This is a genomic window from Rhodoferax sp. (genome assembly GCF_010365055.1).
In the GTDB taxonomy this organism is placed as follows: domain Bacteria; phylum Pseudomonadota; class Gammaproteobacteria; order Burkholderiales; family Burkholderiaceae_C; genus Rhodoferax.
On the sequence record NZ_JAAFHA010000040.1, the window covers coordinates 1 to 41,053 of the forward strand.

Sequence of the window (41,053 nt, forward strand, 5' to 3'; positions counted from 1 at the left end):
TGATCGCGCAGATCAAAACGTAGACAGAACGCGGAACCGCATTTGTCGGGTCCGTCACAGGGGAAAATCGGTTTTTTGAGGGAGGAACTTCAGGCTAGCGTGCCGACGCAGCAGTTCTTGCTGCAAGGTCGCCAGCTTGCCTTCCATGGATTCGCTCAAGCCGGTCAGGCCCAGATCACGCGCGATGGCCGCAATGATCTCGTCGCGGCTGAAGCAGGGGTTGGCCAGATAGACTGCACAAACCTCAGCCCCCAGCCGACTGATCATCAGGCGTGCCAGCAAGGTCTTGCCGCTGCCCACTTCCGCCACCAGCGTGATGATGCCTTCATCATGCGCCGCCACATGCAGCAAGGCCGAGAGAATGTCGCCCCTGCGCCCGCCCGAAAAGAAGAAATCCAGGTCCGGCGTGATCTGGAATGGTGGTTTGCACAGACCGAAGTGGTCGAGGTAGAGCGATGACATGGGGCTAGTGTAGGGTCTGCAAACCTACCCATCAAACAACACTGGCGTTGTCAACCGAAACGATCAATAAATATGCACTTTGACGTCGCCGGCGCTTGGGTAAGTGGGCCATGTGATCTCACTCGGCTTTGGACAGAATTCTGTCCGCCGGCTCGACTGGACTCGTGTTTAGAGCCTCTCTGACGCCACAGGTCAAACCCAAAATAGCCGACCTGAGCATCTCCGCTAATTTATATAAAATAGAGACCTAGCCCACGTTGGGTAAGCTTATACAGCTATTTATTTAGGAGTAAATGGCAATCTGTGCGCGCAGCGGCTGCGCCTGAACCGCTGCGCGCCAGGGGCGATCAAGCTGATTTTGGCGTGGTCATGTACTTGCGCAATTCCTGCTTGGCGATGGCGTTGCGGTGCACTTCGTCTGGCCCATCGGCAAAGCGCAGCGTGCGGGCGTTGGTGTAGGCATAAGCCAGCGGGAAGTCATCGCACATGCCGGCGCCGCCGTGCGCCTGCATCGCCCAGTCGATCACCTGGCAGGCCATGCTCGGCGCCACGACCTTGATCATGGCGATCTCGTTCTTGGCAAATTTGTTGCCCGCCACGTCCATCATCCAGGAGGCCTTGAGGGTGAGCAGACGAGCCATATCGATCTTGCAGCGCGCCTCGGCAATGCGTTCCTGCGTCACGGTTTGTGCGGCAATCGGTTTGCCAAAGGCAACGCGGCTGGCGGCGCGCTTGCACATCAACTCCAGCGCACGCTCGGCCTGGCCAATCAGGCGCATGCAGTGGTGAATGCGACCTGGGCCAAGGCGACCCTGCGCGATTTCAAAACCGCGGCCTTCACCGAGCAGGATGTTGCTGACCGGCACCCGCACGTTTTCAAAAAGCACTTCCATGTGGCCATGCGGCGCGTCGTCATAGCCCATGACATTGAGCGAGCGCACCACCGTGACGCCAGGTGTATTGGAGGGGACCAACACCATGCTTTGCTGGGCATGACGCTCGGCTTGCGGGTTGGTTTTGCCCATGACGATGTGAATGGCGCAACGCGGGTCACCGGCGCCGGAGGTCCACCATTTGCGACCATTGATCACGTAGTCATCGCCGTCGCGCTCCATGCGGGTCTGGATGTTGGTCGCGTCACTCGATGCCACCTCAGGCTCGGTCATGGCAAAGGCCGAGCGAATCTTGCCTTCCAGCAGGGGCTTGAGCCAGCGCGCCTTGTTCTCTTCGGAGCCATAACGGGCAATCGTCTCCATGTTGCCGGTATCCGGGGCCGAGCAGTTGAACACTTCGCTGCTCCACAGCACACGACCCATGATTTCGGCCAGCGGCGCGTATTCCTGGTTGGTCAGACCGGCGCCCTCATAGCCGGAAGCGGCCGCGCTGTCCACGGGCAAAAACAGGTTCCACAAGCCAGCCGCCTGAGCCTTGACTTTGAGACCTTCAATGAGTTCCAGTGGGGTCCAACGCTTCCCCGCGGCGGTGTTGGCCTCAATTTCAGCGTGCCAGGCACCCTCGACGGGATAGATGTAGTCATCCATGAAGGCCTGCAATTTCGCTTGCAGTTCCTTTGTTTTGGGGGAGTAGTCAAAGTCCATGGGATCTCCAGTTGTAGTCGTGGGTGAGGGCGCGGATCGAATCGTTCGCTGTGATGCGGTTTCAGCTCTTCTGTGCAAATTGCCAGGCCATCTGGGCCAGGGGCTTGGCCCCGGCGCCTGAGCTGACTGCCTGCGCGCTGGCGGCGGTGCCCATCTGTGCGCGCTTGGCGATGCCTTGCAAGATGGCGGCAATGCGAAACAGGTTGTAGGCCATGTAGAAGTTCCAGTCGGCCTTGAGGTCATCGGGATTCACCAGCCCCGTGCGCTCGCAGTAGAGGCGGATGTATTCGTCCTCGGTCGGAATGCCCAGGCTCGCCAGATCGATCCCGCCAATGCCGCGAAACGCCCCGGGCGGAATGTGCCAGGCCATGCAGTGGTAGCTGAAATCTGCCAGCGGATGCCCCAGCGTGGACAGTTCCCAGTCCAGCACGGCGATGATTCGCGGCTCGGTCGGGTGAAACATCAGGTTGTCCAGGCGGTAGTCGCCATGCACGATGCTGACCATGTGCTCGGCCCGTGCCATGGCCGGAATGTGCTGCGGCAGCCAGGTCATGAGTTGGTCCATCTCAGGAATGGGCTGAGTAGCGGAGGCGACGTATTGCTTGCTCCAGCGACCTATCTGGCGCTCAAAGTAGTTGCCCGGCTTGCCGTAAAAGGACAGGCCCCGTTCGGCGAACTTGACGCTGTGCAGGGCGGCGATCACGCGGTTCATCTCGTTGTAAATCGCGCCGCGTTCCTGGGTGCTCATGCCAGGCAAGGTCTGGTCCCACAGAATACGCCCTGGCATGAATTCCATCACATAGAAGGCCCGGCCAATGACCGTCTCGTCTTCGCACAGGCAGTACATACGCGGCACCGGCACATCGGTGCCCTGCAAGCCGCTCATCACCGCAAACTCGCGCTCAATGGCGTGCGCCGATGGCAGCAGTTTGGCTACCGGGCCGGGCTTGGCACGCATGACATAGCTTTGCGTCGGCGTGTTGAGCTTGTAGGTGGGGTTGGACTGGCCCCCCTTGAAGGACTCGACGGTCAAGGGGCCCGCAAAGCCCGGCAGGTTCTTGTCCAGCCAGGCGGACAGGGCGACCACATCAAAGGCCTGTTTGTCGGAAACGGCCTGCGTGCCGATGAAATGCTCAAAATTGCTCATGGAACTGTGTTTTCTTGGGTTCAGTTATCGGCGTCTGCAATCAGCATCAGGGCGTCGCGGTTGCGAATGACCAGACCACCCGGTTCGATACGGATGGTTTCCTCCCGCTCCATCGACTTGAGTTCCTGATTGACACGTTGGCGCGAAGCGCCCAGCAATTGCGCCAGTTCTTCCTGTGCCAATTGCAGGCCGATGCGCATTTCGCGCCCGTCGCTGAGCGAGGGCACGCCGTAGCTGCGCACCAGGTGCAACAACTGCTTGGCAAGCCGTGCGCGCAGCGGCAGGGTATTGAGGTCCTCCACCAGACCGTACAACTGGCGGATGCGACGGGCGTGCAGGCGCAAAAGGGCTTCGTAGAGTTCGGCATGGTGCGCCAGAATCTTTTTGAAATCGGCTTTCGCGACACATAAAATGGTGGTCTCGCCGTGGGCGTAGGCATCGTGGGTGCGTCGGTCGCCGTCGAAGATCGCCACATCGCCGAACCAGATGCCCGGCTCTACATAGGTCAGCGTGATCTGCTTGCCCGAAATGGAGGTGGAGCTGACGCGCACCGCGCCGCGCGCACAGGCAATCCATTCTTCCGGCGGCTCGCCGCGGGCAGTGATCAGTTCGCCGTCCTTGTATCGTTTGACGTAAGCGCATCGCAGAATATCGTGTCGCAGGGAAGGCGACAGGGTTGAAAACCAGCGACCGGAATTGATCGCTGCGCGTTCGTCGATGGTAAGGATGGGTTCTTCCATAGTCTGTCCTTTGGGTGACTGCCAAGCGCTTCATTGTCACGTGGGGGACGAGCGCTAGCGCCCAGGCTTGTCGCCTGCGTGTCTGCCCCCGACTTCATTGCCTAATGAAGTCCTCTTTCATCCGGTTCGTCCGTCGACGTGCTGATGACGCTGGTCTGCAGACCTTTGGCCTTGCGCCAAGCGTAGATGACGTAGCCGCTCAGGCCATACGCCACAAACAGGCCAAACATCACGAGCGGCGGATCGATGTTGATCACTGCAATGCCCAGGGCAATCAGCACAATCACGACGAACGGCACGCTCTTTTTCATGTGCACATCCTTGAAGCTGTAAAACGGCACATTGGTCACCATGGTCAGCCCGGCATACAAGGCCAGCGCAAATGTGGGCCATGCCACGCTGGCACCTGTGATGCCCATGTCGGTCATGACCCAGATGAACCCGGCCAGCAAGGCGGCGGCGGCCGGCGACGGCAAGCCCTGAAAATAGCGCTTGTCCACCACTGCGGTGTTGACGTTGAAGCGCGCCAGCCGCAAGGCGCCGCACGCGCAATAGACAAAGGCAGCAATCCATCCCCAGCGTCCCAGGCCCTTCAGAGCCCAGACATAGGAGATGATGGCGGGCGCGGCACCAAAGGACACCATATCCGAGAGCGAATCCATCTGCTCGCCAAAAGCGCTTTGCGTGTTGGTCATGCGCGCGATGCGACCGTCGAGGCTGTCGAGCACCATGGCACAAAAAACACCGATGGCCGCCAGGTCAAAGCGGCCGCTGATGGCCATGACAATGGCGTAAAAACCGCCAAAAAGCGCCGCCAGCGTGAACAGGTTGGGCAGAACATAAATGCCCTTGCGGCGCTTTCTCACCACGATGGCGTCGCCTTGCGCGAAGTCTGAATCGTTTCCGTCATGCATAGAATGGGTCTCCTGACCTTCATAGTAACAAAGGCCACTGAAGTGGCCTTTGTTGGGAGCGTCGTACGCCTTAGTTGCGGGTCGGGTCGACCAGTTTGTTCTTCTTGATCCAAGGCATCATGGCACGGAGCTTTTCGCCCACTTGCTCAATTTGGTGCTCGGAAGTCAAGCGGCGACGGCTCAACAGGGTCGGCGCGCCGGCCTTGTTTTCCAGGATGAAGCTTTTCGCGTATTCGCCGGTCTGGATGTCTTTCAGGCACTGGCGCATGGCGTCCTTGCTGGCGCTGGTAATGATCTTGGGGCCAGTGACGTATTCACCGTACTCGGCGTTGTTGGAGATGGAGTAGTTCATGTTGGCGATGCCGCCTTCATAAATCATGTCCACAATCAGCTTGAGTTCGTGCAGGCACTCAAAGTAGGCCATCTCAGGGGCATAACCGGCCTCGACCAGGGTTTCAAAACCGGCTTTGATGAGCTCTACTGTGCCGCCGCACAAAACAGCCTGTTCACCGAACAGATCCGTCTCGGTTTCTTCGCGGAAAGTCGTTTCAATAATGCCGGCTTTGCCGCCGCCATTGGCCATCGAATAGCTCAGCGCCAGGTCGCGCGAACGCCCCGACGTGTCTTGATGGATGGCAATCAGGTGCGGTACGCCGCCGCCCTGCGCATAGGTGCCACGCACCGTATGGCCTGGCGCCTTGGGCGCGACCATCCAGACATCCAGATCGGCACGCGGCGTTACCAAGCCGTAATGCACGTTGAAGCCGTGCGCAAACACCAGCGAGGCGCCTTTCTTGATATTGGGCTCAATAGCATTGCTGTAGACCGCTGCAATGTTCTCATCGGGCAACAAGATCATGACCACGTCCGCGGCCTTGACGGCATCTGCTACTTCAGCCACTTTGAGGCCTGCCTTTTCGACCTTGGCCCAGGAAGCACCACCTTTGCGCAAGCCAACTACCACTTTCACGCCGCTGTCGTTCAGATTCTGGGCGTGGGCATGGCCCTGGCTGCCGTAGCCAATGATCGCAACCGTTTTGCCTTTGATCAGGCTCAGATCACAGTCCTTGTCGTAAAAAACTTTCATATCTCTCTCCGTTGTAAAAAATTAAACTCGCAAAATACGTTCGCCGCGACCGATGCCGCTCGACCCGGTGCGAACGGTTTCCAATATGGCACCCCGCTCAATAGCCAGCAAGAACGCGTCGTTCTTTGTCTGATCGCCGGTCAATTCTATGGTGTAGCTTTTCTCCGTGACGTCAATGATGCGGCCGCGGAAAATGTCCGCCATGCGCTTCATTTCTTCGCGCTCCTTGCCCACTGCACGCACTTTCACCATCATCAACTCACGCTCGGTGTAAGCCCCTTCAGTCAGATCAACGACCTTGACCACCTCAATCAGGCGGTTCAAATGCTTGGTGATCTGTTCGATGACTTCGTCAGACCCAGTGGTTTGAATCGTCATGCGCGACAAGCTGGCATCTTCCGTGGGTGCAACGGTCAGTGACTCGATGTTGTAACCACGTGCCGAAAAAAGACCGACCACGCGCGACAGCGCGCCGGGCTCATTTTCCAATAGGACTGCAATGATGTGTTTCATAGTGTGTGATTCCTCTTTTCGTCGCCCTACCCCTGGGGCGGTAACCCCAGGGCTTGGCAAACAATAGATTCGTCCAAAGTTAAGGTGGATTAAAGATCTTCAGAGCCAAGCAACATCTCGGTAAGGCCCTTACCGGCTTTCACCATGGGAAACACGTTCTCGGTGGGATCGGTGCGGATGTCCATGAAAACGGTGCGGTCCTTGAGCTTGCGCGCTTCGCGCAGGGCCGGCTCCACGTCTTGCGCGCGCTCGATCAGCATGCCGACGTGGCCATAGGCTTCAGCCAGTTTCACGAAGTTGGGCAGCGCGTCCATGTAACTGTGGCTGTAGCGACCTTCGTATTCAACTTCTTGCCATTGGCGCACCATGCCAAGGTAACGGTTGTTGAGAGACAGAATTTTGATCGGGGTGTTGTACTGCAAGCAGGTGGAGAGCTCCTGAATGCACATCTGCACCGAGCCGTCGCCCGTGATGCAATACACCTCGCTGTCGGGCTTGGCCATTTTGATGCCCATGGCATAGGGAATGCCCACGCCCATGGTGCCCAGGCCGCCGGAATTGATCCAGCGCCGTGGCTCGTCGAAGCGGTAGTACTGCGCCGCCCACATCTGGTGTTGCCCCACGTCGGAGGTGATGTACGTATCCGCATCCTTGGTCATATTCCAGAGCGTTTCAATGACGAACTGCGGCTTGATGACATCGTTCTTGCCGTGGTCGTATTTGAGGCAATCGCGCTTGCGCCAGCCTTCAATCGTGTCCCACCAGGCGCCCAGGGCGTCGCCATCGGGCTTGGTTGCACCTTCCTTGATCATGGCGATCATCTCGGTCAGCACCTCTTTGACGTCGCCCACGATGGGAATATCAACTTTGACGCGTTTGGAGATGCTCGACGGATCGATGTCGATGTGAATGATCTTGCGTTCATTTTGGGCGAAGTGCTTGGGGTTGCCGATGACACGGTCGTCAAAGCGGGCGCCGATGGCCAGCAACACGTCGCAATGTTGCATCGCGCTGTTGGCCTCGATCGTCCCGTGCATGCCCAGCATGCCGAGGAATTTCTTGTCACTGGCCGGGTAGGCGCCCAAGCCCATCAGGGTGTTGGTGCAAGGGTAGCCCAGCATATCAACCAGCGCGCGCAACTCGGCGGTGGCGTTGCTGAGTAGCACGCCGCCACCGGTGTAGATAAAAGGCCGCTTGGCCGCCAGCAGCAGTTGCAGGGCCTTTCGGATCTGCCCGCCATGACCCTTGCGCACCGGGTTATAGGAGCGCATCTCCACCGTGGCAGGGTAGCCCGCGTAATGCACTTTCTTGAAAGAAACGTCTTTCGGGATATCGACCAGCACCGGGCCAGGTCGCCCGCTGCGCGCGATGTGAAAAGCCTTCTTCATGGTCTCGGCCAGATCGCGTGCGTCCTTGACCAGGAAATTATGTTTGACGACCGGGCGTGTGATGCCCACGGCGTCGCACTCCTGAAAAGCGTCCATGCCGATGGCACTGGTGGGTACTTGCCCCGACACAATCACCATCGGGATGCTGTCCATATAGGCTGTGGCAATGCCGGTCACCGCGTTCGTGACACCGGGCCCGGAGGTCACCAGGGCGACGCCGACCTCGCCGGTGGCGCGCGCGTAGCCATCGGCTGCGTGAACTGCCGCCTGCTCGTGGCGCACCAGAATGTGCTGCATGGTGTCCTGCTTGTACAGTGCGTCGTAAATATGCAGCACGGCGCCGCCGGGATAACCCCAGATGTATTTCACGCCTTCGGCCTGCAAGGCTTTGACGAGAATCTCGGCACCCCGCAGTTCGTGCTCGTCTGAAGCAACAACGGGTGAGTTGACTGGGGTCGTGGGTGTTTGGCTGTTTGCTGCGGACTTGGCCGCTGCCGAAGCGCTTCGGGCTTTTGATAATTCCATGATGAACCTTTGTGAATTTCTCTGACGAAAAACCTTGGGTGCTCCTTCGCAAACACTTGTGGGGAACTTAAAGCCAAAGCCATGGGCGCAGTGATTCTTGCGCCGGACCGTGACCCGTTTGCCTTTTAATTTGCAAGGCGCATTATGGCATTGGAGCCATTGGATGCTGTGCCCGTTGCCGTAAAGGCAAGTCACTGGGTGAGATAATTCGCGGTTTTGACGCTTCGTCAACCGGTTTCCATCGCTTTTCAACGCCTCACCACCGCCGCAAGGCAGACACCTCTTGGCCACTGAACAAGAACTTTCCGACTTTCTGAAAGGCGTTGAAAAGCGCGCTTTCAAGCGATCGGTTTACCATGTCCGCAACGTGGAATCTGCGCTTGACATTGTGCAAGACAGCATGATGAAGCTGTCCATGCATTATGGGGACAAGCCGGCGGCCGAGTTGCCGATGCTGTTTCAGCGCATTCTGTCGAACTGCACGCTCGACTGGTTTCGCCGCCAAAAGACCCGCACGGCGCTGTTCTCCAACATGAGTGATTTTGAATCGGCGGGCGAAGATGGCGATTTTGACCTTCTGGAAACTTTAAACACACTGAGCCACTCAGACCAGACGGAAAGCGCGGAGACATCCACCCAGCGGGCACAGACCTTGCGTGAAATTGAAAGCGAAATCCAGGAGCTGCCAGGGCGTCAACGCGAAGCCTTCCTGATGCGTTACTGGGAGGAGTTGGACGTGGCAGAGACTGCTGCGGCTATGGGGTGTTCGCAGGGCAGTGTCAAAACGCACTGTTCGCGGGCAGTTCAGGCTCTCGGCAAAGCCTTGAGGGCGAAGGGAATCACACTATGAGCAATTCGGATCAATATCAAAATCAATTAGCACAAGATCGTTTGGGTTTGCGCATCACCGCGCGCTTGTCGGAGGCCGCCGACAGTCTTCCCCATGACATCTCGGAGCGCCTGCGCGCGGCTCGGGTGCAGGCCGTGGGCCAACGCAAGGTGGCGCCCAAGCAGGCGGTGACCCGCTTGGCGGTGTCGGGTAGCGCTGGGAGCGTCACGTTGGGCCAAGAGCACGTCGGCTGGTGGGGTCGGTTGGCTGCGGCTCTTCCACTGGTGGCCCTGGTTATGGGCCTGATCGCCATCGATGTCATTCAGGATGACAACCGTGCCAGCGAGTTGGCCGAAATTGACGCAGCGCTGCTGACTGATGACTTGCCGCCATCCGCCTATGCCGACCCGGGGTTTTCCCAGTTTCTCAAAATCAATTCCGTTCAGGAGCGGTAAATTTCACTTATGTCGAGCTTCACGCGTGTTAGCAGCCGGCTCAGTGGCCCATTCACGACCGGTGTGCTGCGTTTTGGTGCCATTCTTTGCTTCCTGGCGTTGAGCATAGTCACCTCTGACGCTTTGGCCCAGGGTGTGGCAGCCACGCCCCTGCAGGCCACCTCGGCCGTCAAGCGGGTCAACCCGCCAGCAGTGACCAAAGCGTCAAATACCCCGATGACGTCTTCTCAACCGACCTGGCAAGATTTGACGCCCGCACAACAGGTGTCGCTCAGGCCGCTGGCGGCCCACTGGAGTTCTCTGGACAGTGCCCGAAAGCGCAAATGGATCGCCTTGGCCGCGAATTATTCAGCCCTGGCGCCGCCAGAGCAGGCCAAGCTGCACAGTCGCATGACCGAGTGGGCGTCGCTCAGCCCAAAACAGCGCGACCAGGCCCGGTTGAACTTTGCCCAATCAAAGCAGATCAGTGCGACCCAGAAGGCCGCCACTTGGGAAGCCTACCAAGCGCTCAGTCCTGAAGAAAAACAAAAAATGGCGAAGTCAGCCCCGCCCAAGCCCGCTGGTGCGGCAACCGCTGCCAAGCCTGTCGCGCCTGACAAGTTGACCAAGATTCCCTTGCGCAAGCCAACAACAAGGCAAGCGTCTGAGGTCCCTGCCATCAGTCAATCAGTGAATCGCAATACCCTGTTGCCGCAGACCAAGCCGCTGCCTCAGCCAAAGCCCACGCAGTAAAACTGAATGGAAACCCCGTCTCTGGCCCGGCGCATGGCCTGCTGGCTCTATGAGGGCATGCTGATATTTGGCGTGGTCTTCATCGCCGGCTACCTGTTCGGCACCCTGAGTCAAACGCGCAATGCGATGGACAACCGGCATGCGTTGCAGGCGTTTCTATTTGTCGTTTTTGGCATCTATTTCGTCTGGTTCTGGGCCAAAGGTCAAACCCTGGCCATGAAAACCTGGAACATCCAGGTGGTGGATCGTGCCGGTCAGCCCATCACGCAGGCGCGTGCTTTGCTGCGCTATGTGCTCAGCTGGCTCTGGTTTTTGCCAGCCTTGGCGGCCGTTGCCCCCTTCAAACTGTCTGGCGCTGAATCTGCCGTGATCGTGGCTGGCTGGGTGGTAATTTGGGCAATTTTGAGCCGCCTGCAACCGCAGCAACAGTTCTGGCACGACGTGCTGGCAGGGACACGACTGGTGTCAAAGCCACGCTCGAATCGGTAACAGTTCCGGTGCGACTGGCTTCGAATTCACTTGGACATCAACTGATCGCTCGCGGGCCAGTCGGTAAATGGAAATGGCAGCTCTTCCGACGCAAAGCTGACAAAGTTTGCATTCTGAGCCTGGTAGCGTCCCAAACTGCGACCAAACGCCGACAAGCGCGGGTTGGGTGTTTCGCTGACCAGCACCAGAATGAACTGGATGATCGCCACGAATAACAGCAGGGTGCTCGCCAATTGGTAGGCCACAGCCATCAAAATCATCAACAGGCCTCGCATCCAGATGCTGCGCGGGGCTTTGGTCTCAGTCGAATCGTCGCTCATGGTCGCTCCTTTCAATCAGAAAAAATGCCGGACGTGATCTCGTAGGAGCGCAGTCGCGCCGCATGGTCAAAAATCTGCGACGTGATCATCAGCTCATCGGCGCCGGTACGTTCAATGAAGGCGTTGAGGCTGGCGCGCACCGTGCCCGGTGCCCCAATGGCCGAGCATGACAAGACGCTCTCCAGCAAGGCACGCTCCGCCGGGCCCACGCGATTGGGGTAGTCGGCGATTGGCGGGGGCAGTCGGGCCGGGCGACCGCTGCGCAGGTTCACAAAAGCTTGCTGCATGGAGGTGGCTTGTAATGCTGCTTCTGCGTCGCTGTTGGCGGCGAACACGTTAAAGCCCAGCATGACATAGGGTTTGGCCAACTGCTTTGATGGCCGGAAGTTGGCCCGGTACAGCGCCACTGCCTGCATCATCTGCTGCGGCGCAAAGTGTGAGGCAAAGGCATAAGGCAGACCCAACACGGCGGCCAGTTCGGCGCCAAACAGGCTCGAGCCGAGAATCCAGATCGGCACATTCAAACCCTGGCCCGGCACGGCGTGCACCGGATTCATCGATTCCGGCGAAAAATAATCCATCAGCTCAATCACATCGCGTGGGAACTGGTCCGGGTCCGAGCCCAGATTTCGGCGCAGGGCGCGCGCGGTGGTCTGGTCTGAACCAGGCGCGCGGCCCAGCCCGAGGTCAATGCGGCCCGGGTAGAGCGACTCCAGCGTGCCAAACTGCTCGGCAATGACCAGCGGCGAATGGTTGGGCAGCATGATGCCGCCAGCTCCGACCCGAATGCTGGTGGTGCCACCTGCCACATGGCCGATCAGCACGGCGGTGGCTGCGCTGGCAATTCCGGGCATGCCGTGATGCTCGGCCAGCCAGTAGCGCTGGTAGCCCCAGGCTTCAGCGCGGCGGGCCAAGTCAAGGGTGTGGCGAAACGACTGCGCAGCGTCGCCGCCTTGCACGATAGGGGAGAGGTCGAGGACCGAAAATGGAATCATTCTGACCATATTGGGCCATCCCATGGAAGGACAAGCATGCGCAATGTCAAAACCTTTGTCGCCAATGTCGTCAAACTGCCAATCAAACGCGCCAGCCATCTGACATTTGATGAACGCCAACCCGCGAGCTTTGACCACCATGGCTATTTGCACTCTGACTCCCGGCGATCTTCGCGTCACCATCGCGGCTGAATCCCTCGGCTTCTCAGACACTTCTGAGCTGATGCAGCACCCGCTGCCCTGGATTGGGCAGGCACGGGCTCAAACGGCCGCGCGCTTCGGTCTGGGTATGGCGCAACCCGACTACAACCTGTTTGTGCTGGGTGAGGTGGGCAGCGGGCGGTCTTCTTTATTGCAGCAGTTGATGGTTGAGGTAGCTGCCAGCAAGGCGGTGCCGCCCGACTTGTGCTTCCTGCACAACTTTGACACGCCTGACAGACCCCGTGCGCTGCGCCTGCCACCCGGACAAGGGCGCCTGTTGCGCCAGCTGATGATGCAGATGTGCAAGACGCTGCAAAAGGAAATACCCCAGCGGCTCGATGGACCCGACTTCAAGGCCGAGAGCGCCCACATTGAAAAAATGTACAAGGTCGAACAAGCCAAGGCCTATGCCGAACTCGACGCCTTCGCCGAGGCCCGAAGCTTTGCCCTGTACCGGGAGAATGGACATTTGGTGTTCACCTTGCTGGGTGACAAAGGCAACGCACTGACCGAAGCCGAGGCGCGCTCCTTGCCCAAAGAGCGCCGGGCACAGATCGACCAGTCTGAGCAGGAATTGCGTGAAGAAATCGCCCGCTTTCTGGACAAGACCCGCCCCATAGAGCGCGTCAAGAATGAAGGCCTGGACGCCCTGCGGCGTCAGGTCGCCCGGCCGCTGCTGGAACGCGAAGTGCAAGACATTCGTGCCAGCCTGGACAAGCAGACCCAGGAAGCAGCCCCGCTGGGCGACTATCTGGCGCAGGTGATCAAGGATGTGCTGGACAACCTGGATTTGTTCCGGCCCTCCGATGAAGATGAAGAGTTGCGCATAGAGGAACTGGCCGCCGTTCTGTCCCGCTACCGGGTGAACCTGTTGGTGGACAACGAGGGCGTGAGGGGGGCGCCGGTGCTCGTCGAGGACAATCCGTCGTTCCATGCGCTGTTTGGCAGCATTGAGTACCAGCCCGAAGAAGATGTGCTGGTGACCGATTTCTCCCATATCCGAGCGGGCAGCCTGCTCAAGGCGCATGGCGGCTTCTTGCTGCTGCATGTGCGCGACCTGCTGGCCGACGAATTGGTGTGGGAGAAGTTGCGGCGCTTCACGCGCAGCGGCCGCTTGCAGATTGAAGAGCCGAGCCAGATGTTCACGCCAATGGCGGCCGTGTCACTGGCACCCGAGGCGGTGGATGTGGACGTCAAGATTGTGCTGATCGGCTCCACCGAGCAGTACTACGAATTGCAGGAGGCCGACCCCGAGTTTGCGCGGCGTTTTCGCGTCAAGGTGGACTTTGCCGAGAGCTTTTTGGCGAATGCCAAGACCTATAACGCCTCCGCCGTTTTTGTGGCCCACACAGCGGCTCGCTTGGGTTTGCCGCATTTTTCGGCTTCAGCAGTGGCGCGTCTGCTGGAGGATTCGCACCGCGAAGTGGACGACCAGTTGCGCCAGAGCGCGATCTTCGCCCACACCGAGGCTTTGGTGATCGAAGCCGCCACGGTGTGCCGCATGCGCGCGGGCACGCTGGTTGAAGCCGCCGACATTGAGTCCGCCTTGCAGGCGCGCAAGCTGCGCCACGACTACCCGGACCAGCGCATGCAGGAAGCCATCACAGAGGGTGAGTGGCTGATCAGCCTGCAGGGCGAGAAAATCGGTCAGCTCAACGGCCTGTCGCAAATCGACCTGGGTGACTACCGCTTTGGCGTTCCGGTGCGGGTGACGGCGCGCACCTATGCCGGCAGTGAGGGCCTGCTCAACATCGAGCGCGAGGTGGAAATGTCCGGCCCCATCCACGACAAGGGCGTGCTCATCCTGCACAGTTATCTGTCGGCACTGTTTGCCCACATTGCGCCGCTGGCGCTCAATGCCTCCATCGTGTTTGAGCAGGAGTATCACGGCATCGAGGGGGATTCGGCCTCGTGCGCCGAACTGTATGCGGTGCTGTCGTCGCTCTCTGGCTTGCCGCTCAAGCAGGGCATTGCCGTTACCGGTGCGGTCAATCAGCATGGGGAAGTGTTGCCGGTGGGCGGGGTCAACGAGAAGGTCGAGGGCTACTTCCGCATCTGTGAAAAAGCCGGGCTCGATGGCAGGCAAGGGGTGCTGATCCCGCAGCGCAACCGGCACCACCTGATGCTGGAGCGCAGCCTAGTCGACGCGGTGGCGCAGGGCCTGTTTCACATCTACACCGCCGAACACGCCAGCGAAGGCATTGCGCTGCTCACGGGATTCTCTTCAGGCATGCCGATGGGCGCGAGTGCTTACGCGCACGACAGTGTGCTGGGCCATGCCCAGAAGACATTGCAGGCCTACCGCCGTGCCTGCCAACTGGCCGATCACCCCAAGCTGCCGCACCGCCGCGCGCGTTGAGGCCTGGACAGCGGCCGGGGTAGCCTCTGGCGCGGTCTAGGCGCGCAGGGTTTTCTCGAAGAACGCCACGGTCCGTTCCCAAGCCAGTTTGGCGCTGGCGGCGTCAAAGCGCGGGGTGGTGTCGTTGTTGAAGCCGTGTTGCGTGCCGGCATACTGATACGCCGTGTAGCGCACCCCAGCGGCCTTGAGCGCGGCCTCATACGCGGGCCAGGCGGCGTTGATGCGCTCGTCGACGCCGGCAAAGTGAATCAGCAGCGGGGCTTTGACCTTGGCTGCATCTTCGGCGGGTGGGTGGTTGCCATAGAACGACACCGCCGCATCCAGCTCGGGCAGCTGCGTGGACAGCACATGCGCCACACCGCCGCCCCAGCAAAAGCCCACCACGCCGAGTTTGCCGTTGCAGTCGGGCCGTTTTTTCAGGTAGCGCGCGCCGGCCAAAAAATCTTCTCGGGTCTTGCCCTGATCGAGCTTCGCAAACAGTTCGCGCGCCTTGTCTTCGTCACCGGGGTAACCGCCCAGCGGGGTCAAGGCGTCCGGGGCAAAGGCCATGAAGCCGTCCAGCGCCAGGCGCCGCGCGATGTCCTCAATGTGGGGGTTGAGGCCGCGGTTTTCATGCGCCACCAGGATGGCGGGCAGCGCGCCGCTGACGTTGGCCGGACGGACCAGGTAACCGTTGACCGTGCCATTGCCAGCCGGGGAGGGGTATGACACGCGCTCGGTCTTGAGCCGCTTGTCGTCTGGGGGTACTTGTTGGGCCTGCGCAAAATTCGGGCTCAGCGCCGTCAGCAACATGCCTGCCGTCATGCCCGCCACGGCAAACTTTTGCGCGCCTTCCAGAAAACCGCGCCGGTCAATGGCGCCATGCACGTAGGCATCAAACAAAATCAGCAGTTCCTGGTCAAAGTCTTGCGCTGTCAGTCGTGTCATGATGAACCTCCAAAAATTAGCAGGATAGCGGCCGCGTCAAATGCTCGCAAGGCGTGCGCACAATACGGATATGCCAGTGGGGTTAAATCCCTGGCCAACCATGCACAATCCTCTGTCTTTTCTCTACATGCTGCAACTCAGCAGCGGCTACCCACCATGACTCAACAAAAACCGGCTAGCAAGCGTGATCCGCAGGGTGCTGCCAAAAGCGTATTCATCACCGGCGCCTCCTCGGGCCTTGGGCGCCAGATGGCGATCGAGTTCTCACGGCGAGGCTACTGCTTGGCACTGACGGCACGCCGCCTGGACGTGCTAAAGGAGCTGCAGGCCGAGTTGGCTGCCAGTGGCGGCGGCCCGGTGTTTGTGGCTGCACTGGACGTGACCGATGAGCTGTCGGTTGTCCAGGTGCTGGCCCAGGCCAGCGCGCAATTGGGTTCGCTCGACATCGTCGTGGCCAATGCCGGCATTGGGCATCATGGCGCCATTGGCAAGCTGCCGTTTGACCGGGTGCGTGACACCATCAATACCAATGTCATCGGTTTCATGGCGACGGTGGACGCCGCCATGCATCAGTTCAAGGCGCAGGGCCACGGCCACCTGGTCGGCATCAGCTCGGTGGCGGCCTTTCGTGGCATGCCCGCTGGCGGCGTTTATGGCGCGTCCAAAGCGGCAGTCACCACGTATCTGGAATCGCTGCGGGCCGAGACCCACAGCAGCCCGATCGTGGTCACCACCCTGTCGCCGGGCTTCATTGACACACCGATCAACCGCGGCGCCAAGAGCCGCCCGTTCGTGATTGGGGTCGAGCGAGGCGGCAAATTACTGGTGGATTTGATTGAGCGCCAGGTTCAGCAGGCGACCGTGCCGCGCTGGCCCTGGAGCGTGGTGGCCAGACTCATGGCGGTGCTGCCGACCTCGGTGATCGCTAAATTGCGATAAAGGCAGAAGCACATGACTGAAAAGGCCTTGATTGTGGGCGGGGGCATTGGTGGTTTGGCCGCCGCGCTGGCTTGCGCGCGCGCCGGCCTGGAGGTTGACGTGTTCGAGCGTGCCCGTGAGTTTTCCGAGGTTGGGGCCGGCATACAGCTGGGCCCCAACGTGACGGCCGTGCTTCATGACTGGGGCTTGACGGACGCGCTGGCACGTGTGGCAGCGTTCCCGGACCGCCTGCAGGTGCGCAGCGCAACCTCGGGTTCCGAACTGGGCGTCTTGACGCTCGGTGCCGCTGCGCAGGCGCGCTACGGCTTTCCCTATGCAACGATTCACCGGGCCGACCTGCACACCTTGCTCCACCGTGCCTTGCAGCGCCAGACCGGCGTGCGGCTTTATGCGGGCAGTGCGGCCGCTGGTTTTTTGCAGCGCGAGCACGACGTGGTGTTGCAGTTGGCCGATGGGCGCGCAGCGCAGGGTGACTTGCTGGTCGGTGCGGATGGCTTGTGGAGCGCGGTGCGCGAGCAAATGCTCCACGATGGCAAGCCGATTGCCACCGGGCACCTGGCCTACCGCGCGCTCCTTCCCCAAAGCTGCCTGCCCGAGCGCTTGCGCTCGCAGCAGGTCACCGCCTGGCTCGGTCCCCGCTTGCATGTGGTGCAGTACCCCGTGCGCGGTGGCGACTGGCTCAACGTGGTGGCCATCGTGCAGGGCAGCACGGTGGGCGACGCCGAGCATTGGGACCACAGCGCCAATGCCTTTGAGCTGCAACGCCACCTGGCCGCCACCTGCGCTCCCTTGCAAGATTTGATTCATGCCATTGACCAGTGGCGCCTGTGGCCCCTGAGCATCCGCGCGCCCATGCGCGGCGCGCACGAGCAGGCGCAGGGGCGGGTGGCACTGCTGGGCGACGCAGCCCACCCCATGCTGCCGTATCTGGCGCAGGGCGCAGGCATGGCGATTGAAGACGCGGCTGCATTGGGCCGGGCGCTGGCCCGCACGGGCGCGACCCCAGCGGTGGCAACGCCTCGCGACTTGCCTGTGTTGCTGAGCCAGTACGCCAAGCAGCGCTGGCAGCGCAACGCCCGCGTGCAGGCTCGCGCTATTCGCAATGGGCACATCTTTCATGCCACCGGGCCCCTGCGCTGGGGGCGCGATGCGGCCATGAAGTTGCTGGGTGAGTCGCTGCTGGACCTGCCGTGGCTGTATGGCGGCGGGCAGCCATAACATCGCTATTCTAATTATAGCGTTAGGAGTATTGTTGATGAGGGCTACAGCCTGATTTCGTATGCATTTTGTTGTACTCGGCTGCAGCAGTCAAACGAGACTGGTGTGCTCATACCGCCCACATCCCGCAACGGCACGACCTCAGCGATTACCCACCGCGCCCAGCAGCGCGTCATTCAAGACGGTTTGGGTGTTGAGGGCCTTGAGCAGGACCAGGCTGTTGACACCGGTGTTGATGATGGTGAGGGTCTGTATCTGCTGATCGTTCAGGCTGTTCTGGATCAGCGTTCCGGTGGCCAGGCTTGAGCTGACGCCCGTATCGACAAAGTTGTTGGGGCCGATTTGCACCAGGCCCGAATCGGCAATGGCGGCGCTGGCCAGTCTGGCTTGCTCCGACGTGATCTTGGTCACATCAGGCAAGTTGAAGCTGGTCTTGCTGACCAGGTCACCATTGACCATGACGGTTCTGATGATCCCGAATGACACGGCGAGCCCTGAGCCGGCATCAAAACCACCACGTTGGGTATCGAGTTGTTCGTCGCTGACGGCAACCCATTCGTCCGGCCGAAACGCTTGCCGTTCTTCGGCGGCCAGCCCGGTGCCAAGGCACGCGCTCCCAGCCAGCAATAGGAGGCATCGGCTGATCGGCTTGACGGACGGATATCTCATGATGGTGTCATCTGCTAAAAATCGCCGGGACCAAATTTGCTCAAGGTGACGTTGGTCAGACTGTCCAGGCTGACCCCGGCCGCCAAAGGTGCTCTGGGTGCCACCAGCCAATCAGTGGTGTCGTTGAATTTTGCCTGTGCCTGTTTGTTGTGAATCACAAACAGCAGTTTGTTGACCCAGATAGATTCAAAAGTGGCACGGGAAACCGCCCGGGTGCCGCTGGAGGGGTCGCCGATCAAGATCCGACCGTCACGCATGCCCTTGACGACGACAAAGTGGTGATACCCATTGTCAGCAATCAAGACGATGGCTGGCAGGCCGGAGTCAAGCAGGTTGGCCAGCGGCAACTCAAAGCCGTCGGCCTGAAATTGGTGTGCGTTCAAATAGGTTTTCATGTCCAGCATGGAAAACCCTTCTTTTTGAATCTTCGCTTGGTCGCCGCGCTTGAACATTTCCTCAAACACCGACTGCTCCGTCACCGGGTAGTTGTAGTGGTAGGTGAGCAGCGTTGCCACCGCTGCCGAACCACAGCTGAAGTCGAACTGCTGGCGCGTGGTGGCCTTGAAGCGTGCCTCTTTCAAGCTGGTAACCTGAACCGTGTAACGGCCTCCGATACCAGCCAATTCCATCGTGTCAGCCTGCGCGGGCGCGCAAGCGGCTGCTGCTGCCGCAACGATCCATCCAAGTGCAACGCGCATGGCTTTTACTGCATCTGCACGTTGATGATGGTGGCGTTCTGGATCAACACGTTGGACCCTGAGTTCTGCACCACCATCGGCATGCCGCTCGCATTGGCAAACGAGCCGTCGGCAATGAAGTTACTGCCGCTCAACACATCGACCGCTGAATTGTTGGTGACTGTGCCGCTCAATTGCATGTCATTGTTGACCACATCAAAGCCACCCCGGTAGCCCGCCAACTGGGCGCTTGCCAATGGCGTCCCGAACCCTGGAACCTCGGCCGCGATTTGCGCGGCCGGGGGCGCCTCATCCGCATCAACGCCAGTGGCCAAAGACCAGCCTGACGTACATAACGCCACGGCCACTGCGGCCCTGACGAGAAAAATAATGGATCGCATCGCATCCTCCATGTTGTTTTTTATTGCCGCGCGTGGGCAACTCATGTCAACAACGAAAGCGCCGGTCATTGGGGGAAGCGAGCCTCCCCCAACGACCGGCTCAGACGCTTACTTGCCTACAGCCAGATTGGCCTGCACATTCACGCTTTGCTGCACCATCGCAGCCATGCCGCTGTTTTGAGCAGCCACCATGATGCCGGCGGCCGATTGGCCAACACTGCTCATGGCGTTGTACATGTTGAAGGTGCCTGCGTTCAGGTTGAGGTTGCCGCCGTTGCCGCCAGCACCACCCACCGCGCCGTTGCCGACGCCGCCAACACCTCCGTTGCCGGTGCCACCCGTGCCACCAGTAGCGCCCACTGCACCGGTAGCACCCTGGGCGGTACCGCCAGTTGCACTGCCGTTGGAAGCAGTTGTCGACGCGCCGCCGTTGGTGGCATCGCCGTTGGTGGCTGCGCCGCCTGCTGCACCTGCACCACCTGCATTGCTGGCCGTGCCGCCAGCGCCGGCATTAGCCGTGCCACCGGCACCTGTTGCCGTGGCTGTACTGGTGGCTGTGCCGCCCGTGCTGCTGGCCGTGCCGCCGGTGCCAGCGCCGGCAGTCGAAGTGGCTGTGCCGGTAGCGGCACCGCTTGTAGCGGCCGATGCGCCCGTTGTGCCGGCACCACCGTTAGAGGTTGCCGATCCGGTTGCTGCCCCGGCGGTAGAGGTTGCCGTACCGGTCCCAGCGCCTGCTGTCGAGGTCGCTGTCCCTGTGGCGGCGCCGCCAGTGTTGGTTCCGGTCTGGGCATTTGCTCCGGTGGTTGAATTCCCCCCCGCTGCGCCTGTCGCTGTGCTTGCGGTCGTGGATGTGCCGGTAGAGGCCGCACCACCGGCTCCGCCTGGAGCCGCAGGAACAGTCGCCGCTGCACCGCCCGCACCACCGCCTGCGCTGTTCGAAGAGTTAGTGTCGCCGGCCGCTGTCCTGCTGTCGGAGTCGGACGCACCGGTGCGTCCCCTCTGGTTGGAAGTTGCGAGGCCGCCCATGGAATCATTACGCGCTCTGGCCAAGCCGCCGGTGCTCGTGTCCGTCGCTGTGGACGAGCCTCCCCTGTTGTCATCCGTCGCGGTAGATGAGCCACCCCGGGCGTTGGAAGAGTTGGAAGCTGAACCGGTCCGGGTCATGTCATCCGCCGTTGAGGAGCCACCCGTGGCATAGGATCTCGATGCAGAACCCGTTGCATTCTGATCTGTCATATTGTGGGCGTCGCCTCCGTAGGCAGTGGCGTCGCCACCATTGGCACCTTGGGCATCTCTGGCCAAGCCGCCTTTGCCGCCATTGCCGGCCACGGCGCCGAGGTTCGTGGCGCTGCCGTTGCTGGCTGCGCCGGCCGTGGCGCTGCCATTGGTCGCGTTGGCGCTGCCGCCAGCGCCGCCAGCGCCGCCGGCACCGCCATTGCCGCCATTGCCGCCGGTACCATTGCCTGCGGTGCCGCCGTAGCCGTCGCCGCCGCTGCCGCCCTTAGCGCCATTGGCTGTGCCGTTGTTGCTGACCTGGTTGCCGATGCCATAGATCGTGTTGCCGCCCACGGTGCCGTTCATCTCAACCTTGGCAATGGCCTTGCTGGAATTGAAGGAGTTGCTGAAATTGGCCGTGGCCGTTGAGCCGTTGTTGGCCGCTGCCGTGCCGGAGCCATCGGCATGGGCCATGCCCTGGTTGTCACGGTTGTCGCCAGTGCTCTTGTTGTTGTACCGGTCCGACTGGTTTCTGTTGTCGACCCGGTTGTCTGAGTTGTTGCTGTTGTCAGCCTGGTCTCGATTGTCGGCTTGATTCCTGTTGTCGACCCGGTTGTCAGAATTGTTGCTGTTGTCAGAGTTGTTGCTGCTGTCGTTCGAGGAGTTTTGGTTCGCGGTGGAGTACTCATTCGCAGCTGCGCCCGTGCTGGCAGACTGGTCTGAATTTGCTGTTGCCGTCTGCGTGTTGTCGCCTGTCAGCTCAGCACTGTTGTTGTTGTTCGGATTCGCCATCACTTGGCCAGATAAACCAAAAGCAATCGCGATAGCCGACGCCAATAATGTCTTGTTCATGGTATTTCCTTTAAAAAATCTCTGAATAAAGTCTGCTTGGCTCGGCGCACAAAACACGCCAATCCGAAAATCAATAAGCAAGATCAATGCCGGATAACTTTTTAGAATACTAAGTATTTGATTTGTATCGAGAAAAGGTTAAATATTTGTCGAAAAATATGCTTTTTGAAACCAAAAAAGCTCGAATCTCGTTGCCGCGGAGAAGATCTGTCTCAGTCTTGAGACAGATCGCTTGAGGCAAGGCTGATCGCTATTTGATATATCGCAAAGATCGCAGGAAGTGACCTTTGTTTTCAACGCCCAAGACGACTGCACGCATGGTGGATCGAGCAGCGATAGGTGTCACAGTTTTGATGCACCCGATGCACGAAGACCAAAAAATGGGCAAAAAGGACAGGCCGTGTTCAGGGCGTGATGCCATGCTTGTCCATCAGCCGATACAGCGTCATGCGGGAGATGCCCAAGTCACGCGCGGCACGGCTGATATTGCGGCCGCTACCTTGCAGACAGACGTGAATGGCATCGCGCTCTGCGCGGATGCGGGCCTCCTCAAGCGCTTCGCCGTTGGGGGGCTCATTTGGTCCCTCGGGTGCATTCGGCGATGCCAGATCAAGGTCCTCGGGCGTTATCAGACGCCCCTCGGACATCACCATCGCCCGCCGGATGCGGTTGATGAGTTCACGCACGTTGCCTGGCCAGTCGTGCGCCTTGATGGCCAGCATGGCCCGGTTGCTAAAGCCGGTGAGTCGGGGATTTTTGTCCTGTGCAAACTCGATGAAGAAGTGCCTGACCAACAATTCCAGATCCTCTTTCCGTTCCCGCAGAGCCGGCACCGTGAGCGGGATCACGTTTAACCGATACAGCAGATCCTCGCGGAACAGCCCTGCTTTGACCGCCTCTGCAAGACGCGTGTGCGAGGCGGCAATGACGCGTGCATCGACTTCAATGCTTCGCGACGCGCCCACCCGGGTGATGGTGCGCTCCTGCAAAAAACGCAGCAGATTTGTCTGCAGCTCAAGCGGCAAGTCACCCACCTCGTCCAGGAAAAGCGTGCCGCCGGCGGCCGACTCGATCAGGCCCTGCTTTTCTTTGGCGGCACCGGTGAACGCGCCGCGCTCATAGCCGAACAGCTCCGACTGGATCAGGCTGGCAGCTATGGCGCCGCAATTGACCGCGATGAAGGGCGCGCTGGCCCTGGGCGAACAATTGTGAATCGCCCGAGCCGTTAACTCCTTTCCGCTGCCGCTCTCGCCCCAGATCAGCACCGGGGCGCTGGTCTGGGCGACTTTGACAATTTGCTTGCGCAAATGTTGCATGGCCGCACTTTGGCCTATCAGCTTCATGTCACGCTTGCCGCTGCACGTCGTGTCGGGTGGACCCTCAAGTTCCGCATAACCAAAGGCATGGCCCAGGGTGTGATTGAGGCGAACGGGGTCAATCGGCCAGGTGTGAAAGTCAAACAGGTGTTGCACAATCAGCGCCCGGTAGGGCGGGCGTTTGATCATCTCGGCCGGGAACACCCCGACCCACTGGGTACTTTGATGCGCATCGAGCAGCGCATCGACCTTCATGACATCGGCGTCGCTGGTGTTGTTGAGCAACAGGAGACCCACCGGATAAGGATGCTGCGCCAGTGCCTTGCGGGCAGCTGCCAGGTTATCGACGGGGCAGATTTGCCATGATGACAAGAGTTCGGCGGGTGCGCTCAGGAGTTGCTGATCTCCCAATGTGACGCTTAACAACTTTCTTAATGGCATCTGCAATTCCTTTTTTTGTTCCTCCTTTTTTTTTGTTCTGTGACATGGGCCTTCTGGCTCAAGTGCCAGGCACTGCAATGGACCAGTTGCCAGCGTAAGCAACGCCGCGCTTGAGTGGCTTGATATTTGTCACGGCGGATGCGGGTGTTAGAGCAATTTGCTGTGCTTGATTATTCGCAATGTCGACCGCGCGCGCTTCTTCAACACTTAACCGGTCGCTTGGGTCTTTTTTTTGTCCGGGCATTTCGTTCACTCGGAGGAGAGTCATGGCATATATTAAATTGCAAGCCATCAGCTCGGTGGCTTGCGCTGTCGTCGTGCTGCTGGGCGGCGCCGTGCATGCGCAATCAATCACAGGCAGTGGTCCGCAACTGCAGGCAATGCAGGCGCGCCTGGAAGCCTTAAGCCAGGAACTCGCCGAGCAAAGAAAACTGCTGGCGAACCTTGAGACATTTCGGCAACAGTATTTTGAGCAGCGTGGCTTGCTGCGGTCTCTGGAGCGCCAGGTGGCGCAACAGCAGGTGGCGCTGGATGAACTTCGGGGCACCGCCAGCTGGAATGTTCTGGCCTCGCAACGTGGCGCCGGCACAGTTGGCGAGCCGCTGCAATTGGCCCAGGCACAGCCGAGTGCGCCCGCACCCGTTGGGCAGTCGCCGGCCACCGAAGGGCGCCCGCCCGAGGTGGCGCCCCTGTTCGAGCAACCGGGCGTGCTGACACCGACTGGTAAATATGTGCTGGAGCCCTCGCTGCAGTATGGCTATTCGTCAAGCAACCGGGTAGCTTTGGTGGGCTACACCATTATTCCGGCTCTGTTGATCGGTTTGATTGATGTGCGCGAAGTCAAGCGCAATACCGTGACCGCCGCCTTGTCGGCGCGCTATGGACTGACCAACCGGTTTGAAATAGAACTGCGGGCGCCCTATGTTTATCGAAGCGATGCCACCGTCAGCCGTGAGTATTTCGAAGGGAGCCCAGCCGTCGAGAACGTGTTTTCGTCAAACGGCATGGACATGGGCGACCTTGAGTTGGGCGCGCGCTACCAATTGAACGACGGTGGCATCGACAAGCCTTTTTATGTCGGCACCTTGCGCTTGAAGACCCGTACTGGCACCGACCCATTTGACGTGGTCACTGATTGCAGCCAGCGCTGTACTGACCCCGCCGCGACCGGCACCGGCCTACCGCTCGACCTGCCGACCGGTTCCGGCTTCTATTCTCTGCAAGCGGGTTTGACGGTGCTGTACCCGTCCGATCCGGCGGTTTTTTTCGGCAGCGTCACCTACCTGCACAACTTTTCGCGTGACAACGTCAGCCGGACTGTGCTCAATGGTGAAAAGGAATATCTGGGAACCATTGCACCAGGCCCCATCATCGGCTTCAACTTTGGCATGGGGCTGGCGTTGAACGAAAAATCGTCTTTCAGCCTCGGCTATGACCACAGCTCGGTCGGCCGGACCAAACGTAATGGCGAGGTTGTGCCCGGGTCGGTGCGCACGCAGCTGGGCACCTTGCTGCTCGGCTACTCCTACCGCCTCAGCAAAACGACCTCTCTGAGTGTGGCGGTGGGTGCCGGCCTGACGACCGACACGCCTGATGTGTCGCTGACGGTGCGGCTGCCAATGATGTTCTGAAACAGGTGGCATAGGGCACAGTGGCGCGATCAATTACCATTGACCGTGCCGCTGGTTGGCGAATGCTCCTAAAGAAAGTTGGTCATCATGAAAATCCGTACCCTGCTGCTGCTGCTCGTTCTGAGTGTGATCATTGGCTTCGCCGCACTCAACTGGGCGACTTTCCTGGCTCCGACGACGCTGTCGCTGGGGCTGGCCGACGTGCAGGCGCCACTGGGCCTGGTCATGCTCGGGCTGCTGGTTTTTGTCACGGGGATGTTCCTGGTGTTTGTGTTGTACCTGCAAACCACGGTGCTGTTTGATACGCGTCAACACGCCAAGGAGCTGCAAACCAACCGCAACCTGGCCGACCAGGCCGAGGCCTCGCGCTTTACCGAGCTGCGCAGTTTTCTGGAACTCGAACTCAAAAAGCAGCTGGATCAGGATGGACACTCACGCGCCGCCGTGCTGACCCGGATTGACCAGATGGAGGGAACCTTGCGGCTGGTCGTTGAACAGTCAGGCAACTCGCTGGCCGCCAGCCTGGGCGAGCTGGAAGATCGCTTGGACAAAGGCAACAAAGACGTCACCCACAACCTGCTGGCCTAAGACCAATGCTTTTCAGATAACTCCCCCTCACCGTTCGGGCTGCGCCTGTCGAAGCCTGGCAGCCCTTCGACAAGCCCAGGGCGAACGGTCTTATCTGAACAGCATCATTGCGCCTTAGCCTCAGTCAGGCGCTGACGCGCCACAAAGCGCAGCAAGGCGCTCAAGCCCAGCGCCGCCACCGTCAGGCCCACCACCAGCGCGATCCAGAAGCCCCTGGCGGCCATCGGCTCGGCCGGTGCCCACGGCAGCCACGCCGGCGCCAGCCCCAGCGCATAACCCAGCGGCAGTGAAAACACCCAGAAGGCGGTCAGCTGGATCAGCATCGGCGCGCGCGTGACCTTGTAGCCACGAATGGCACAACTGGTCGCGACCTGCGTCGCATCGGGCAGCTGAAAGAGTGCGGCCAACAGCAGCAACTGCGCCGCTGCGCCGGCCACCGCTGCATCGCTGGTGTAGGCGCTGGCAATTTGGGTATTGAACAGCGCCATGGCCGCGCCCGACAGCACGGCGAACGCCAGCGCCATGGCTACGCCGACCCAGGCACGAAAACGGGCCGCCTGCGGCTCACCCGCGCCCAGCGCCTGGCCAACCCGGGTCAGCAGCGCCAGCCCCAGACTCAGGGGCACCATGAAGACCAGCGACGAGAAGTTCAAGGCAATCTGGTGCGCGGCCATCTCGGTGCTGCCAAATTTGGCGATGAGCAGCGCAATCAGGCTGAAGGCGCTGGTTTCGGCAAAGTAGGTGATGCCAATGGGCAGGCCCAGGTGCATCAGGTTGCGCAGCTGCGGCCAGTGCGGCCACTCAAAGCGATCGAAGGGCCAGGTGCTGCGGTAGGCACTCGCGCGGCGCATCCACCAGATCAGGGCGAGCAGGTTGAACCAGACGCACACCAGCGTGGCCCAGGCGCAACCCAGGCCGCCCAGCCGGGGCAGGCCGAGCTTGCCAAACACCAGCAGCCAGTTGACCACGACATTGAGCAAGAGCGCGCCAACCGCAATCACCATCACGGGCTTGGTCTGGTTCAGGCTGACGCTGTAGCCATAGAGCACGCGGTAGGCGGCGAAGGCGGGCAGCGCCAGGCTGGTGATCAGGACAAAGTCCTTGGCCAGCTCGCGTACCTGCGGTTCCAGGGCCAGGTGGTCAAAAATGCTGCTGGCCAGATTGGCCAGCAGCACGGCCACCAGGCTCACGCCCAGGGCTTGCCACAAGGCCTGGCGCACCACATGCGGCACTTGGCTGAATTCACGCGCGCCCACCATGTGCGACACCACCGGGCTGACCGCCATCATGACGCCCATCAGGGTGATGATGACCATGTTCCAGATCGACACGCCCAGTGCCACCCCGGCCAGATCATTGGCAGAGGCGTGCCCGGCCATGGCGACCTCCACCACCGACATGCCGACATTGGCCAGCTGCCCGATCAGGATCGGCCACGCCAGCTGCCACAGAGCGCGCGCTTCCACGCCGACCCGGGCGCGCGGCGCGGGCTTTGAGAGGCGCCGCAAGGAAGAGAGGGATGGCATGGATCAGGATTGAGAGGCGGGGCGCTGCTGCGCCGAGGAGAGCAGGTGCGATCAGCGCCCGCGTAGAAATAAGGCGTCGAGCTCGCTCAGCTTGAACTGGCGCCAGGTCGGGCGGCCGTGGTTGCACTGGTCACTGCGCTCGGTGGCTTCCATCTGGCGCAAGAGCGCGTTCATTTCTTCCAGGCTCAAGTGCCGGTTGGCGCGCACCGCACCATGGCAGGCCATGCTGGAGAGCAAGTCGTTTTGCGCGCGCTCGATAACAGTGCTGGCATCAACTTGGGCCAGTTCGGCCAGCACGCCGCGCGCCAGTTCGACCGCATCGCCCAGGGCCAGCGTCGTGGGCACGGCGCGCACCGCCAGCGTTCGGGCGGAAAACGGGGTGATCTCCAGCCCCAGGGCTTGCAAGGTGTCGGCGTGTGCCTCGGCGGTGGTGACCTCTTCTGGCGTGGCGGCAAAGGTGGCGGGGATGAGCAGCGGCTGGCTCGTCAAGCCGGGGCGGTTGTCCGATGCGCCGGCTGAATCTGCAGGACCGGTGGTGTTGCCGCGCTCGATCCATTGCGTCTTCAGCCGCTCATAAAGGATGCGCTCGTGGGCCGCATGCATGTCGACAATGATCAGTCCCTGCGCGTTTTCGGCCAGGATGTAGACGCCTTGCAGTTGCGCCAGCGCGCGGCCCAGCGGCCAGTCGCCGCCCGGCAAGGGTGCTGCCCCTGGCGCGGCTGGGGCTGCGGCGAACGGGACACTCAAGGGCTCAGCCACAGCGGGCTGGCGGTACGGGCTGGCTGGTGCGGCCTCGCCCGGTTGCCACAGCGCGCCCAGGTCGCTCACGCGGTGACCGACCTGTGATTCAAAACTGATAGCTGCTTGTGCATAGGGCACGCGGGCTAGCGGCCTATTTTCTATATAAAAACGCGAATTTGACGTCCCTGGGCTAAAAGCTGCACTGGTGTCGATATCGGTCTGCCCGGTGCTCGCGCCGCTGGCGGCGACGGTGCCGGCACGCGGCGCTGCCAAGGCATCTTCGATCGCGTGGCGCACCGCCTGATGGACCTCGCGGCTGTCGCGAAAACGGACCTCGATCTTGGTTGGGTGCACGTTGACGTCGACGCGGGTCGGGTCAATCTCGATATACAGCGCAAACACCGGTTGGCGCTGGCCGTGCAGCACGTCGTCATAGGCGGCTCTAGCCGCGTGGGCCAGCACCTTGTCGCGCACAAAGCGGCCATTGACGTAAGCGAACTGCTGGTCCGCGCGCGCGCGGGCGGCGTCCGGAATGCCGGCACGGCCCCAGACCCGGATGCTGGGTGTGTTGTCACTGCGCCCCGGGCTGGCGCTGGTCTCAAAATCAACCCAGACCGAGCGCGCCACAAAGTCACTGCCCAGCACATCGGCCAGGCGCTGCTCCAGTGCCGCCAGCGACGGGCCGTGGCTCTCGCAGCGACGCCACTGCTCGACCAGCTTGCCCTCATGCCAGATGGCAAAGCCCACATCGGGCCGCGCCAGGGCGTGGCGCCGAACCGCCTCCACGCAGTGCGCCAGCTCGGTGGCGTCGGTCTTGAGAAATTTGCGCCGCGCCGGCGTGCTGAAGAACAGCTCCTTGACCTCCACCGTCGTGCCGGTGCTGCGTGCCACCGGCTGCAACTCGCCGCTGCCGCCATCCAGGGAATAAGCATTGCTTTGGCCGGTAGCCCTTGACAGGATTGCGCAGTCAGCTATTGAGTTAATAGCGGCCAGGGCTTCGCCGCGAAAGCCCATGGTGGCTACCGACTCCAAGTCAGAGAGGCTGCTGATCTTGCTGGTGGCATGGCGCCTGAAGGCCAGCGGCAGTTCTTCGCGCAGAATACCGGCGCCGTCGTCTTCCACCGCGATCAAACGCACGCCACCAGCCAGTAGGCGCACCGTGACTTGCGTGGCGCCCGCATCCAGGGCGTTGTCCACTAACTCGCGCACCACCGAAGCCGGGCGCTCCACCACCTCGCCGGCGGCAATCTGGCTGATCAGCGCGTCGGGCAGTTCCAGTATCGGGCGGCGGGGGGAGGGGGGCAGGGCGGCATTCACTAGCCTATTTTAGGTTTACTCGACTCTCGGCAAACCCATCTCGAAGATCACATCGCCGTGTGGGGTCAAACTCTGGGCGCCAAAGAAGGCGTCAACTGGGCAGCCCGGCTGCCCTGCCGCCTCAAAAGCTGCGAAGCGCTGCGGTAGGCTCGCCACGCTGGCGAACCGGTTCAGTGCTTTTTAACGGCATCCTTGACCGCATCCTTGGCGTTCTTGACGACTTCTTTGACATCACCCAGCGCCTTTTCCGCCTTGCCCTCAGCCTGCTTTTTCAGGCCTTTCGCTTCCTGGGTCGGATTTCCAATCAGTTTTCCGGCCTCCTCCTGAATTTTTCCGGCCGCATCCTTGAGCGTGCCCTTGACTTGGTTTTTGTTGATCATGATGACTCCTGAGGTTAATGGGGCAGATCAGCCCCGAAAAAATATCCATACCGCGATGCGACGCGATCGCTGGCAGCAAGCCGAGCGTTCGCGGCTTGCAGGTGGTTGGATGCCGGCTCACCAGCGGGTCTGCTGCTCGACTCAAGGGCGAACCGCAATCTCGTTCTTGACCGCTTTCACGCCGTTGACAGCCCTGGCGATCCTCTCTGCAGTGCCTTTTTCCGCCGTGCTTTTGGCGAAGCCGGACAACATGACCGTCCCGTTGAGCGTCTCAACGCTGAGGGCGGCGGCGTCGACCTCCTTGCTTTCAACGAAGCGGGACTTGACTTGCGTGGTGATGGCGGTGTCGTCGATGTAGGCGCCGACAGTTTCCTGGCCTCGGGTGACAGCGCAGCCTGTGGCGGTGAGTAGAGCAATAGCCACCATCGCGGCAGTGAGGGTGGTGCGGACTTGCATGCGGTACCTCCAGTTAAAACAGATGTAACTGCGGGTTCGGGTGATGACAAAGCGCGTTGCCACCAAGCGATGCCCCTGTATAAAAGAAAGTCTGGCAGGAACGCACGGTGCGCCCTTGCGAATTCTCAATATTTCAGAAAAATTCAGGTCCAAACTTGGCCGGTCCTGTGGGCATCTGCGCCTTGTATTTTCTTGGCGGACCGCTGGATCAATCATTTGCCCAGGTTGGGCAGAGGGAGAAATGAAGATGCTTGAGACCATTGCCATCATTTTGCTTGTCATGTGGGTTTTGGGGCTGGTTAGCTCCTACACCATGGGCGGATTTATTCATATCCTGCTGGTCGTGGCCGTCGTGGTCATTGTGGTTCGACTGATTCAGGGGCGCCGTTTGTAGCGATGCAGTCGCTTGGTGCTGTCCGTGATCAGTGGGGCGGAACTGTGATAATTCCGACCCATGGAAATCATTACCTTTCTCTTTGACTTTATCCTGCACGTTGACAAGTACCTGGAGGCTTTTGTGCGCAGCTACGGCCTGTGGGTGTATGCGCTGCTGTTTCTGGTGATCTTTGTCGAGACCGGCGTCGTCGTCATGCCTTTTTTGCCCGGCGACTCGCTCTTGTTTGTGGTGGGCGCCATGTGCGGTGTTGGGCTGATGAGTTACCCGCTGTCGGTGGGCTTGCTGCTGGCGGCGGCCGTGCTGGGCAACCAGTCGAACTACGCGCTGGGGCGCTACTTTGGGCCGCGCGTGTTCAAGTGGGAGGACTCCCGGCTGTTCAACAAAGCCGCGTTTAACCGCGCCCATGATTTTTACGAGCGCTATGGCGGCATCACCATCGTGGCGGCGCGCTTCATGCCCTTTGTACGCACCTTTGCGCCTTTTGTGGCCGGCGTGGCAAAGATGAGCCGGGCCCGCTTCACTTTCTTTGATGTGACCGGCGGCGCGCTCTGGGTGGTCGGCATCATCACCATCGGCTATTTCTTTGGCAATATCCCGTTTGTGAAAGCGCATCTGGACAAAATCATCTGGGCCATGATTTTGATCCCCGGGCTGGTGATCCTGTTTGGCGCCTGGAAGGCCAAGCGCACCGCCGTACAAATCTGAGTTTTGGCTGCCCCGGCCGCGCTGGCTCGCGGGCAGTTCAGAGCACCTTGAACAGCTTCTCGCGAAACTCGGGCAGGCGCTTGGTGCCCATCGCGCTCGTACTCATGGTCTCGACCCACGACAAATAGACCCGGCGCAGATCCTGGCTGGTCTTGCAGGCCAGCAGCGCTTCGAGCAAGGTCAGGCGCGTGTTCTGGGCGAACACCGTGTTGATCGTGTTGGTCATGAAATTGCGTGCCATCTCGATGTCTTTGGCGCTGCGTGACTCGGGCGGGGGCAGGCTGGCGAGTTCGGCACCAGGCACGGGTTGCGCGGGCGCCACAGGTTGGGTCGCGGGCGCCGCTTGGCGGGGTGCTTGCACCTCGATGCAGCCGTTCTCGATCAGTTGGCTCAGCAGAACTTCAATGTCCTGGCCCGGCGTGAAGACGGCAAGTTCCTGGCCGTTGCGCTTTCCGTCAATGAGCACCAGCAGCCGCCGTGGCAGTGGCCCCAAGCCCAGGGAGCGAGACGCAATCTCCTGTTGGCCGATGGCGGTCTTGGCGAAGACGCCGCGGGTGAGATCGATAGCAACAGCGGTCATGGCAGGTCTTGTGGGCAACGCTTGTCGCGCAGGCCCAAGTCAATAATCCTTGATTTTGGTGCGTTTGGCTGGCCGGGCGCAATTAGGGTATTTACTGTGCCAGCGCCGCGTTTAGACCGAACGGTTCCTGGCCAGCGGCGGATTTTTGGAGAAGTAGCCTTCAATGCCACGCATCAGTGCGCTGGCCAACTGGTCCTGGTAGGCCTCGCTGTTGAGCTTGATCTCTTCTTCCGGGTTGCTGATAAAAGCCGCCTCCACCAGAACACTCGGAATGTCGGGCGCTTTCAACACCGCAAAACTGGCTTGCTCGACTCTGGCCTTGTGCAACTTGCCGACCCGTTTGATTTCACCCAGCATGGCGCTGCCGAGCTTCAGGCTGTCATTGATCTGCGCCGTGGTGCTCATGTCAAACATGGCGCGCTTGACTTGCGCGTCGCGCGCCCTCACATTCAGGCCCCCAATCAGGTCGGCCTTGTTTTCCTTGGCCGCCATCCAGCGCGCCGCGCTGCTGGAGGCGCCGCCCTGGCTCAGCGCAAACACGCTGGCACCTTGCGGATGCGGCGTGAAAAAGGCGTCTGCATGCAGGCTGACAAACAGGTCGGCCTGGACCTGGCGCGCCTTCTGTACCCGCACATGCAGCGGCACGAAGAAGTCGGCGTCGCGCGTGAGGTAGGCGCGCATGGTGTTGCCCTTGATGACGGTGGCGTTGATGCGATCGCGCAAGCGGTGGGCCAGGCGCAACACCACATCTTTTTCACGCGTGCCGCCGGGGCCGATGGCGCCGGGATCTTCACCGCCGTGGCCGGGGTCCAGGGCAATGATGATCAGCCGATCGGTGATGGCAGATGACTGGTCCGGCGCACGGGCGTTGTCGAAGTTTCTTATGTCTTTTGAGCCTCTATCCCCCGTGGACAGGGCACCTACCGCTATTGAATTAGGATCAGTCTTGGCGTGGATTGCGCTCAGGATGGATTCGACGCCCTTGGACTTCTGGGCGGGCGGCACGGTGTGCTGGGCCATCAGTTCACCCAAGGGGTCGGCGCCAGCAGGGCTGACCGGGCTGGCAACGTTGCTTGGGCCGGGGCTTGCGTGCGCCTGGACCTTGACCTGCTGGGCAATCAAGGCCTCCAGCGGGTCAACCACCTCGGTCGGGTAAAGATCAAACACCAGCCGGTGCTGGTAGGCGGCGACCGGCGCCAGCGTGAAGACCTGCGGGGCAATCGGCTGTTTCAGGTCAAGCACCAGACGCACCACCCCCGGCGCGCTCTGGCCGGCCCGAATGCCGGCAATATTGGGGTCGTCGCTGCGCACCTTGGCCACCAGTTCCTTGAGCGCCGGGTTGAGGTCGATGCCGGAGATGTCCACCGCCAGGCGCGGCGGGCTGGCGATAAAAAATTGTTTGACCTTGAGGGCCGTGTCGGACTCAATGGTGACGCGCGAGTAGTCGGGCGCTGGCCATACCCGCACCGCCAGGATGGTGGCCCCGCGGGCAATGTGCTGGGCGCCCAGCAGCAGCACGAGGGCGCCGGACTGCAGCAGGCTGCGCCGCTTCATGGCGGCGCCTTGGGCAGGTCTTGCTCGCCCTGCAACGCTGGTGCCGACGGGCTTTCACTCACGGCCTGCAGCAAGGCCTGGCCCACGGCGGTCTGCGCTTTCAGAGTCACCTGGCGCGACGTTTCGGTCACCGCCTCCAGGTCAATGATCAGGTCCGCGCGCGGCAGAAAGCCATTCGCTTTCTCCGGCCACTCGGCCAGCTTGAGGCCGCTTGAGGCAAAAATATCTCTGAAACCGGCGTCCTCCCACTCGCGCGGGTCGCTGAAGCGGTAAAAGTCAAAATGCCAGACGTTCAATTGGCGCTCTGGCAGCTCGTAGGGTTCAACCACGGCATAGGTTGGGCTTTTGACCCGGCCCGCCACGCCCAGGGCGCGCAGCAGGTGGCGCACCAGCGTGGTCTTGCCGGCACCGAGGTCGCCCCGCAATTCGATGAAAGCGTTGCGCAGGGCGGGCGCCGTGGCCAGCGTTTGGGCAAAGCGCTGCGTGGCGCCTTCATCTGGCCAGAGCAGACTTTTTACAATGATAGGGTGAATAACTTCAATAGCCATACCGACACGATCCCATGGGTCTCCAAAATTCAGGCCTGGGCCCGAGAGCTTGGATTCTCCCAAATTGGCGTGGCCGGTGTGGATTTGTCTTCATCTGAGCAGGGATTATCAAGCTGGTTGACCCGTGGTTTTCATGGCGACATGGCCTACATGGCGGCGCATGGTCTCAAGCGTGCCCGCCCCGCGGAACTGGTGCCCGGCACCGTGAGTGTGATCACGGTGCGCATGGACTACCTGCCCTCGAGCACCCCGGATGGCTGGCAGGCGATCGAGTTTGGCCGTTTGACGCGCCCAAGCGAAGCCATTGTGTCAGTCTACGCCCGGGGGCGGGACTACCACAAGGTATTGCGTAAGCGCTTGCAACAGTTGAGCGAGCGCATCGCCGGGGAGATGGGGCCATTTGGCCATCGTGTGTTCACCGACTCGGCCCCGGTGCTGGAGGCCGAGCTGGCCGCGCGCAGCGGCCAGGGCTGGCGCGGCAAACACACGCTGGTGCTCAGCCGCGAAGCGGGATCGATGTTTTTCCTGGGCGAAATCTATGTCGATCTGGCCTTGCCGCCCAGCGCGCCAGTGACAGACCATTGCGGCAGCTGCAGCGCCTGCATCGAGGTCTGCCCGACGCAGGCGATCGTGGCGCCGCAGCAGTTGGATGCCCGGCGCTGCATCTCCTACCTGACCATCGAGCATGCGGGACCGATCCCGTTGGAACTGCGGCCCTTGATCGGCAACCGGATTTACGGCTGTGACGACTGTCAGCTGATCTGCCCGTGGAACAAGTTCGCGCAGCGCAGCGCCTTGCCCGACTTTGATGAGCGCGAGGGCCTGGCGGGCAGCCAACTCGTCACCCTGTTTGGCTGGAGCGAAGAGGATTTTTTGCGGTTGACCGAGGGCAGCCCGATCCGGCGCATCGGGCATGAGCGCTGGCTGCGCAACATTGCGGTGGCTTTGGGCAACGCACTGCGTGCGCGGCCGTCGGCAGAACTGGCCCATGCGCTGGCCTTGCGCGCCGAGCACCCGAGCGCCTTGGTGCGCGAGCACGTGGCCTGGGCGCTGAAGGCGGCGCCAGCTTAATTTGAAATAACTGTTTGTGATGGCCGCGCAATTGGCTTTAACCTGCCGCGCGCGCTGGGTGTCCAACTCCGCGAATGTCCCCCGGCTTAGGCTCCGCCCAAGCCTCCTCCTTGACTTCGCTGCGTTAGACACCCAACGCACGCCGCTAGTCGCTGCTGGGCAATTTCATCGATCAGGGTTGGCCATGGGAGTTGGGCCGGATACTCAGATGCCAGCGGTCGCCACCACCTCGACGTCGTTGTTATAGACATCGACCCGCTTGTCGTACAGGGGAATGGTGGTGCCACTGACGCGGTTCATGACCAGCTTGCCCAGGTCCACGTCGGCAATCACGATCTGCTCCATGTTGGGCACGCCTTCGGCGGCAATGCCGTCACGCGCAAAAGGAAAATCCGACGGCGTGATGATCGCGGCCTGGCCGTAATGCAACCCGAGCCCCTCGACCGGCAGATTGCCCACCGTGCCCGTGACCGCCACAAAGACCTGGTTCTCGATGGCGCGCGCATGGCAGCAGTAGCGCACGCGCAAGAAACCCTGTCGATCGTCGGTGCACGAGGGTACGAAGATGATGTCGGCGCCCATTTCGCAGACCTTGCGGCTGAGTTCCGGAAATTCGATGTCATAGCAGATCAGGATGGCAATGCGGCCATAGGGCGTGTCAAAAACACGCAACTGCTTGCCGGCATCACCCTTCCATTTTTCTTTTTCCCAGCGCGTCAGGTGAATCTTGTCCTGGGTAAACACCTTGCCCTCGGGGGTGAAAAGGTAGGCCGTGTTGAGCAGCTTGCCGTCGACGATGGTGGGGTGGCTGCCGCCGATTACGTGCACCTTCCACTGCGCCGCCAATTCCTTGAACAGCTCGATGTAGCGGGCGGTGTAGTCGTTCATGTTGCGCACCGCCTGGCGCAGGTCGCCCGTGTCCATGAACGAGAGCAACTGGGTGGTAAAGATTTCAGGCAGCAGGATGAACTGGGGTTTGTAGTCGCCCGCGGCCTTCATCACAAAACGCACCTGGTTCTCAAAACCGCTCCAGTCGTGGATGGAGCGCAGCAGGTACTGCACCGCGGCGATGCGCACGGTGATGGGCTTGGGCTCGTAGGCCTTGGCTGGCGGGGTTTTGGTCGTCATACGGGTAGCTCCTGTTTGGCGCTGAGCGCCAGTTGTAGCGCGGTGGGTTTGGCCGGGTCGTAATCGGGGTTGATCCAGGCGATCAGCGCGGCATGGCCTTGCGACTCGTGGTCCTGTGCGAGGTAGTTTTTCATGATGCCACAGTAGCGGAAGCCTTCGCGCAGCTGAAAGCTCAGCACCGGGTCACTCAGGTCGCCCCACAGCACCTTGCGCGCATAGAGCCCGATGGTCATCTGGTCCGCCACAGCCTGATAGCCCGGCAAACGGCCGCAGGCGATGATGCGGCGCAAATTCAACGCCTTGCAGACGCGTCGGCGCGCTTCGTACAGCGCGTGGCCCACGCGCTTGCCGCGCAGCTTGGGCGCAACAAAGACCTCTGCGCCATAGAGCGTGAAGCCGGCCGGATCGTGGGTGTCGAAGGTGCCCGCGGCCGTGATCTCGTCCCAGGTGTGCTCGTCGGCCCACTCATCCCAGCGGATGACCAGGGAGCTGGCACAGCCGACCAGGCGGTTATCGTAGTAGGCGACCAGCTGCCCCTCAGGAAACATCTCGATCTGTTGCACCACGCGATCGCGGTGCCAGGCGGCGATGCCGGGGTAAACCTCACGCTGCAGGCGCACCAGCGCTTCAATGTCCTCGGGTCTGGTTTGGCGAATGATGAGCTTAGGCATGGACGTATCGTGATGTGAATGGGCTTTTGCCGGGACGGCGGTGGGCGCAGGGAGAGGTCGCCGTAGCGTAGGATGAGCGTTTGCACATCGCACAAGCCCACAATGATCCCATGATCCACCCATCAGGCCGCAAAGACAAGCCTTTGTCTGACAACAAGGCACAAGCGCGCAGCCCCATGAGCGAACACGTGGCGCGCGACATTTTGCTGGTTCGGGCGATAGAAAGCACCGACACCGCGCGTCAATTGCTCAGTGAAGACGACCGGAGCTATGCCACCGAGAGCGCTATGAAGCTGGCGCAATGGGATGCGTCCGACGGCCGGTCGGCGTTGACGCCTACGCTGTTGCTGCAAAAGCGGGCTGAACTGCTGCTCAAGAAAATCGCTGAACGCCACCCTTCGTTTGCCACCTTCGCCGCGCACCGGCAGGGCGGGCGCCTCGTTGGCATCGCACTGCCCACGCTGGCCCTGGTGGTGGGTTTCGCGATCGAGCGCATCGCCGATCCGCACCGCGTGGACCTGCTGTCGGCCCCGCTGCTGCTGATCCTTGGCTGGAATGTGGCGGTCTACCTAATGTTGCTGACAAGCCTGTTCATGCCAGCGCTGCCGGTGCGCCGTTTGACGGCTGGCCTGTGGACGCGATTGTCGAACTTCAAGACGGCGGTGCCGCGAAAACTGCCGCCGCTGCTGGCGCTGGCCATGTCCAAGTTTGCGGTTGAATGGCTGGACCTGAGCGCGCCTTTGAGCGCGGCGCGCGTCAAACGCATCGTTCATCTCAGCTCCGCCTGTTTTGCCATCGGGGCCGTGGCCGCCCTGTACGCGCATGGCGTCAACGCCCGCTACCAGGCTGGCTGGGAAAGCACCTGGCTTGATGGCGGGCAGCTGCATGCCATTTTGTTGCTGCTGTTCACGCCGGCAAGCTATGTCTTTCAGCTGCCGGGCTTCTCCATCGCGGACGTCCAGGCGCTGCAACTGCCGCAGACCGCTGCCCCGGCCAATGGGGCGCTGTGGGTGCACCTCTACGGCGCAACGCTGTTTCTGGTCGTGGTGCTGCCGCGCCTGCTGCTGGCCTTGTCGGCGCGTTGGTCGGAGAAGAAGCTGGCGACTCATTTTCCGGTCGATTTACGCCAGCCCTATTTCCGTCAGATCAGCGGCCATATCGGCTTTGTCGAACCGACCTTGCTGCGCGTGTTTCCTTACAGTTTCAACGTCGATGAGCTGCGGGACCGCGGCCTTGCCACCGTTGCCAACATGCTGCTCGGCGCGCAGGCACGCGTCATGCTCAGGCCGTCAACGGCGTATGGAGAAGAACTGAAGAATGAGCCACTGCATGACGCCATCAAAGCTGTCGACATTGCGCACACGGTCGCCCTCTTCAACCTCAGCGCCACCCCCGAGAAAGAAAATCACGGCGCCTTCATTGACCAGTTTACCCGTGGCAGGACGCCAGATTTCTCCGTGATGGTGGACGAGTCGGGCTATCGGGAGCGACTCGGCGCCCAGGCGGGAGCCGACGCCCGGATGCGTGAACGCATTGCGCTTTGGCGCCAGTTCTGCGAACTGCATCAGGTGCAGCTCAGCATCGTCAATCTGGCCCAGCCAGAATCCCGCGCAGAGGACATCAGGCGCGGCCTGGCTGCCACAAGGAGCGCGCCGTGACGACACCGGCCCAACTCCATCTCGCGCTGATTTCTCACACCAATGTGGGCAAGACCACGCTGGCGCGCACGCTCATTGGCGTTGATGTGGGCGAGGTGCGCGACGACACCCATGTCACGACACAGTCCGAGTCCTACCGGCTGTTGTCGACCCCTTTGGGCGATGAGTTGCAGCTCTGGGATACGCCCGGATTTGGCGATTCGGTGCGGCTGTACGCCCGGCTCAAACTGTCGGGCAACCCGATTGGCTGGTTCTTGAGTGAAGTGCTGGACCGTTACCGCGACAAGCCTTTCTGGCTCAGTCAACAGGCGGTGAAGACCGCGCGTGAGGCGGCCGATGTGGTGCTGTACATCGTCAATTCGTCGGAAGACCCGCAGGACGCCGGTTACCTGGCGCCAGAGATGAAGATTCTTCAGTGGCTTGGCAAACCGGTCGTGGTGCTGCTCAACCAGCTCGGTCCGCCGCAGCCCTTTGCCGCAGAGCAGGCGGAGCAGGCGCGCTGGCAAAAGCATTTGGCCACTTACCCGATGGTCAGGCAAGTGCTGGCGCTTGACGCCTACGCGCGCTGCTGGGTGCATGAACGCGTTTTTTATGAGGCCCTGGCGACGTTGATTCCTGCAGAAAAAATGGCGGCCTATGGTCGTCTGTTGCGGAGCTGGGAACAGGCCAACGAGGCTCGTTTTCAGGCGTCCATGCAGCTGATTGCGGCGCAGCTGGTGGCGGCAGCCTGTGATGCCGAGCTGATCGCAGGCGACGGTGGTGTCATCAAGAAGAAGGTGCTGAACTTTCTGGGGCTTGGCCAGCAACTTGGAAAGAGTGCCGAGGAAAAAGCGATGCTCAAACTGACCGAGCGCTTGGCTGGGAACAGTGCCAAAACCACGGTCGAGCTGCTCAAATTGCACCACCTTGACGCGGCTTCTGTGGCAGAAATCAACGAGTTGGTCGCCAGCGCCTTTGTCGCCACCGAGCCGGTCAGCAAGCCGCTCGCCAGCTTGTGGGGCGCTGTGTCGCAGGGCCTGCTCGGGGGGCTGGCGGCCGATGCCATGGCCGGTGGTATGAGCCTGGGCGCTGGCGCCTTGATTGGCGCCATCGGCGGAGCGGTGGCTTTTTGGGGTGCGGCCGAGGTCTTCAATGTCAGCACCGGGCGCGACGCGTCCCGCGTGCAGTTTTCCGACGACTTTTTGCGCGCCCAATTGGTGGCCGCTCTGCTGCGCTATCTGGCCGTGATCCACTTCGGCCGCGGCCGCGGCAAGTTTGTGGTCTCGCAGGCGCCGTCGTTCTGGCGCGAGCAGGTGGATTCAGCCGTTGGCGCGCACGAGGCGGCGATGGACCAGGCCTTCAGCACCATCCGGACAAGTTCACCACTGAGCCCCTCAACGGCGCCGCTGCAGGCCGTGCTCAGTCAAATGGCATCCCGGATATTGACGGCGCTGTACCCGCAGCCTCAGGCTCATGGTGGCCAGCGCGCGGGATCGCTTGACTGAAGTCAGGCAGTCGCTGCGGACCGCGCCTTGTCGGCCTCGGTGATGAAAGCGTCGGCATAAAACTCATCCTCCGGCAGCCCCGCCTGCGTGTAGGCGCTGCGGGCCGAGTCCACCACGATGGGCGCACCACAGGCATATACCTGGTAGCCCGAGAGGTCCGCCATGTCCTGCAACACGGCCAGATGGACAAAACCAGTGCGCCCTTGCCAGCCGTCTTCGGGCAGCGCGTCGGACACCACCGGCACATAGCGCAGGCTGGGCATCTGCGCCAGTTGGGCTTTGACCCAGGCGTCCAGGTACAGGTCGGAGGGGCGCCGCCCGCCCCAGTACAGCGTCACAGGGCGCGTGCTGCCCTTTAGCTTGAGCTGTTCGATCAAGGCCTTGATCGGCGCAAAGCCGGTGCCCGACGCCAACAGCACCATCGGCTTGCTGCTGTCTTCACGCAGGTAGAAGCTGCCAAACGGGCCCTCAATGCGCACGATGTCCTTTTCTTTCATGGCGCCAAACACATGCTCGGTGAACTGGCCACCCGGCATGTGGCGAATATGCAGCTCCAGGCCACCGGGCTTGCCCTCAGCGTCGGCCAGTGTGTGCGGCGCGTTGGCCATCGAGTAGCTGCGGCGCACGCCATCGCGCAGAATAAATTCAACATACTGGCCGGCGTGGTAGTTGAACGCTTCGCTCGCGGGCAACTGCAATTGCAGGCGCATTACATCCGGCGACAGCCTTTCAAGCGCTTTGATGCGCGCCGGCATCTTCCTGATTGGCAAGGCGTTCTCCCGCGTGACCTGGCGCGACTCCAGCAGCACATCGCTGTGCGCCACGGCGCAACAGGTCAGCACCCAGCCCTGCGCCTCTTCCTCGTCGCTCAGCGCTTTGCTCTGGTGCGCGCCATGCACCACGCGGCCGTCGATCTTCTTGCATTTGCAGGTGCCGCAGGCGCCATCCTTGCAGCCATAGGGCAGGGCGACGCCGGCGCGAATGCCGGCGGCCAGAATTGTCTCGTGCGGCTCGGCGCTGAAGGCGCGGCCGCTGGGTTGCACCGTGATCTGAAAGCCGGGAGCCCGGGTTGCGCTGTGCGTCATGTCGTGTTGGTCCTTGGGGTAGAGTTCCGGGGTTAACAGTTTTTCGGAGCAGGCTGGCGTTGCGTCGCAACCCGCGCTGTCTCCACTATTTGAGTAGCCCCGATTTTGCCTTCAAACCCAAGCC

The 41,053-nt window shown here is 61.1% G+C and carries 41 protein-coding genes; 14 read left to right on the forward strand and 27 right to left on the reverse strand.

What is annotated here, in order from left to right; genetic code table 11:
• Positions 1 to 54: 54 nt before the first annotated feature.
• From GZ093_RS10805 to GZ093_RS10840, 8 genes are all read right to left on the reverse strand, one after another.
• Positions 55 to 462, reverse strand: coding sequence for an AAA family ATPase (locus GZ093_RS10805; RefSeq protein WP_296485784.1), 408 nt, complete (start codon positions 460 to 462; stop codon positions 55 to 57).
• A 347-nt stretch (positions 463 to 809) separates the two neighbouring features.
• On the reverse strand, positions 810 to 2,060 hold the full coding sequence (locus GZ093_RS10810; protein WP_296485786.1) for an acyl-CoA dehydrogenase family protein: 1,251 nt from the start codon (positions 2,058 to 2,060) through the stop codon (positions 810 to 812).
• Positions 2,061 to 2,121: 61 nt separating this feature from the next.
• Complete coding sequence (locus tag GZ093_RS10815) at positions 2,122 to 3,207, reverse strand: phosphotransferase (protein ID WP_296485788.1); 1,086 nt, start codon at positions 3,205 to 3,207, stop codon at positions 2,122 to 2,124.
• A 20-nt stretch (positions 3,208 to 3,227) separates the two neighbouring features.
• Entirely contained in the window at positions 3,228 to 3,947 is a 720-nt protein-coding gene (locus tag GZ093_RS10820) for a Crp/Fnr family transcriptional regulator (RefSeq protein ID WP_011465598.1), read from the reverse strand.
• Positions 3,948 to 4,048: 101 nt separating this feature from the next.
• On the reverse strand, positions 4,049 to 4,861 hold the full coding sequence (gene pssA, locus GZ093_RS10825; RefSeq protein WP_296485794.1) for a CDP-diacylglycerol--serine O-phosphatidyltransferase: 813 nt from the start codon (positions 4,859 to 4,861) through the stop codon (positions 4,049 to 4,051).
• A 70-nt stretch (positions 4,862 to 4,931) separates the two neighbouring features.
• Entirely contained in the window at positions 4,932 to 5,948 is a 1,017-nt protein-coding gene (gene ilvC / locus GZ093_RS10830; protein WP_296485796.1) for a ketol-acid reductoisomerase, read from the reverse strand.
• Between the two features lie 21 nt (positions 5,949 to 5,969).
• On the reverse strand, positions 5,970 to 6,461 hold the full coding sequence (ilvN, locus tag GZ093_RS10835; protein WP_296485798.1) for an acetolactate synthase small subunit: 492 nt from the start codon (positions 6,459 to 6,461) through the stop codon (positions 5,970 to 5,972).
• An 89-nt stretch (positions 6,462 to 6,550) separates the two neighbouring features.
• Positions 6,551 to 8,374, reverse strand: a complete 1,824-nt coding sequence (locus GZ093_RS10840) for an acetolactate synthase 3 catalytic subunit (protein ID WP_296485800.1) — start codon at positions 8,372 to 8,374, stop codon at positions 6,551 to 6,553.
• A gap of 283 nt (positions 8,375 to 8,657) precedes the next feature.
• Here GZ093_RS10840 and GZ093_RS10845 point away from each other — a divergent pair, with 283 nt between their 5' ends.
• From GZ093_RS10845 to GZ093_RS10860, 4 genes are read left to right on the forward strand one after another with little or no spacing between them, the layout of a single operon-like run.
• A complete protein-coding gene (locus GZ093_RS10845; protein ID WP_296485802.1) occupies positions 8,658 to 9,224 on the forward strand; it encodes an RNA polymerase sigma factor in 567 nt (188 codons plus the stop codon).
• Positions 9,221 to 9,658: a DUF3619 family protein gene (locus GZ093_RS10850; protein WP_296485804.1), complete on the forward strand. Its 438-nt coding sequence runs from the start codon at positions 9,221 to 9,223 to the stop codon at positions 9,656 to 9,658. The genes GZ093_RS10845 and GZ093_RS10850 overlap by 4 nt, the downstream gene beginning before the upstream one ends.
• Before the next feature lie 9 nt (positions 9,659 to 9,667).
• On the forward strand, positions 9,668 to 10,390 hold the full coding sequence (locus GZ093_RS10855) for a DUF3106 domain-containing protein (RefSeq protein WP_296485805.1): 723 nt from the start codon (positions 9,668 to 9,670) through the stop codon (positions 10,388 to 10,390).
• Positions 10,391 to 10,396: 6 nt separating this feature from the next.
• Positions 10,397 to 10,879, forward strand: coding sequence for an RDD family protein (locus tag GZ093_RS10860; RefSeq protein WP_296485808.1), 483 nt, complete (start codon positions 10,397 to 10,399; stop codon positions 10,877 to 10,879).
• Positions 10,880 to 10,905: 26 nt separating this feature from the next.
• Here the strand turns inward: GZ093_RS10860 and GZ093_RS10865 are convergent, their stop codons facing one another.
• Positions 10,906 to 11,199, reverse strand: a complete 294-nt coding sequence (locus GZ093_RS10865) for a DUF4389 domain-containing protein (protein ID WP_296485810.1) — start codon at positions 11,197 to 11,199, stop codon at positions 10,906 to 10,908.
• Between the two features lie 11 nt (positions 11,200 to 11,210).
• A complete protein-coding gene (locus tag GZ093_RS10870; RefSeq protein ID WP_296485857.1) occupies positions 11,211 to 12,194 on the reverse strand; it encodes an LLM class flavin-dependent oxidoreductase in 984 nt (327 codons plus the stop codon).
• A gap of 139 nt (positions 12,195 to 12,333) precedes the next feature.
• On the opposite strand from GZ093_RS10870, the gene GZ093_RS10875 reads away from it, so the two are divergent.
• Entirely contained in the window at positions 12,334 to 14,754 is a 2,421-nt protein-coding gene (locus GZ093_RS10875; protein ID WP_296485812.1) for an ATP-binding protein, read from the forward strand.
• A gap of 36 nt (positions 14,755 to 14,790) precedes the next feature.
• Here the strand turns inward: GZ093_RS10875 and GZ093_RS10880 are convergent, their stop codons facing one another.
• Positions 14,791 to 15,681: a dienelactone hydrolase family protein gene (locus GZ093_RS10880; RefSeq protein WP_296485814.1), complete on the reverse strand. Its 891-nt coding sequence runs from the start codon at positions 15,679 to 15,681 to the stop codon at positions 14,791 to 14,793.
• A gap of 156 nt (positions 15,682 to 15,837) precedes the next feature.
• Between GZ093_RS10880 and GZ093_RS10885 the strand changes: the two genes are divergently transcribed.
• Complete coding sequence (locus tag GZ093_RS10885; protein ID WP_296485816.1) at positions 15,838 to 16,620, forward strand: SDR family oxidoreductase; 783 nt, start codon at positions 15,838 to 15,840, stop codon at positions 16,618 to 16,620.
• A 12-nt stretch (positions 16,621 to 16,632) separates the two neighbouring features.
• A complete protein-coding gene (locus GZ093_RS10890) occupies positions 16,633 to 17,838 on the forward strand; it encodes an FAD-dependent monooxygenase (protein ID WP_296485818.1) in 1,206 nt (401 codons plus the stop codon).
• A gap of 141 nt (positions 17,839 to 17,979) precedes the next feature.
• Here GZ093_RS10890 and GZ093_RS10895 read toward each other — a convergent pair whose 3' ends face one another.
• From GZ093_RS10895 to GZ093_RS10920, 6 genes are all read right to left on the reverse strand, one after another.
• Positions 17,980 to 18,507 carry a hypothetical protein gene (locus GZ093_RS10895; RefSeq protein WP_296485820.1) on the reverse strand — a complete coding sequence of 176 codons (528 nt, stop codon included), beginning with the start codon at positions 18,505 to 18,507 and terminating at the stop codon, positions 17,980 to 17,982.
• Positions 18,508 to 18,521: 14 nt separating this feature from the next.
• Complete coding sequence (locus GZ093_RS10900) at positions 18,522 to 19,205, reverse strand: C39 family peptidase (protein WP_296485822.1); 684 nt, start codon at positions 19,203 to 19,205, stop codon at positions 18,522 to 18,524.
• A 5-nt stretch (positions 19,206 to 19,210) separates the two neighbouring features.
• Positions 19,211 to 19,585 carry a hypothetical protein gene (locus GZ093_RS10905; protein WP_296485824.1) on the reverse strand — a complete coding sequence of 125 codons (375 nt, stop codon included), beginning with the start codon at positions 19,583 to 19,585 and terminating at the stop codon, positions 19,211 to 19,213.
• A gap of 108 nt (positions 19,586 to 19,693) precedes the next feature.
• A complete protein-coding gene (locus GZ093_RS10910; protein WP_296485826.1) occupies positions 19,694 to 21,652 on the reverse strand; it encodes a hypothetical protein in 1,959 nt (652 codons plus the stop codon).
• Between the two features lie 404 nt (positions 21,653 to 22,056).
• Entirely contained in the window at positions 22,057 to 23,409 is a 1,353-nt protein-coding gene (locus GZ093_RS10915) for a sigma-54 dependent transcriptional regulator (RefSeq protein WP_296485828.1), read from the reverse strand.
• Positions 23,410 to 23,467: 58 nt separating this feature from the next.
• The gene (locus GZ093_RS10920) at positions 23,468 to 23,677 is read right to left on the reverse strand and encodes a hypothetical protein (RefSeq protein WP_296485830.1); all 210 of its coding nucleotides are present in this window, start codon (positions 23,675 to 23,677) and stop codon (positions 23,468 to 23,470) included.
• Between GZ093_RS10920 and GZ093_RS10925 the strand changes: the two genes are divergently transcribed.
• Both GZ093_RS10925 and GZ093_RS10930 read left to right on the forward strand, forming a co-directional pair.
• Entirely contained in the window at positions 23,676 to 25,040 is a 1,365-nt protein-coding gene (locus tag GZ093_RS10925; protein WP_296485832.1) for an acetate kinase, read from the forward strand. The genes GZ093_RS10920 and GZ093_RS10925 overlap by 2 nt on opposite strands.
• An 87-nt stretch (positions 25,041 to 25,127) precedes the next feature.
• Positions 25,128 to 25,628 (forward strand): LapA family protein, encoded by a 501-nt coding sequence (locus tag GZ093_RS10930; protein ID WP_296485833.1) that lies wholly within the window; start codon positions 25,128 to 25,130, stop codon positions 25,626 to 25,628.
• Between the two features lie 104 nt (positions 25,629 to 25,732).
• Here GZ093_RS10930 and GZ093_RS10935 read toward each other — a convergent pair whose 3' ends face one another.
• From GZ093_RS10935 to GZ093_RS10950, 4 genes are all read right to left on the reverse strand, one after another.
• A complete protein-coding gene (locus GZ093_RS10935) occupies positions 25,733 to 27,154 on the reverse strand; it encodes an MATE family efflux transporter (RefSeq protein ID WP_296485835.1) in 1,422 nt (473 codons plus the stop codon).
• A gap of 51 nt (positions 27,155 to 27,205) precedes the next feature.
• A complete protein-coding gene (gene mutL / locus GZ093_RS10940) occupies positions 27,206 to 29,212 on the reverse strand; it encodes a DNA mismatch repair endonuclease MutL (RefSeq protein ID WP_296485837.1) in 2,007 nt (668 codons plus the stop codon).
• A 170-nt stretch (positions 29,213 to 29,382) separates the two neighbouring features.
• Positions 29,383 to 29,589, reverse strand: coding sequence for a CsbD family protein (locus tag GZ093_RS10945; protein ID WP_296485859.1), 207 nt, complete (start codon positions 29,587 to 29,589; stop codon positions 29,383 to 29,385).
• Between the two features lie 144 nt (positions 29,590 to 29,733).
• Positions 29,734 to 30,048 carry a BON domain-containing protein gene (locus tag GZ093_RS10950; RefSeq protein WP_296485838.1) on the reverse strand — a complete coding sequence of 105 codons (315 nt, stop codon included), beginning with the start codon at positions 30,046 to 30,048 and terminating at the stop codon, positions 29,734 to 29,736.
• A gap of 247 nt (positions 30,049 to 30,295) precedes the next feature.
• On the opposite strand from GZ093_RS10950, the gene GZ093_RS10955 reads away from it, so the two are divergent.
• On the forward strand, positions 30,296 to 30,442 hold the full coding sequence (locus GZ093_RS10955) for a lmo0937 family membrane protein (RefSeq protein WP_296485839.1): 147 nt from the start codon (positions 30,296 to 30,298) through the stop codon (positions 30,440 to 30,442).
• Positions 30,443 to 30,502: 60 nt separating this feature from the next.
• Positions 30,503 to 31,150: a VTT domain-containing protein gene (locus tag GZ093_RS10960; protein WP_296485840.1), complete on the forward strand. Its 648-nt coding sequence runs from the start codon at positions 30,503 to 30,505 to the stop codon at positions 31,148 to 31,150.
• A 37-nt stretch (positions 31,151 to 31,187) separates the two neighbouring features.
• On the opposite strand, the gene GZ093_RS10965 is transcribed toward GZ093_RS10960, so the two are convergent.
• The 3 genes from GZ093_RS10965 to tsaE form a co-directional block, all read right to left on the reverse strand.
• Positions 31,188 to 31,730 (reverse strand): hypothetical protein, encoded by a 543-nt coding sequence (locus GZ093_RS10965; protein ID WP_296485841.1) that lies wholly within the window; start codon positions 31,728 to 31,730, stop codon positions 31,188 to 31,190.
• A 111-nt stretch (positions 31,731 to 31,841) separates the two neighbouring features.
• Positions 31,842 to 33,284 (reverse strand): N-acetylmuramoyl-L-alanine amidase, encoded by a 1,443-nt coding sequence (locus GZ093_RS10970; protein WP_296485843.1) that lies wholly within the window; start codon positions 33,282 to 33,284, stop codon positions 31,842 to 31,844.
• Positions 33,281 to 33,832, reverse strand: coding sequence for a tRNA (adenosine(37)-N6)-threonylcarbamoyltransferase complex ATPase subunit type 1 TsaE (gene tsaE, locus GZ093_RS10975; protein ID WP_296485845.1), 552 nt, complete (start codon positions 33,830 to 33,832; stop codon positions 33,281 to 33,283). The genes GZ093_RS10970 and tsaE overlap by 4 nt, the downstream gene beginning before the upstream one ends.
• Here tsaE and queG point away from each other — a divergent pair.
• Positions 33,812 to 34,903, forward strand: a complete 1,092-nt coding sequence (gene queG, locus GZ093_RS10980) for a tRNA epoxyqueuosine(34) reductase QueG (RefSeq protein ID WP_296485846.1) — start codon at positions 33,812 to 33,814, stop codon at positions 34,901 to 34,903. The genes tsaE and queG overlap by 21 nt on opposite strands.
• Before the next feature lie 204 nt (positions 34,904 to 35,107).
• On the opposite strand, the gene GZ093_RS10985 is transcribed toward queG, so the two are convergent.
• Both GZ093_RS10985 and GZ093_RS10990 read right to left on the reverse strand, forming a co-directional pair.
• Positions 35,108 to 36,031 (reverse strand): carbon-nitrogen hydrolase family protein, encoded by a 924-nt coding sequence (locus tag GZ093_RS10985; RefSeq protein ID WP_296485848.1) that lies wholly within the window; start codon positions 36,029 to 36,031, stop codon positions 35,108 to 35,110.
• The gene (locus GZ093_RS10990) at positions 36,028 to 36,702 is read right to left on the reverse strand and encodes a GNAT family N-acetyltransferase (protein WP_296485850.1); all 675 of its coding nucleotides are present in this window, start codon (positions 36,700 to 36,702) and stop codon (positions 36,028 to 36,030) included. Before GZ093_RS10990 ends, GZ093_RS10985 begins: the two co-directional genes overlap by 4 nt.
• A gap of 110 nt (positions 36,703 to 36,812) precedes the next feature.
• Here GZ093_RS10990 and GZ093_RS10995 point away from each other — a divergent pair, with 110 nt between their 5' ends.
• On the forward strand, positions 36,813 to 38,360 hold the full coding sequence (locus GZ093_RS10995; RefSeq protein ID WP_296485851.1) for a DUF2868 domain-containing protein: 1,548 nt from the start codon (positions 36,813 to 36,815) through the stop codon (positions 38,358 to 38,360).
• Positions 38,357 to 39,844: a DUF3482 domain-containing protein gene (locus tag GZ093_RS11000; protein WP_296485853.1), complete on the forward strand. Its 1,488-nt coding sequence runs from the start codon at positions 38,357 to 38,359 to the stop codon at positions 39,842 to 39,844. Before GZ093_RS10995 ends, GZ093_RS11000 begins: the two co-directional genes overlap by 4 nt.
• A gap of 2 nt (positions 39,845 to 39,846) precedes the next feature.
• On the opposite strand, the gene GZ093_RS11005 is transcribed toward GZ093_RS11000, so the two are convergent.
• Complete coding sequence (locus GZ093_RS11005; protein WP_296485855.1) at positions 39,847 to 40,929, reverse strand: CDP-6-deoxy-delta-3,4-glucoseen reductase; 1,083 nt, start codon at positions 40,927 to 40,929, stop codon at positions 39,847 to 39,849.
• Between the last annotated feature and the right edge of the window lie 124 nt (positions 40,930 to 41,053).

Bases quoted from the DNA above. Each gene is read 5' to 3' on its own strand.
- GZ093_RS10970 (WP_296485843.1), bottom strand. From the start codon at position 33,284: ATGAAGCGGCGCAGCCTGCTGCAGTCCGGCGCCCTCGTGCTGCTGCTG.
- GZ093_RS10985 (WP_296485848.1), bottom strand. From the start codon at position 36,031: ATGACGACCAAAACCCCGCCAGCCAAGGCCTACGAGCCCAAGCCCATC.
- GZ093_RS10895 (WP_296485820.1), bottom strand. From the start codon at position 18,507: ATGAGATATCCGTCCGTCAAGCCGATCAGCCGATGCCTCCTATTGCTG.
- GZ093_RS10920 (WP_296485830.1), bottom strand. From the start codon at position 23,677: ATGACTCTCCTCCGAGTGAACGAAATGCCCGGACAAAAAAAAGACCCA.
- GZ093_RS10850 (WP_296485804.1), top strand. From the start codon at position 9,221: ATGAGCAATTCGGATCAATATCAAAATCAATTAGCACAAGATCGTTTG.
- GZ093_RS10855 (WP_296485805.1), top strand. From the start codon at position 9,668: ATGTCGAGCTTCACGCGTGTTAGCAGCCGGCTCAGTGGCCCATTCACG.
- GZ093_RS10820 (WP_011465598.1), bottom strand. From the start codon at position 3,947: ATGGAAGAACCCATCCTTACCATCGACGAACGCGCAGCGATCAATTCC.
- GZ093_RS10875 (WP_296485812.1), top strand. From the start codon at position 12,334: ATGGCTATTTGCACTCTGACTCCCGGCGATCTTCGCGTCACCATCGCG.
- GZ093_RS10805 (WP_296485784.1), bottom strand. From the start codon at position 462: ATGTCATCGCTCTACCTCGACCACTTCGGTCTGTGCAAACCACCATTC.
- GZ093_RS10900 (WP_296485822.1), bottom strand. From the start codon at position 19,205: ATGCGCGTTGCACTTGGATGGATCGTTGCGGCAGCAGCAGCCGCTTGC.
- GZ093_RS10810 (WP_296485786.1), bottom strand. From the start codon at position 2,060: ATGGACTTTGACTACTCCCCCAAAACAAAGGAACTGCAAGCGAAATTG.
- GZ093_RS10885 (WP_296485816.1), top strand. From the start codon at position 15,838: ATGACTCAACAAAAACCGGCTAGCAAGCGTGATCCGCAGGGTGCTGCC.
- GZ093_RS10950 (WP_296485838.1), bottom strand. From the start codon at position 30,048: ATGCAAGTCCGCACCACCCTCACTGCCGCGATGGTGGCTATTGCTCTA.
- GZ093_RS10860 (WP_296485808.1), top strand. From the start codon at position 10,397: ATGGAAACCCCGTCTCTGGCCCGGCGCATGGCCTGCTGGCTCTATGAG.
- GZ093_RS10890 (WP_296485818.1), top strand. From the start codon at position 16,633: ATGACTGAAAAGGCCTTGATTGTGGGCGGGGGCATTGGTGGTTTGGCC.
- GZ093_RS10815 (WP_296485788.1), bottom strand. From the start codon at position 3,207: ATGAGCAATTTTGAGCATTTCATCGGCACGCAGGCCGTTTCCGACAAA.
- GZ093_RS10955 (WP_296485839.1), top strand. From the start codon at position 30,296: ATGCTTGAGACCATTGCCATCATTTTGCTTGTCATGTGGGTTTTGGGG.
- ilvN (WP_296485798.1), bottom strand. From the start codon at position 6,461: ATGAAACACATCATTGCAGTCCTATTGGAAAATGAGCCCGGCGCGCTG.
- GZ093_RS10990 (WP_296485850.1), bottom strand. From the start codon at position 36,702: ATGCCTAAGCTCATCATTCGCCAAACCAGACCCGAGGACATTGAAGCG.
- pssA (WP_296485794.1), bottom strand. From the start codon at position 4,861: ATGCATGACGGAAACGATTCAGACTTCGCGCAAGGCGACGCCATCGTG.
- GZ093_RS11005 (WP_296485855.1), bottom strand. From the start codon at position 40,929: ATGACGCACAGCGCAACCCGGGCTCCCGGCTTTCAGATCACGGTGCAA.
- GZ093_RS10960 (WP_296485840.1), top strand. From the start codon at position 30,503: ATGGAAATCATTACCTTTCTCTTTGACTTTATCCTGCACGTTGACAAG.
- GZ093_RS10905 (WP_296485824.1), bottom strand. From the start codon at position 19,585: ATGCGATCCATTATTTTTCTCGTCAGGGCCGCAGTGGCCGTGGCGTTA.
- GZ093_RS10865 (WP_296485810.1), bottom strand. From the start codon at position 11,199: ATGAGCGACGATTCGACTGAGACCAAAGCCCCGCGCAGCATCTGGATG.
- GZ093_RS10840 (WP_296485800.1), bottom strand. From the start codon at position 8,374: ATGGAATTATCAAAAGCCCGAAGCGCTTCGGCAGCGGCCAAGTCCGCA.
- tsaE (WP_296485845.1), bottom strand. From the start codon at position 33,832: ATGGCTATTGAAGTTATTCACCCTATCATTGTAAAAAGTCTGCTCTGG.
- GZ093_RS10910 (WP_296485826.1), bottom strand. From the start codon at position 21,652: ATGAACAAGACATTATTGGCGTCGGCTATCGCGATTGCTTTTGGTTTA.
- GZ093_RS10935 (WP_296485835.1), bottom strand. From the start codon at position 27,154: ATGCCATCCCTCTCTTCCTTGCGGCGCCTCTCAAAGCCCGCGCCGCGC.
- GZ093_RS10930 (WP_296485833.1), top strand. From the start codon at position 25,128: ATGAAAATCCGTACCCTGCTGCTGCTGCTCGTTCTGAGTGTGATCATT.
- GZ093_RS10880 (WP_296485814.1), bottom strand. From the start codon at position 15,681: ATGACACGACTGACAGCGCAAGACTTTGACCAGGAACTGCTGATTTTG.
- GZ093_RS10965 (WP_296485841.1), bottom strand. From the start codon at position 31,730: ATGACCGCTGTTGCTATCGATCTCACCCGCGGCGTCTTCGCCAAGACC.
- GZ093_RS10925 (WP_296485832.1), top strand. From the start codon at position 23,676: ATGGCATATATTAAATTGCAAGCCATCAGCTCGGTGGCTTGCGCTGTC.
- GZ093_RS10915 (WP_296485828.1), bottom strand. From the start codon at position 23,409: ATGCCATTAAGAAAGTTGTTAAGCGTCACATTGGGAGATCAGCAACTC.
- GZ093_RS10870 (WP_296485857.1), bottom strand. From the start codon at position 12,194: ATGATTCCATTTTCGGTCCTCGACCTCTCCCCTATCGTGCAAGGCGGC.
- ilvC (WP_296485796.1), bottom strand. From the start codon at position 5,948: ATGAAAGTTTTTTACGACAAGGACTGTGATCTGAGCCTGATCAAAGGC.
- GZ093_RS10995 (WP_296485851.1), top strand. From the start codon at position 36,813: ATGATCCACCCATCAGGCCGCAAAGACAAGCCTTTGTCTGACAACAAG.